The following is a 56,492-nucleotide window of genomic DNA, read 5'->3' on the forward strand; positions in this document are numbered from 1 at the left end:
TAGTGAATAGTGAATAGTGAATAGTGAATAGTGAATAGTGAATAGTGAATAGTGAATAGTGAATAGTGAATAGTGAAGCAGGGTCTCTTTGTGGCCTATGGTCAAGCACGATTTTGACCATTCACCATTCACTATTCACCACTTCACCATTCACCGCTTGATACACCTCATCACGACCCCTGCAGCGATGTCGCCAGACGGTCTGTCGACAGCCATGCGTCTGGCCACCTCGGCAAAACCGTCCTTCTGCCATGCGCGATAGGCGGTATCGGAAAACAGCGCCTCCAACTGCCGCGCCAGGTAGTGCGGTCGCACATATTCGTTGTAGCTTTCCGGCACGATCGGGCGGTCGGCGATGAGATTGGGCAAGGAGGCGCTCCATACGGTGACCAGGCGTTGGGCCATCCGCATGACCGGATCGAGCCGGTAGCAGGAGATCATCGGCACACCCGACAGCGCCAGTTCCAGCGACACCGTTCCCGATGCGATCAGCGCTGCGTCGGCCTTGCCGAAGGCCTGCCATTTGCGCTCGGGATCAAGGATGATCTCCGGCTTCTCGTCCCAGCTTGCCACCGAAGCCCTGACCAGGTCGGCGACATGCGGCACCGTCGGCAACAGCAGGCGCAAGCGGTGTCCGCGCGCACGCAGGATCGAGATCGTCTTGCCGAACGGGCCGGCCAGCCGTCGCACCTCGCCGCGACGCGAGCCGGGCAGCACAAGCAGTGTCTTCACACGATCGTCGGACAGGTCGCGCGGCAGGCTTTGCGCCTTGGCGGCGCCGAGCACGCCCGGATCGTGGGTAAGGCGATGGCCGACATAGGTGCCGGTCGGACCGCCGAGGCGGGCGAGTTCCCTCACTTCGAAAGGCAGGATGCAGAGGATGTGGTCGACATACGGTTTCATCGCCACCGCCCTGCCCGGCCGCCATGCCCAGACGCTCGGGCAGACATAGTGGACGATCGGGATTGCCGGATCGGCGGCACGCACCTTTTTCGCCACGCGCAGCGAAAAATCCGGGCTGTCTATGGTGATGAGGCAGTCCGGCTTTTCATTGGCGACCGCACCGGCCGTCTGGCTGATCCGTCGTATCAGGCGCGGCAGATCGCGCAGGATGGCGCTCAATCCCATCAGCGCGATCTCGCCGCCGTCGAACAGCGGCATGAGGCCGAGCGCCTGCAAATGCCGGCCGCCGATGCCGACGAGCCGGACCTCGCGGCCGGTCACGCGCTTGAGCGCCTCTACGATGTCGGCGCCAAGCAGGTCGCCGGATTCCTCGCCGGCGACGATGGCGATCTTCAGCGGTCGCTCAGTCGCCATGCACCGGCTCCGCAGCAGGCAGGCCGATCACGAACAGGCCGAGCGCGTTGGCGCGAGCGACGACTGTCGGGCCTTCGAGAACCAGCGAGCGGCCGGCTTCGACGGCAATGCCGGCAAGTCCGGCGGCATGCGCCGCCTCGATCGTCTGCGGGCCGATGGAGGGCAGATCGGCGCGCAACTCCTGGCCAGGCTTGGCGCATTTGACCAGGACGCCGCGCGTTCTGCCGGCCAGCCTGCCATGGCCGCGCAACTGCCGTGTTCGATCGAGCAATCCGTCGGTACCCTCGATGCCTTCCAGCGCGATGGCGCGGCCGCCGATCGCAACAGCCGCCTGGCCGATATCCAGCGCGCCGATGGCCATTGCCGCTGCGTGGGCCGCTTTGATGTCGCGCCAGTCGGATTTCCGCGGCGCTGCCTTGGTCAGCGCGCCTTCGGCGGCGACCAGTTCCGGCACGATCTCATGGGCGCCGACCACCTTGATGCCGCTGCGCTCGACCCTTCGCACGAACAGTTTCAACACGGTGTCGTCGCCTTGGGTTACGCCGACAAGAAGGCTGGGCACCCAGGCGAGCAGGCCGAGATTGAGGCGCATGGCGCTCAGCCTGGGGCGGCGTGTGATATGGCCCGCTGTCACCAAATGGGTAACATGACTATTTTTGAGCGTCGGCAGCAGTGAGCCGACATCCTCCAGCCTCAACGTCGCCTGCTCATAGGCGTCGAAGTCGGCTATCCGGTCGACCTCGCCCGCCACTATTACCACGAAGGGAGACTTGCCTTGCCCAGCAAGCGCCTTGGCGACTTCGACCGGCAAACTGCCGCCGCCGGCGATGATGCCGACCCTGGCGTCTGGCGCGAGATCAAGGCCCGTCCGGGTGCCCTCAATCTTCGTCATCTGCATCGTCGCCGCCGCCAGCCTTGAGCGACGGGACGGCATAGTGCCGCTTACCGCGACTGACGATGAAATCGATGATCTTCATGGCGGTCGGTGACGAGGCGAATTCCGCCTTGGCGAACTCGATGTTTTCGCCGACGGTTCGGGAGCGATCGAAGATGGTCTTGTAGGCCTTGCGCAGCGTGTGGATCTCGGAGCGCGGCAGGCCGGCGCGCTTCAGGCCGATGATGTTGAGGCCGCGAAGGCTGGCGCGATTGCCGACCGCGATGGCGTAGGGAATGACATCGCCGACGAATGCCGAGCAACCGCCGAGAAAGGCGTTGTCGCCGACGCGGACAAACTGATGAACGGCGCTGAGACCACCGATATAGACGTTGTCGCCGATCTCGCAATGGCCGCCCAACGTCGCCTGATTGGCGAAGGTGGCGTTCTTGCCGACGATGCAATCATGGGCGATGTGGGCGTAGGCAAGGAAGTTGCCGTTGTCACCGATCGTCGTCTCGCCGCGGCTGGAATCGGTGCCGAGGTGCATGGTCACGCCTTCGCGGATCGTGCAGTTCTCGCCGACGACCAGCGTGGTGCGGCCGCCCTTGTGCTTGTTATTCTGCGGCGGCGCGCCCAGTGTCGCCATCGGATACACCTTGGTCGACGCACCGATGGTGGTCGCGCCCATCACCGAGATGTGGCTGACCAGTTCGACGCGGTCGCCGAGCACCGCGTCGGCGCTGATGTGGCAGAATGGCCCGATGCGGACGCCTTCGCCGATTTTTGCGCCGGCCTCGATGACCGACGATGGATGGATGACTGTCTGGATTTTCATAAGCATTCGATCGTCAGTCGCTCGCGACCATCATCGCCGAGATCTCGGCTTCCGCGGCCTTGACGCCGTCGACGAGAGCCTCGCAGGCGAATTTGAGAAGGTTGCCGCGTTTCTTGATTTTCTTCACATGGATCTTCAACTGGTCGCCGGGAACGACCGGTTTACGGAATTTGGCGTTGTCGATGGTCAGGAAATAGACCAGCGACGGTTTTTCGGTGCCTAGGCTGCGGATGCAGATGGCGCCGGCCGTCTGCGCCATCGCCTCGACGATCAGCACGCCGGGCATGACCGGCTGATCCGGGAAATGACCTTGGAAATGCGGCTCGTTTATGGTCACGTTCTTGATGCCGGTGGCGGACTCGTCGCCATCGATATCGATGATGCGGTCGATCATCAGGAACGGATAGCGATGCGGCAGGAGCTTCATCAGCCCCAATATGTCGACCGCCTCGAGCGTTGTCGCCGCAACCATCTCAGCTCTTCCCTCCGTCGCCCGATTTGCGCGCCCTGGCCAGTCTTCGCAGAGCTGCGATCTCCCGCATGGCTTCCGCCATCGGCTGCGCCGGGTACCCTCCCCAAATCTCGCCTGCGGGGACGTTGCTCATGAACCCGCTTCTTGCAGCAAGCTTGGCCCCTGTCCCTACCGTCAGGTGATCCGCAAGACCGACACCGCCACCCATGGTGACGTTGTCGCCCACCGTTACGGAACCGGAAATACCCGAAAGGCCGGCGATTATGCAATTGCGGCCGATGCGGACGTTATGAGCGATCTGGACCAGATTGTCGATCTTGGTGCCTTGACCGATAATCGTGTCGGACATGGCGCCGCGATCGACCGTGGTATTGGAGCCGATCTCGACGTCGTCCTGGATGACGACCCGGCCGATTTGCGGCACGCGCTCCGGGCCCTTGGCGCCGGCCACGAAGCCAAAACCGTCCTGGCCGATGCGGGCGCCGCCATGAATGATGACGCGGTTGCCGATCAGCGCGTACTGGATGCTGGCGCCTGGGCCGACATAGCCGTCGCGGCCGAACTGGCAGGAGGGACCGATAACGGCATGAGGAGCAATGACGGTTCCGCTGCCGATAGAAGCGCGAGGGCCGATGATCGCGCCGGCCTCGACGATCGCGCCGGCCTCGACGCGCGCCGATGGATCGATATGGGCATGTGGCGAGATACCGGTTTCGCCGGTCATCGGCGCCGGTGTCGCAGCCGCCGGGAAAAGCAGGCGGCCGACCATCGCGAACGCCTGTTGCGGGCGCGGATGGATCAGAACCGCGATACCCGCCGGCGCCTTGCCGGCAAATTCGGCGGGGCATAGAACCGCCGCTGCTCGCAGCGATTGCATCAGCGCGAAGTTGCGTCTGCCATCGACAAAGACAAGCGCGTGCTCGCCGCCTTCGCTTGCCGGCGCCAAGGCTTCGATCGATCTTTCGGAGAGGTCGGAATCGACAAGCACCGAGCCGGTCAGATTCGCGACTTCGCCAGCCGTATACCGGCGTGATGGCGCGAAGAACACCGGATCGGTCATTCCAGAAGCTATATCCAGCTAGCGCATGACCCCGAAAATCGGAATCGATTTTCGGAAAGGATAATGCGCAAAATCAAAGTCCTGCAGCGTCCTTTGCGCGTCCAGGAGGACACTCGGCGCCGTAGTGTCGAATTACTTTCTTCCGGACCGCTACGGCCCGGACGTATCGTTGCCCGCCGATCAGAACCGGGACGATATGCCGAAGTTGAATTCCTGCACGTCGTCGGTGTCCTCCTTGAGGACCGGGATCGCATAGTCGATGCGGATCGGGCCAAAAGGCGACGCCCACATCAAGCCGACGCCGGCCGAGGCACGCCATTCCATGCTGGTTGTCGATGGATCAACACCCGCCACATCGTTGCCATAAAGTGTCGCCGCATCGGCAAAGACCGCGCCGCGCAGGCCGAAGCTCTCCGGAATGATCGGCATCGGAAACTGAGCTTCCGCCGAGGCGTTGAAATAGGTGGTGCCGCCGAGATGGTCGTCAAAGCCCTGGTTGTCGACAGGACCGATGCCGCCATAGGCGAAGCCGCGGATCATGCGGTCGCTGCTCTGGAAATGATCGAAGATGCGCAGGTCGTCGTTGCCGAAGCCCTGGATATGGCCAGCCCCGCCCGAAATCAAACCAACCAGATCAAGCTGCTCCGACAACGTCTGATAGACGCTGCCGCGCGTTGTCACCTTGACGAATTTGGCGTCGCCGCCGAGGCCGGCGAATTCCGTGGTGACATTGGCGAAGATGCCTTCATGCGGGTTCTTCATGTCGTCGATGGTGTTGTAGACCAGGCCGAGACTGACCGACGACTTGAGCCACGGGCTTTCCGCAATGCCATTTAGGATAGCCGTAGAGACGGTGCAGCCAGGGAGATCGCAATCATCGTCGAGCTTGTACTTCTCCTGCGAGATATTATACGCCAGCTGCGTCGAGATGTCGTCGGTGATCGGCAGGCCGAAACGCACTGTCGCGCCTAGCGTCTCGCTCTTGTAGTCGTCGTATTCCCTGGTCCGGTTGAAGACATCGAAACCGGCGGCAATGCGCCGCCCGAGGAAATAGGGCTCGGTGAAGGAGAAGCTGTAGTCGCGCGAATTCTTGCCGCCGCCCGCCGAAAGCCTGATGAACTGGCCGCGTCCGAGGAAGTTGCGTTCGCTGATCGATCCTTCGACGGTTGGGCCTTCGGTGTCGCCACCGCTCGAATAGCCAGCGCCGACCGAGAACTCGCCGGTCGACTTCTCGACCACGTCGACCACCAGCACCACCTGGTCAGGCTCAGAGCCGGGCACGGTCGAAACCTCGACTTTCTCAAAAAAATCGAGCGCTTCCAGCCGTTTCTTCGCGCGCTGGATGAGAACCTGGTTGAAGGCATCGCCCTCACTCACGTCGAATTCTCGGCGAATGACATAGTCGCGTGTCCGGTCGTTGCCGCGAATCTCGATGCGCTCGACATAGGCCTTGGTGCCCTGGTCGATCGTATAGACCACTGAAATGGTGTGGTTCTCGAAATTGCGATCGCCGCGCGGCGTGACCTGGGCGAAGGGATAGCCGGAACCGGCGACCCTCTCGGTCAATGCAATGATGGTGTCTTCGACGTTCTCGGCGTTGTAGACATCGCCCTTGTGGGTTTCGACCACCGACTGCAGCGATGCGCCGTCGACCTCGGGAATCGTGCTCTCGACGCTGACGTCGCCGAAGGTGTAGCGCTCGCCCTCCTGCACGGTGATGGTTACCGTGTATTTATTGGTGGTTTCGTCGAGCTCGCCGACCGCGGAAATCACCTGGAAGTCGGCATAGCCGTGATTGTAGTAAAAACGGCGCAGCAACTCCTGGTCAGCGTTGAGCTTGTCTTCGTCATAGACGTCGTCGCGCAGCACGAACGAAAGGATGGTCGAGCGCTTGGTCGAAATGACATCGGACAGGCGACGGCTCGAATAGGCGCTGTTGCCGACGAAATTGATCGCCGCGATCTGTGTGCGGCCGCCTTCGTTGATGTTGAACACCACGTTCACGCGGTTGTCGCCGAGATCCATGATCTGGGTGGTCACGGCGGCGTCGTCGCGGCCGATACGCCTGTAGGCAGCCTTGACCGCCTCGACATCGGCATCGAGCGCCTGCTGCGAGAACGTTCCACGCGGCTTCAACTGGACCGCGGCCGCCAGCGCGTTGTCCTTGAGCTTCTTGTTGCCCTGGAACAGCACCTGGTTCACGACCTGATATTCGGAAACCTTGATGACCAGCGTCGAACCGACCTGGTTGATCTGGACGTCCGAGAACAGCCCGGTGCCGAACAGCGCCTTGACCGCCTCGTCGATATCGGCGCTGGAAAACGGCCTGCCGGGCTTGATCGTGACGTAGTTGCGGATCGTCTCGGCGTCGACACGCTGATTGCCGCTGACTTCAACTCTTGAAACAACTGCGGCCTCGGCCGCCGATGTGGCAACGAACTGCACTGCGAGCGCACCTGGTACGACCAGGGCGGCGGACAGGGCCACCGCGGACGCGGCGCTCAGAAACTTGGATGCTGCCTTCATCGGGCTTTTGTACCTTTTCTCGAAGTCCCCACGGCGAGAAAACCGGACGTGCGGTAATTTCCCCTACCGTATTAACCGGATTTTCCCTACACGCAAGGCTCCTGGTTAATTTGTATTTACTTAACCCAATTGCGTGGCTTTCGCGTCACGCATATCCCCACGCATGGTAAACGGCGTCTCAACATTGGCTGTGCTGAAGCCAAATTTCTTCATGATTTCAGCATCCAAACAGGTCGTTCCAGAAAACAAACCCCATGAAGCCCAAGACGAGAAGCAGGCCAGCCCTGTAGCCCAACTCCATCATCCGTTCCGACACCGGTCGCCGAATGACGGCCTCCACGCCGTAGAACAGGAGATGGCCTCCGTCGAGCGGAGGAATCGGCAAAAGGTTCAGAATACCGATCCCGACCGACAGCAGCGCGACAAGTTGCACAAGCCAGTCGAAGCCGAGTTTTGCCGCCTGCCCCGACATCTTTGCGATCTTGATTGGGCCGCCCAGCTGGCATTTGTCTTCGCGACCGACAACGAAACGCTGCAGGAACTGACCGGTGCGCTGAATGATGTATCCGGTCTCCTCGACCGCCGCCCCTACCGCTCCGACCGGGCTGTAAGTGATCAGCCGGGGCTGGCCGAATTCCTGGTTGTTGACGACGCCGATCACCGCCACCTTGACCTTGTTGCCCAGCCCGTCTTGCTGCTCCATCAATTCCGGCGTCGCCGTAACGGTGATCTCCTTGCCGTCGCGCAGCATGACGAAGGTGATGGGGTCGCCACCGCGGCCCGAGACCCGGCGCTGGACGTCGGCGAAGGTCTGGACCTTGCTGCCGTCGACGCTGACGAAGCGGTCTCCGGGCAGGATGCCGGCCCTGGCCGCTGGGCTGCCCGCGGTGACTTCAGCCACCATTGGCTCCAGCACGGGCCGGCCATAGGCGGAAAACAGCACCGCGAAGACGGCGATCGTCAGCAGAAAATTGAACAGCGGGCCAGCCACCACAGTTGCCGCGCGCTTCCAGACCGGCTGCGTGTGAAAAGCGATCTTGCGTTCGGCAGCCGTCAGCGTTTCGATCTCCTCCGAACTGGGCTGGCTCGAGGTGGCATTCATGTCGCCGACGAATTTGACGTAGCCGCCGAGTGGAATGGCGCAGAGTTTCCAGCGCGTGCCATGGCTGTCATTAAAGCCGAAGAGTTCCGGGCCGAAGCCGATCGAAAAGACCTTCACGCCGATGCCGCACCAGCGGCCGACGAGATAATGGCCCATCTCGTGAACGAACACGACGACGGTCAGCACGAACAGGAAAGGCACCAGCGTGCCGAGGACAAAGCCCTCCGTGCTGAAAACCGCGTGAAGAATCTCGTTCAATTCATGTCCTCAAAATTCGTCCGCAGCACGGTGGTACCGCGACTGTGGCATCAATCCAGGCGAATCCATGGCGCATCCTGCGCAGGTCAAGAAACCAGGCCCCCGAATCAATGCCGATAAAGAGCCAATGCCGATCAAGCTGGAAACAGCCACTGTGCCGGATGGTCGGCGGTCGCCGAAATCCAGCCGATGACGTACAGGGCGAAAGCCGCCGCGACAAGCCCGTCGACCCGGTCCATGACGCCGCCATGGCCCGGTATCAGCGTGCCCGAATCCTTGCGGTTGTGGCGCCGCTTCACCCATGATTCGAAAAGGTCGCCGGCCTGGGAGACGAGCGAAAGCACCAGCGCGACGACGCCGAGCACTGCGAGATTGCCGGCTCCGGCCGCAGCGGCCAGAAGCAGCCCGGCAACCACGCCGCCGACGGCGCCGCCGAGCGCACCGCTCTGCGTCTTGCCGGGCGAGATCGATGGCGCCAGCTTCGGCCCGCCGACAGCGCGGCCGACGAAATAAGCTGCTATGTCGGTCGCCCAAACCACCGCGAACAGGAAGAGAATGGCGACGAGGCCGGAATGGTCGCCGTCACGCAAAAGAGCAAGTGACAGTCCGGAAATGGCGGCATAGGCAAGGCCGGACGCGTCCCACTGTCCCGTTTGATGCATCGAAGTCTGGTGCATCGAAGCCACGACCACGGTGACAACGACCATCACCGCCACAAGAAGCAGCAGCCAGGACGCCGGCAGGCCGGCGACCAAGGCGCCGACGAAAACCAGAAGCAGCGCTTCCGGCAGAAGACCAAGACCCGTGGCGGCGACCGGGCGGCACATTCGCGTCCATTCGTAGAAGATCAGGATCGTCATGGCGGCGCAAAGCATTCGGAAGGGCAGTCCGCCGAGCCAGGTCAGGCCGAGCGTGACGACCGCAAGCACGACGCCAGAAATAACGCGAAGCTGGAGGTTGCTCATCCCTTGGCTGTCACGGCGACGCCTTCAGCGCCAAGCCCGCCGAAACGGCGCTCGCGACCGGCAAAGTCGCGCAATGCGTCAGCCAAATGCTCGCGGCTGAAATCGGGCCAGTAGCAAGGCAGGAAGACAAGTTCGCTGTAAGCCGCTTGCCACAGAAGGAAATTCGACAGCCTGAGCTCACCGCTGGTGCGGATGACCAGTTCCGGATCCGGAATACCCTGGGTGTCGAGAGAGCCGGCAAAGGATTCGGCCGTAATCTCCTCGCTGTCGAGCTCGCCGCGCGCCACCGCCCAGGCAAGCTTGCGCGCGGTGCGCACGATCTCGTCGCGTCCGCCATAGTTGAAAGCGATGACCAGGGTCAGAGCGTCGTTGCGGACGGTCAGCGTTTCGGCCTCTTCAAGCAGGCTCCTGATGTCAGGTTGCAGCCCTGCCCTGTCGCCGATGATCCTGACCCGCACGCCATTTTGGTGCAGTTCGGCGAGGTCGCGGCGGATGAAGATTTTCAACAGGCCCATCAGGTCGCTGACTTCGGACTTCGGCCGCGACCAGTTTTCCGACGAGAAGGCGTAGACGGTGAGGAACGAGATGCCAAGGCCAGGAGCGGCGCGCACCGTGTTGCGCAGCGCCTCGACGCCGGCACGATGCCCAGCAAGCCGTGGCAAGCCACGCGCCTTGGCCCAGCGTCCGTTTCCGTCCATGATGATTGCGACATGCGCGGGGCTTGTCATGTTCTCGCTTTCGAGCCAGCAGTGGCCAGACCCTAAACCTGCATGATTTCAGCTTCCTTATCGGAAAGCAGATGGTCGATGGTGCCGATCATCTCGTCGGTGAGCTTCTGGACCTGGTCGGACCGCTTGCGATGATCGTCCTCGCTGATATCGCCGTCCTTTTCCGCCTTTTTGAGGAATTCCATGCCGTCCCGGCGCACGTGGCGCACGGCGATGCGCGCATTCTCGGCATAACCATGCGAGATCTTGACCAGCTCCTTGCGGCGCTGTTCGTTGAGCTCGGGCAGCGGAATCCTGAGATTGGTGCCGTCGACGATCGGATTGAAGCCGAGATTGGATTCACGGATGGCGCGATCGACCGCACCGACCATCGACTTGTCCCAGACCGAAACCGAAATCATGCGCGGCTCCGGCACCGACACGTTTGCCACCTGGTTGATCGGCATGGTGGTGCCGTAGGCCTGCACCTGGATCGCGTCGAGCAGGTTGCTAGACGCGCGGCCGGTCCGCAGCGAAGCCAGATCGTGCTTGAACGCAGCGATCGCCCCGTCCATGCGCCGTTTGAGATCATCGTATTCGCCACTCATCATCGTCTCCTCGACCCGTTAGCCGGATTCACTTCAGGGTAACCCGTATTCAAGCCTCGATCCGAAAACCGGTTCCCGTTTTTCGCCTACGGAAAACCTTCGGTTCGGCATCGGGCTCCCGATCAGTCGTCCGTGACGACCGTGCAACGTCCGCCGCCCCTCAGAATATCACCGAAACCACCCTTCTCGTGGATCGAATAGACGATTATCGGGATGTTGTTTTCGCGCGCAAGTGCAATCGCGGCCGTATCCATGATCGAAAGACCGCGTTTTATGACTTCGCCATGGCTGATCCGCTCGAAGCGGGTCGCATGCGGGTCCTTCTTGGGATCGGCGGAATAGACGCCATCGACCTGGGTGCCCTTGAACAGCGCGTCGGCGCCGATTTCCGCCGCGCGCAGCGCCGCGGCCGAATCGGTGGTGAAGAACGGATTGCCGGTGCCGCCGGCAAAGATGACGACCTTGCCCTGGTTCATGTAGGCGGTCGCCTGGCGCTGCGAAAAGCTCTCGCAAAGCTCAGGCATGGCGATTGCAGACAGCACCACCGCGTCGACCCCGATCTTGTTCAGCGAGGTGCGCAGCGCCAGCGAATTGATGACGGTGGCGAGCATGCCCATGTGGTCGCCGGTGACGCGATCGCCGCCCTTGGAGGCAACGGCGACGCCGCGAAAGATGTTGCCGCCGCCAATGACAACCCCAACCTCGATGCCCAGGGTACGGGCCTCGGCGATGTCGGCGGCGATGCGATCGACCACCGACACGTCGATGCCGAAATGCTGCTCACCCATCAGCGCTTCGCCCGACGCTTTCAGCAAGACACGTCGGTAGAGGGGCTTCACCGTCATCTGGTCCTCATCATTATGCGTGTGACGCGCCCGGGGCGGCTTCCCCGCTCAGGCGCTGCCCCGAAACATTGGCGTTCCGATACACGAAGGGCGCTGCGATGTCACGCGGCGCCGGAACCGGCAAACGCTCTTCCAGCCATTGGCTTACACCGGCAAATGCAACTTGCACGAGCAGACCCGGGCATGATCAGATCCGGGCATGAGCAGATCCGGGCATGAGCAGATAGTCAGCCGGCCTGTCGCCGACGCATGGCGTTCATCGATACCGCGCAACAAATCGGCCGGGCATCCTCGCGAACACCCGGCCGTAAAGTCTTTTCAGAAAGATGGAGTGCGTTTTACTTCTTGACCGCCGCCGCGACTTCCGCCGCAAAGTCGGTCTCGTCCTTCTCGATGCCCTCGCCGAGCGCGAAGCGCAGATAGGCAGTGATCTTGGCCGGTGCGCCGATTTCCTTCTCGGCATCCTGCAGCGCCTTCTCGACGGTGATGTCAGGATTGAGCACGAAAGCCTGCTTGAGCAGCACGACCTCTTCGTAGAACTTGCGCAGGCGGCCCTCGACCATCTTCTCGATAATCGCTTCCGGCTTGCCGGACTGGCGCGCCTGGTCGGCGAAGATCGCCTTCTCGCGCTCGACCGCCGCCGGGTCGAGTTCTTCCGCGGTCAGCGCCATCGGGTTGGTGGCGGCTACATGCATGGCGACCTGACGCGCAAAGGCGTTGGCGGCCTGCGCGTTGCCTGACGTCTCGATGGCGACCAGCACGCCGAGCTTGCCAAGGCCGTCGGCAACCGCATTGTGGACGTAGGTTGCGACGGCGCCCTGCTCGACGATGAGCTTGGCCGAACGGCGGAAGCCAAGATTCTCGCCAATGGTGCCGACAGCGTCCTTGATGGTGTCGGCAACCGACTTGTCGGAACCCGGATACGGGGCGGCTGCAACGGCCTCGGTCTTGCCGCCATAGGCGAGCGCCACCTTGGCGACATTGGCGACGATCTCCTGGAAGGCAGCGTTGCGGGCAACGAAGTCGGTCTCGGAATTGACCTCGACGATCGCCGCCTCACGCACGCCGGAATCGACGCCGATGAGCCCTTCGGCCGCGGTACGGCCGGCCTTCTTGTCGGCCTTGGAGATGCCCTTCTTGCGCAGCCAGTCGACGGCCTCTTCCATGTTGCCGTTGGTCTCGTTCAACGCCATCTTGCAGTCCATCATGCCCGCGCCGGTCAAGTCGCGGAGTTCTTTGACCTGTGCAGCCGAAATGCTCATTGTCGCCTCTTCGTTTAAAATGCACCGACGCACCACCGGTCCTCGATGATGCGCCTGGCGCCAGCGCTCAGCGCGCCAAAATATGAGAAATGAAGGCCGAAACCGGCCTTCGCTGTTACGCTTCCGGTGTCTGGGCGGCCGGTGTCTCGGCGGCCGGCGTCGGCTCGAGTGCCGGCTCGATCGGAGCCTCGGCCAAAGCGCCGACGTCGATGCCAAGCGCGCCCTGCTGGCGAGCAATGCCGTCGATTGCAGCCTTGGCGATCAGATCACAATAGAGCTGGATGGCGCGGGCCGCGTCGTCATTGCCCGGAATCGGGAAGTCGATCTTGTCCGGGTCGCAGTTGGAATCGATGATGGCGACGACCGGGATGCCGAGACGCTTGGCCTCGAGGATGGCGATCGCTTCCTTGTTGGTGTCGATCACGAACATCAGGTCTGGCGTCGAGCCCATGTCCTTGATGCCGCCCAGCGCCTTGTCGAGCTTTTCGCGCTCGCGGTCGAGGTTGAGGCGCTCCTTCTTGGTGAGCCCCTGGGCCTCGCCAGCCAGCATCTCGTCAAGCTTGCGCAGGCGCTGGATGGAGTTCGAGATCGTCTTCCAGTTGGTCATCATGCCGCCGAGCCAGCGGGAGTTGACATAGTACTGGGCCGAGCGCTGTGCGGCGTCGGCGACGATGTCGGACGCCTGGCGCTTGGTGCCGACGAACAGCACGCGGCCACCCTTGGCGACGGTGTCGGAAACCTGCTTCAGCGCCTGGTGCAGCAGCGGCACCGTCTGCGAGAGGTCGATGATGTGGATGTTGTTGCGGGCGCCATAGATATAGGGCGCCATCTTCGGGTTCCAGCGGTGGGTCTGGTGGCCGAAGTGAATGCCAGCTTCCAAAAGCTGGCGCATGCTGAAATCAGGCAGAGCCATTGTTATGTCCTTTTCCGGTTAGCCTCCACGGACACAGGCATTTCTGGACTTTGTCCTCGAACGCCACCGGAGGTTTCAGCCGGATTTCTCCCGGGCAGACACCAAAGTCCGTGTGTGGAATGAGCGCGCATATAGAGGGGATGCGCGGCAAACGCAAGCGCTGCGGTATCTTGCGGCTCAGCGTGCGGCGATCAGCGCACCGGTGCCGATCATGGCGCCGCCGGCAAACCTGTTCATCAAGCGCATCCGCCTTGGCGTCTTGAACCAGCCCGAAGCCTGCCCGGCAAGCACCGCATAGACGCCCATAGTGATAATGTTGACGCCGATCACGACCGTAACCACGAGCAGCCCCTCAGCGAAGTTCATTGCATTGAGATCGAGGATCAACGGCATGATGGAGGCGTGGAACAGGATCGCCTTGGGATTGCCCAATGCGATGGAGATGCCGAGGTAAAACGATCGAGACAGTCTTGCCTGCGTAACCTCCAGTCCATTCGATCGCGCGGAAGCCGATCTCCACATCCTGACGCCAAGAAACATCAGATAGGCTGCACCCGCATATTTCAAGATGAGAAAAACCCATTCGAAGGTCTGTGCCAGTGCCACGAGACCGAGCAGCGCCAAAGTCACCAGCACCGCGTCGCCGGCGGCGATACCGAGGCCAGCCAGGAACGCGCGAACGAACCCGCGCGAAACGCCGTTGGCAATGACCGTGAATACCGCCGGGCCAGGCGTGGCGGCGGCGAATGTGATCGCAGCGCAGTAAGCCAGAAATGCCGTCAACGTCATGGTCGTATCTTCCCCTTCGGCACGCGGACCCGCCGGAAAACAGCAACGATCTCCTCGCGGCTGCATTCGACGGCGCCTAGCCGCACCGCACGGTCGCGCTCGAAGCCGGTTATGTCATAATGCGGCGCCGATGTCTTCGGCGGCCCCTGATAGGACGAGCGCTTGACGCCGAGCTGTGCTGCAAAACGATGCAGCTCGTCGGTGTCGTCGGCCAGCAGGTGACACCAGCGGTGGCCGACCCATTTCCAGATCGCCGCGTCGACATAGACCGCCATGAGGCTTGCCGCACTCCTTCATCTTGGGCCGACCAGCGGAGCCGCAGTTCACCCGCAGCCGAGATCCAACGTCAGCGATGCCAATGCTAGAGATGCCAATCCTAGCGATGATAGAAGGGATTCGGATAGAAAATGAAGCTGCCGGCGGCTTCGAGTTCGGCCACGGTCGTGGTGACGGCCGCCTGCATGCGCCGGTGCAGTTCGGCGAAGGCATCGTCGATAGAGCCCGGAAAGGCGTGCAATCCCAACGGCTCCGGCACCCGGATATGCGCGCAGCGCGGCCCGGCCGGTTGCGGTACGAAGCAATTGATCGTGTCGCGCAGCGTGCCCTTGCAATAATCGTTGCGGATACGCTTCAGATGCTCTGCGATCTCCTCTTGCGCAATGCGCGGATTGGCTGAGGCCCACGGTCCGACGCGTTGGAGACGCTGGATCGTGTCCGCCAGCGAGCGGATCTGTTTTTGTCGCTCGGCGTCGCCGGTGCCTTCCCGCAGCCAGCGGCGCGCCCGGCGCAAAAGCTCGGCGATCTCGCTGGCGCCGGGATCGACCGAAATACCCTCCCCCAGGCGCCGGCTCAATTCGAGCAGCAATTGCTTGTGCCGCGCAGCATACGAAGCCCGTTCGTCGGGCGCCCTGGCGCAGGCAATCTCATCGCGCGACAGCAGCGTCGCATAGATATGGTGGACGCGCTCCGGCAGCGTATCGGCGGCACGGCGCTCAATCTTCAGGCTTTTCTCGACATAGGCGCATTCCTGCGCCAGCGCCGGCTCGACATTTTTGGTGAAGGCGAGCTTCCAGACGACCGGCGCGATCCAGACTTTGAAATCCTGATCCGTGACGCGACCGCGCTTGAGCGCTTCGAACCCCATCTCGACCGCCCCCGGAAGAAGCGGAGCGACGACATTGCCATGCCAGCCGACGCCGCCTTCGGGATGCAAGAGAACGCCATGCCCTTTCAGCGCCCAGGCGATCGAGTGTTCCTTGGCAGCGCCGCTGTTGCCGGGTATCTGGGCGATCAGATTGTTGGCCAGCCAGAATTTCTGCATGATCCGGCCGAGGCCGTTGACGACGCCATGCGTGGCCCAGGATGCCGCGAGCGGACTGACCCTCGAGACGATCTCCTTGTCGATCATCCAGTCGGTGAAGAATTCCGGATGGTTGGGCGTGATGAACGTTGCCTTGCCTGCGCCGCAACAGGCCTTCAGCCGCTGCCGGTCCTCGTCGGGAAAGTCGATATGGCGGACATTGGCGACACCGCGCAATCCGGCCACGCGGTTGAACGGCAACAGGTCGCGAAACCCGGGAATGCCACGCAGCATGACGACCCGGTTGACGACAGTCATGATCCTGATCAGCGCCGGATTGGGCGTCGGCGCCACGAACACATCGATTTTGCTCAACCCACCCCCCGATCGATCCCTCGGCGTAGAGGTTGAAATGCAATTGCGGCGTGTTCAAGTCATTCGCCGCCGCCTTGCGGGCGTGGCTAACCCAAGGCTCTATTTCGGCGGACAGGGTTTCGTCTGATCGAACAGCGAAAGATTGACCAGCTTGCCGGTCATCGAGAAGTCGTTGTAGTCCATGAGCAGGTCGCGCGTGATGCCGTTCTCATGCAGCTTGAAGCTGATCCGGTATTCCGGCACCTCCTCGCCTGACTTGTCGGTGCTGTCGAAATAGGCGATGTCGACTGGCCAGTATTTGTCGGTGGCGAGTTTTGCCAGTGCCGGCACTTCCGGATCGGTCTTGTCGGCATCGGTTTTCTTGCCGACGACGACGGTGGTGGTCATCACCTTGTTGGCATCTTCCGAACCGTCGAACAGGTTGGTTTCGTAGAAATTTTCGCCCTTTTCGGCCTTGTCGATCAGTTCGACCAGATGCTGTGTCGGAAACTGGGTGGCCGGCAGTTCGACGCTGCTCTGCTCCGGCTTGTCGATGTCGACCTTGAGGCCCTTCGTTTCCTTAGTCGCGGTGCCCTTGACCTCCTTGTCGAGAGTCTGGTCGACGAAGGATTTTGTCACGAACGAGAAGGTCTTGCCTTCGGCGTCCTCGAAAGTGGTCGTCTGCTGGTCGGTCAGCCTTGTATTCTCGTTGGTGACGATCTGGGTGACGAAACGGAACTTCACCGTATAGCCTTCGCAAGGCGAGCCGTTGAACTCGTAGACCATGCGGCCGGAAATGCCGGTGATGCCGGAGCGGTCGGAGGCCTTGTCCAGGGTCAGATCGTAAACCGCGCGATGCGCCTGCAGCGCCGGCACGGCAAAAGCCGGCGCCATCGAGAACACCGCTGGCAGCAGGACAGCGTGGAATGCGAGGCGTGTTGCGCGCATGAGGGGCTCCGATCATCGCGCCTGATGGCAGGCCGCAGGGAAAGAGGTCCAGCTTAAAAAAAGTCGTGGCGGAAGCGAGGCAAAAATTGCAATTTCGGCCCGGCCTGCGCAGCGTCATCAAGCAATAGGGAAATACCATGACTGAAACAATCGAAAAGCGGCTATGCGATCTCGGCGTGACGCTTCCGGTCGCTGCCGCGCCCGCCGCCAACTACGTGCCCTATTGCAGATCAGGCAATCTGCTGTTCATCGCCGGACAGCTGCCGCTCAGCGAGGGCAAGCTGCAGGCGAGCGGCCTGCTCGGCCGTGATGTCGACATCGCAACCGGCCAGCAAGCGGCAAAATACTGCGCGATCAACATATTGGCGCAGGCCAAGGCAGCACTTGGCGATCTCGAGAAAATCCGCCGCGTGGTGAAGATCACCGTCTTCGTCGCCTCGGCGCCGGATTTTTTCGAGCAGCACCTGGTTGCCAACGGCGCCTCGGATCTACTGGTTGCAGTGCTCGGCGATCCCGGCAAGCATGCTCGCGCCGCCGTCGGTGCCGCCTCCCTGCCGCTTAATGCCGCAGTGGAAATCGAAGCCATCTTCGAAGTCGAATGAGCCCGGCATGACCGACCTTTCATGGCTGACCGCCCGACCCATTGCCCATCGCGGCCTCCACGACATGAACAAGACGCGCTGGGAGAACACGCTTTCCGCCTTTGCCGCTGCGGCTGAACGCGGCTATGCGATCGAATGCGATGTGCATCTGTCGTCAGACCGCATCCCGGTGATCATCCACGATGGCGATCTGAAGCGGCTGACCGGCCAGGACGGTTTCGTCTGGCAGCGCACGGCAGCAGAAATGACGGCCCTCAAGATCGGCGGCACATCAGATCGTCTGCCGACGCTGCAGCAGGCCCTCGACCTGGTCGATGGTCGCGTGCCGGTGGTCGTCGAGTTGAAAGGGGTTCCCGGCCGTGACGAAGGCTTGGTGGAAAGCGTCGGCAAGATGCTCAAGAACTACAGGGGCAAGGCGGCGATCATGTCGTTCGACCACTGGCTGATCCGCGACTTCCCAAAACACGCGCCCGGCATTCCGGGCGGACTGACCGCTTATGGCAACGAAGTCAAGCTGATCGAGGCGCATTTCGCCATGCTGGCGCACGACATCGCCTTCGCCTCCTACGCCGCCGGCGACCTGCCGAACCAGTTTGTCAGTTTCGTGCGCGAAAGGCTCAAAATGCCGGTCATCACGTGGACCGTGCTCGACCAACCGGCGGTCGACCTGACCTTCAGATATGCCGACCAGATGACGTTCGAAGGATTTGAGCCGGATCTTGTGCAGGTCGCTTGAACTGAGCTTGCATGGACCGGCACGGAGCTTAAATAGGCCTCATGGATCAAGGCGATGAAGGCGACGGGCAAACGGCGAATGGAGAGTATGCGATCCGGGTTGCCTCCGGCATCGGAGCCTTCACCTGCGCCGAATGGGATGGCCTCGGCGGAACCTCACGCGGCGATACAGAAAACGGATACAACCCACTTGTTTCGTTCGCTTTTTTGAGCGCTCTTGAGGATTCCGGCTGCGCCGTGCGGCGCACCGGCTGGCAGGGCCATCATCTCAGGCTCGAGACAGCGCAGGGAAAGCTGCTCGGTGCCATTCCCTGCTACCTGAAATCGCACAGCCAGGGCGAATATGTATTCGATCACGGCTGGTCGGACGCGTTCGAGCGCGCTGGCGGGCGTTACTATCCAAAACTGCAATGCGCCGTGCCGTTCACGCCGGTCACCGGCCCTCGCCTGCTGGTCAACAAGGGCGAGGACAGTCGCGCCGTGAAGGCCGGCCTGGCAGCCGGCCTGAAGGCGGTGACGGAAAAACTCGGCGTTTCCTCCGCGCATGTGACTTTCGCGCAGCTGAGGGATGTCGAAGCGCTGGAAGCGGCGGGGTTTTTGCACCGCACCGACCAGCAGTTCCACTTCTTCAATGAAGGTTATTCGACCTACGACGATTTTCTCGCCACTCTGGCATCGCGCAAGCGCAAGGCGATGAAGAAGGAGCGGCGCGAGGCGCTCGGTCACGGCATCTCGATCGACTGGCTGATCGGCAAGGACCTGACCGAAAGGGTCTGGGACGACTTCTTTGCCTTCTACATGGATACCGGCAGCAGGAAATGGGGGCGGCCCTATCTCAGCCGCGCGTTTTTCTCGATGATCGGCGAGCGCATGGCCGACGACATCCTGCTGGTGATGGCCAAGCGCAATGGACGCTACATTGCCGGCGCTATCAATTTCATCGGCTCCGATGCGCTCTACGGGCGCAACTGGGGCTGCATCGAGGACCACCCCTTCCTGCATTTCGAGGTCTGCTATCACCAGGCGATCGACTTCGCCATCGACCGTAAGCTGAAAGTGGTCGAAGCCGGCGCGCAAGGCGAGCACAAGCTGGCGCGCGGCTACAGGCCGGTGACCACGCATTCGGCGCATTACATCGCGCATCCCGGCTTGCGTAACGCGGTCGCCGACTATCTAAGGCGCGAGCGCCGCGAAGTGGAGCGGATGGCCGGCTATCTCGAAGAGCACACCCCGTTCCGCAAGGATCTGGCGGACGATTAGAGCGACATGCGTCCAATTGGACGCACAAAGTACGCTCGAAAGCATCGTACTTTCCGAAGATCGATTCCGATTGTCGGGTCGATGGGGTAGGAGCAAGGCACAATCCGGAGCGCACGCCATGGCCGAACAAACCACCTACGACAGCAACAATATCTTCGCGAAAATCCTGCGCGGTGAAATCCCGTCGCATCGCGTCTATGAAGATGACGCGGTTGTCGCCTTTATGGATGTGATGCCGCAAGGGCCGGGTCATACGCTGGTTGTGCCGAAGGCACCGTCGCGCAACCTGCTTGACGCGGATCCGGCAACATTCGGCCCACTCTTCGCCGTCGTGCAAAAGGTGGCGGTGGCGGTGAAGAAGGCCTTCGGCGCCGATGGCGTCACCATCCTGCAGTTCAACGAGCCTGCTTCGGGCCAGACCGTCTACCACCTCCATGTCCATGTCATTCCACGCTTCGAGGGCATCCCTTTGAAGCCGCATAGTGGGCAGATGGAGAAGCCGGAAGTGTTGGCGGAGAACGCTGGCAAGATACGGACGGCGCTGACAAACTGATGCCGGGCGTCGCACGTCCGGCCGCCCACCAGCCCCTCGAAGTAAAAAAGCCCCGTTTCCGGGGCCTTTTTTAGCTTTCAGGCCATCATCCCTTGCGGGGGAGTTGCGGCACCAGGCTGCGCTTGCTGCCGTCCTTGCCCTTGGGCTCCGCCTTCTGCGCGACCGCCTTTTTCGCGGCCGGCTTCTTGCCGGCAGCTTTCCTGGGCTTCGGCGTGTCGTCCGGTTCTTCCTTCTTCGGCTTGACCGGCGCCTCGTCGGCGAGCGACTCGAGCTTCAGCCCGGTTTCGCCGGTCTCTTTCTTGTCGACGGTGACACGCACCGTGCCGCCCTTCTTGAGCTTGCCGAACAGCACCTCGTCGGCCAGCGGCTTCTTGATGTGCTCCTGGATGACGCGGCCGAGCGGCCGTGCTCCCATGCGCTCGTCATAGCCCTTCTCGGCCAGCCAGGCGATCGCCTCCTGCGACAGGTCGAAGGTGACGCCACGCTCGGAGAGCTGGGCCTCGAGCTGCATGACGAACTTCTGCACCACCTGGTGGATGACCGGCACCGGCAGCGAGCCGAACGGGATGATCGCATCGAGACGGTTGCGGAACTCCGGCGTGAACAGCCGGTTGATCGCCTCGACATCGTCGCCTTCACGCTTGGTCGAGCCGAAACCGATAGCCGCGCGCTGCGCATCCGAGGCGCCCGCATTGGTGGTCATGATCAGGATGACATTGCGGAAGTCGATCTGCTTGCCGTTGTGGTCGGTCAGCTTGCCATGGTCCATGACCTGCAACAGGATGTTGAACAGATCCGGATGCGCCTTCTCGACCTCGTCCAGCAACAGCACGCAATGCGGATGCTGGTCGACGCCGTCGGTCAACAGGCCGCCCTGGTCGAAGCCGACATAGCCGGGAGGCGCACCGATCAGCCGTGAGACGGTGTGGCGTTCCATATATTCGGACATGTCGAAGCGGATCAGCTCGACACCGAGCGAGGCGGCGAGCTGCTTTGCCACTTCGGTCTTGCCAACGCCAGTCGGTCCCGAGAACAGATAGGAGCCGATCGGCTTCTCCGGTTCGCGCAGGCCGGCCCGCGCCAGCTTGATCGCCGAGGTCAAAGCCGTAATCGCGGTGTCCTGACCGTAGACGACGCGCTTCAGCTCGATGTCGAGACCGGCCAGCACCTTCTCGTCGTCGGCGGAAACCGTCTTCGGCGGAATGCGGGCGATGGTGGCGATCGTCGCTTCGATCTCCTTGATGCCGATGGTCTTCTTGCGCTTGGCCTCCGGCACCAGCATCTGCGAGGCGCCGGTCTCGTCGATCACGTCGATCGCCTTGTCCGGCAGCTTGCGGTCGTTGATGTAGCGCGCCGACAGTTCAACCGAAGCCTTGATCGCCTCAGCCGTGTAGCGAACCTTGTGGAACTCCTCGAAATAGGGCTTGAGACCCTTCATGATCTCGATAGCGTCCTCGATGGTCGGTTCGTTGACGTCGATCTTCTGGAAGCGCCGCACCAAGGCGCGGTCCTTCTCGAAGAACTGGCGGAACTCCTTGTAGGTGGTTGAGCCGATGCAGCGGATCGTTCCGGACGACAGCGCCGGCTTCAACAGGTTCGATGCATCCATGGCGCCGCCAGACGTCGCTCCTGCCCCGATCACGGTGTGGATCTCGTCGATGAACAGAACCGCGCCCGGATAATCCTCAAGCTCCTTGACGACCTGCTTCAGCCGCTCCTCGAAATCACCGCGATAGCGGGTGCCGGCCAGCAATGTTCCCATGTCGAGCGCGAAGATGGTGGCGTTGTGCAGCACTTCCGGCACGTCGCCCTCGACGATGCGCTTGGCGAGGCCCTCGGCGATCGCCGTCTTGCCGACGCCGGGGTCGCCGACATAGAGCGGATTGTTCTTGGAGCGGCGGCACAGCACCTGGATGGTGCGGTTGATCTCGGACTCGCGGCCGATCAGCGGATCGATCTTGCCGGCCTTGGCCTTGTTGTTCAGATTGACGCAATAGGCGGTCAGCGCGTCCTGCTGCTGCTTTTTCTTGCCGCTGTCCTCTTGCGGCTCGGCGCCGCTCTGGCCCTGCTCGTCATCGGCGCCACGCGGCGACCGCGTCTCGGACGCGCCGGGCCGCTTGGCGATGCCATGCGAGATGTAGTTGACCGCGTCGTAGCGGGTCATCTGCTGTTCTTGCAGGAAATAGGCGGCATGGCTCTCGCGCTCGGCGAAGATGGCAACGAGCACGTTGGCGCCGGAGACTTCCTCGCGGCCGGACGACTGCACATGGATCACCGCGCGCTGGATGACGCGCTGGAAACCGGCCGTCGGCTTGGAATCCTCGTCATAGCCGGTAACGAGATTGTCAAGCTCGGTATCGATGTAGGTGAGAACCGTGTGCTTCAACTCGTCGAGATCGACGTTGCAGGCGCGCATGACCGCGGCCGCCTCGGTGTCGTCGATGAGCGCGAGCAGCAAATGCTCAAGGGTTGCGTATTCGTGGTGCCGCTCATTGGCGAGCGTCAGCGCCTGGTGAAGCGCCTTTTCCAGGCCTTGGGAGAAAGCCGGCATGTTACCTCACTTCTTCTCCATCACGCATTGCAGCGGATGCTGATTCTGTCGGGCGAAATCCATGACCTGAGACACTTTGGTCTCGGCCACCTCGAATGTATAGACCCCGCACTCGCCCACTCCATGATTGTGAACATGAAGCATGATGCGTGTGGCGGCTTCACGGTCCTTCTGGAAAAAGCGCTCCAGCACGTGAACCACGAATTCCATGGGTGTGTAGTCGTCGTTGAGAATGAGGACCCGATAAAGGCTAGGCTTCTTGGTCTTGGTTTTGGTGCGCGTGATGACGGCCGTGCCGCGACCGGTCTCGTTGCCGTCGCTGCCGTTTTGCATCCGCACCACATCTGTTGTGGCAGTCAAACCTGTCGTCACGTAACCCTGCCTTTTCGAATCCCCATATGAGTTCGACATGTAGGTCTTCGATGAACGATTTTAAGCCCTTCTGTTTAGCTGACAATATGGCTAGGTGGCCAAACTTGACCGATTTTTCGAAATCGTGAAGGCAACAGAGCCCCTGATTTCAAATTGAGGGCATCGCATCGAAAGTACGCTAGTCAACGGCAAGGGAAAACGAAGCCTGAACTCTGTCATGCTGCCCACTGCTTCGGTCGATAGGTTGAGCGGTTTTCCGACCCGTCGCTTTGGCGGCACGATCCGATAGGCGTGGAGCACTTACGATTTATCGTAGATGCGTCAGCTAACGAAACAACATGCATCTGAATAACGAACCTGGAGTCGCATGATCCCTTCAGACGCGCTTTAGGTGCCAGCGAGTCTGTTTAGGCCGGACACACTTAGGATTTCCATCGTCCAACACGAGCGAGAACAGCGACAGGCAAGGTGCCGACGAGGACTATGGCAAGTGCCGCGATCGAGGCTTCCTCGTAGGTCCCGCGCGCCGCCTCGCCGTAGAGATGCGTCGCCAGGGTCTCGAAATTAAGCGGCCTCAACAGAAGCGTCGCCGGCAACTCCTTCATGCAATCGACAAACACGAGCAAGCCCGCAGCGACGAGCGACGGTTTCGAAAGCGGCAGAAGAATATGCCGGAATGTGCCAGTCACATTCTGGCCGAGGCTGCGCGCGGCGTGATCGAACGAGCGCGGAATGCGGCTGAAGCCCGCCTCGACCGAACCGACCGCAATCGCCAGGAAGCGTGCGACATAGGCGTAGCCGAGCGCTGCTCCTGACCCGATCAGCAGCAGGCCGGTTGGCGCGCCCAGCCATGCTAGCGCGGTTCGGTCGATCATCTGATCGAGGGCCGCGACGGGCAACAATATTCCGATGGCCACCACGGTGCCAGGCATCGCATAGCCGACCGTGGAAACCCTCTGCAAAGCCGCCGTGACGCGGCCGGGAAGCGAGCGCGCCGTATAGGCGATGATCACGCCGAAGAGCAGGATTGCGAGCGTGGCCATGGCCGACAGGGTGACGGTGTTGAGCGTTTCCGACAAGAGCCGGGGCGACAGCCCTGCGAAACGGACGCGCTTCCACGCCTCGACGACAAGATAGCTCGCCGGGGCGATGAACCCGATGAACACCGGCAGAAGGCCGAGCGCAAAAACCACCAGACCCGAAACGGTGCCGAGACGATGCGGTGTGAAACTCCGCGCCTTTTGTGCGCTCGACCAATAACGCTGACGACGGCGCGCCCAACGCTCGATGGTGACGAGCGCGACCACCAATGACAGCATGGCGAGCGCAATCTGCGCCGCGCCCGGCAGGTCGGACCGCGTCACCCATGTCGTGTAGACCGAGACCGTCAGTGTCTTCACGCCCAGGAACTCCGAGGCACCGATGTCGTTCAGCGCCTCCATCAGCGCGAGGCTGACGCCGACGGCGATCGCCGGACGTGCCAGCGGCAGCGCAACGCGCCAGAAGACGCCGCCTTTGCCACTTCCAAGCGTGCGCGACACCTCGACTAGATTGGCCGCCTGGGTGAGAAACATTGCCCGCGTCGTCAGGTACACATAGGGATAGAGCACGAAGCCGAGCAGCACGATGCAGCCGGCCATCGACCGGATGTCGGGAAGGCGGAATTCGTGTGGGCTGGTGAAGCCAAGTGCCACTCTGAGCGCACCCTGGACCAAGCCGATCGGATGGAGAAGATCGAGATAGACGTAGGCGATTATGTAGGTCGGCACCGCGAGCGGGAGGAGCAGCGCCCATTCGAGAAACCTGCGGCCGGGAAAGTCATAGGCGGTGACAAGCCAGGCCGTCGAGGTGCCAAGAAGCGTGACGAGGACACCGACGCCGATGAGTAGCGCCGTGGTCTGCTGGAAGGCCTGTGGCAGCACATAGGCGAGGAGATGCGGCCAGAGCCCGCTCGATCCCCGCAGCGCCTGCCAGATAAGGGCGAGAACCGGAGTCGCCACCAGCACAGCGACAAGCACGGTCGCCATGAACCACAGTCGCCCGGACCAGTACCGGGCGACCTTCACAGTGGAGGCTCTTCGCAGGTCGACATCCGACATCGGGAGATCACCGGGCGCAGCACTGCCCACGCCCGGATCGCCCATCAGTTGTCGAAGCCGACCTTCTCGGCCAGTTCGCTTGCCTGCTTGCGATGCTTGACGATTTCCGTCATCGGCACTGGATCGACTTTCAACGCGCCGAACGAGGCGATGATCGGGTCGATCGGAGCACCGGCCTTGACCGGGTATTCGAAATTTGCCTTGGCATAGAGTGTCTGGGCGTCGTCGGAAACCAGATATTCCAGCAGCTTGACCGCCTCACCCTTGTTCGGCGCATGCTTTGCGACGGCCGCGCCGCTGACGTTGACCTGCGTGCCGCCATCCTTGAACGTTGTCAGGACGACCTTGATCGCGTCGCCCCAGGCGACCTGCTCCTCACCGCCCTTGCCGGAGCGCATCAGTCCGACGTAGTAGGAATTGGCGATGCCTATCTGGCAAATGCCGCCGAGGATGTCCTTGGCCACATCGCGGTCGCCGCCGCCCGCCTTGCGGGCGAGATTCCCCTTGACGGCGGCAAGCCATGCTTCCGTCGCCTCGGCGCCGTTATGTGCGATGTAATCGGCAAAAAGAGCGGTGTTGTAGGGATGCTGGCCGGACCGGATGCAGACCTTGCCCTTCCATTTTGGATCGGACAGGTCCTCGTAGTTGAACGCGGCAAGATCGAGATCCTTGGCCGCGTAGAGTACGCGGGCCCGCATCGACAGAGCAAACCAGTTGTTGGCCGGGTCACGCAGGTTCTCCGGGACCGCGGCTTTCAGAACATCGGACTCGACCGGCTGCGTCAGGCCTTTTTCGGCCAGGTCAGCTAGGTTGCCGACATCGACCGTCATGAGAATATCGGCAGGTGAGCTTTCCCCTTCCGAGGCCACACGCTCCGCCAGACCATCTTTCATGAAGACTGTATTGACCTTGACGCCGCTCGAGGCGGTGAAGGCGTCAAGCAGCGGCTGGATCAGCCCAGGCTCACGCGTGGTGTAGATGTTCAGTTCGGCCGCCATGGCCCTGGCCTCGCCAGCGAGGGCGAAGACGCCGCCCACCAGGGCGAGTCGCAATGTGGAAAGGCTCTTCATGAAGCGGTCCTCCATTAATTGATTGGTGCGGCCGGCATTGGTTGACAGCCCGGGAATTGCTCGATCATATGTGAGTAATTTAGTCAAGTTACTTTGCGACCAAAGCGCTTGCGACTTATGCCGCAGCGAATATCAGCACGCCGCCTGGATCTATGGTCAGATGGATCGGCTCACCCGGCTTTACATCGATCCGGCTGGTGGTGCGCAAGCGCAAGAGGTCAGCAACGCCCTCGATCCTGACCAGCAATTGTTCGATCTCACCTAGAAAAGAGCGGTTGACGACAAGCGCCGGCAGACCTTCGTCGGAACCTGAAAGGCAGACAGCCTGCGGGCGGATGCAGGCAAACGCCTTGCCGCCTTCCGGAAGATCGAGCCGGGCTGGAAAGGTGCCCAGCACCGTTTCGACCCGGCCATCGCGGTAGATGCCCTCTACCCTGTTGCACGGGCACAAGAATTCGGCGGCGTAGAGTGAGTTGGGATGATCGTAGATATCGTAGCCCGTCCCGACCTGCACAACCCGCCCCTCCTGCATCAGCACAACCCGGTCACCGACGGAAAGGGCCTCCTCCGGGTCGTGCGTGACGAGGATCGCCGTCGTCCCCAAGGCTCTCAACGTTGAAGTGGTCTCCTCGCGCACCCGCTCCCGCAGGCCACGATCAAGGTTCGAGAAAGGCTCGTCCATCAGCAGGATGACGGGTTTTGGGGCAAGCGCCCGCGCTAGTGCGACTCGCTGCTGCTCGCCACCTGAAAGCGTGTGTGGGTAACGGCCGGAAAGCGCCTGGATGCCGATTCGGGCGATCACCTCGGCCGCACGGGCGCTCGCCTCGCGCCGCGACAGCCGCTTGAGGCCGAAGGCCACGTTCTCCTCGACGGTCAGGTGCGGGAACAGGGCATAATCCTGGAACATGAATCCGATGTTGCGGTCTTCGGGCTCGACAAAGCTGTTCGCGCCCGCGATCTCAATGCCATTGAGCAGAATTCTTCCGCTGTCCGCAGTATCGACGCCTGCAATGATCCGCAAAAGCGAGGATTTGCCGCAACCGGACTGGCCGACCAGGCAGACGATCTCTCCAGGCGCAATCGACAGCGAAACGTCATCCAGCGCCTGGGTGTCGCCGAAGCATCGGCTGATGTGTTCCAGCGTTAGCGGAGCGCCGGCATCATTTATCGACCCATGCATCATTCGCCCTCCGACACGCTGGCTCATAGCTGTTTAGATCAGCGTCGATCGGCTGGAAACTTAATTGCCATGAAAAAACCCGGCCGCACGTTCGCGACCGGGTCCGTCTTGCTGGCCCAAGGGCCGTGTTCACATCTTGTAGCGAGATTATTTCGCCTTTGCGACGATCGATTCGAACGGCTTGTAGGCTTCCTTGGCGAGTTCGGCATAGAGGTCACCGATCTTGGTGGCTTCGGTGACGAAGGCTTCGTACGACTGCCTGGCAAAATCGGACTGGATCTCGATCGCCTTCTCCAGCGACTTGGCCGACAAAAGTTTCTCGGCTGCTGCGCTGCCGGCCTCGAAGCTTTTCTTGGTGTACTCGCCCGCCTCGGTGGCGATGGCCTGCGCGCCCTTGGAAAGGGATGCGAAGCTCTTCAAGCCGCTATCCGCAAACTCCTTGCCGTATTTGCTGAAATCTTCATAGGTCTGGGTCATTCACGCAATCCCTTGCCAGTTGTCCTTGAGCGGTGGACGCGGCCTTTTCTCGGGGCCGCGTTGTGCAATGCAAGTAATATATTGTGCACTGCACAAAAGTCAAGGTTTCACCGACTCTGGGTTTCACCAAGTGCCATCCGGCCAGCAGATCGGCGCAACCGTCGGGAAATGGCTAAGATTCGAATAAAGAAAAGCTCAAGCTCGAAGAAAATGGTGAACGCCGCGGTTACCATAAACGGATTGGTAACGCTGGCCGCGATAGCTTGGCTTGAAGTGAGGCAGGACCCCTTTGCCGCCTCCACCGCAACAAAAATTCAAAGGAACCATCGGTGCGTCAGGCGTTGTCGGGCATTCTCTCCAAATCCGCGTCCTCCTTGAAAACGATCATGATCCTCGCTTTGGCGATGACATTCGTCGTTGCCGGAGCTGCTTCGTCCATGGCGGCGAGGTCGGCGGCCATCGTCATCGACGCCAAGACCGGCAAGGTGCTTTACTCTTCGAATGCCGATGGCCGACGCTATCCCGCCTCGCTCACCAAAATGATGACGCTTTACCTGGCCTTCGAGGCCATGGCGAACGGCAAGATCGGCAAGAACTCCCGGGTCGTCTTCTCGCCCAATGCCGCTGCCGAACCGCCGACCAAACTCGGCGTCAAACGGGGCGGCGCGATCACGGTCGAGACCGCGATCCTGTCGATGGTGACCAAGTCGGCAAACGACTCGGCAACCGCAATCGGCGAACTTCTCGGCGGCAATGAAGCCAATTTCGCCCACATGATGACGGCCAAGGCGCGGGCCCTGGGCATGAAGGGGACTGTTTTCCGCAACGCCCACGGCTTGCCAAATCCCGGTCAGTTCACCACCGCGCGCGACATGGCGGTGCTCGGCATCGCGCTGCGGGAGCATTTTCCCCAGTATTACAGCTATTTCTCGCAGCGTTCCTTTCTCTACGGCCGCAGGCGCATCAACGGCCACAACCGCCTGCTTGGACGCATCAAGGGCGTCGATGGCATCAAGACTGGTTACACCCGCGCCTCCGGCTACAATCTCGTTTCCTCGGTCGACGACGGCGATCGCCGCATCGTCGCGGTGGTCATAGGCGGGAAATCCGGCGGCAGCCGCGACAACCAGATGGCCGCATTGATCAAAACCTACCTGCCGAAGGCGTCGTCGCGCGGCAGCGGCATGCTGATCGCCAAGGCCAGTGGTGGCAACCCGATCACCGCGCTGGCGAAAGTATTCCTGCCCAAGCGCGACGCGCCGACGCCGGACAGCAGGCCGGACGACGATGCGGCGTACAACGAGGCCCCGGACGGCGATGCCATTGCCTCCCTGGTGGAGGAAACCGAGCCCGTCGTTGAAGAAGCCACCCCCGTCGTTGAGACCAGGCCCGTCTCCCAGACCAGGAAGGTCGAAACAGTGGCCGCCGCTACGGCGGACGATGTGGCGACCGCACGGGTCGCAGCAGCCTATGGCGAACCGGCAACGGTCGATCCCGTCAACACGGCATCGGTGCCGTCCGGCTGGGCAGTCCAGGTCGCCTCTTCGCCAAAACAGTCCGAAGCCCAGGCTCTCCTGGACGAGACGAGCAAACAGGCGCCTTCGGTCCTGGCCGATGCTGTGGGCTTCACCGTCGCCTTCGAGAAGGGCGGCGTCACCTACTACCGCGCCCGGTTCGGCTTTGGCTCGAAGACTGCCGCCTCGAAAGCCTGCAACGCCCTGAAGAAAAAGAAAATCGAGTGCTACGCCGTCCACCAGTAGGCGGCGTCGAAACATCTCCCGGAAGAATTCTGCGTCGAAGGAGACTAGTTGTGATTGGAGAGCAAGACGTCCTTGGCTTCGTTGATCCGCGCCGCCAGAAACGAAGTGCCGCCGAGATCGGGGTGCAGGCGCTGCATCAGGCGGCGGTGCGCCTTGCGGACATCCGCCGCGGCGGCCCCCGCTTCAAGACCAAGGATCTTGTAGGCCTCCTCCTTAGTCATGGCGCCCGAACCTGGCGAAACACCCAGCCCGTCGCCACCATTCGCCTCCGCGTCTTTGCGCCAGATGGGAAATCTGCCGTCAAGATACGTCTCTAGCAGCTGGCGGCTCTCCGGGTCGCCGGGGAGTTCGCGATAAAGCTGCTGCAATTCCGCAAGGCTCATCGTGCCTAGCATCTTGCCTTCATGGCGGCCGGCGAGCACGAGCCCCTCCAGATTGCCGGTATCGTGATCAAGCTCCATTTCGAGGGCCGCGGTGCGCACCGTCGAATACTTGCCCGGCTCCAGTTTCGCCGTCGGCCGCTTCATCCGCATCGAGCCATACCAGGCGAGCGCCGTCGACAGGATCAAGCCGCCGATGCCTGCGCGTCCAACCAGAAGCGCGGCGACGCCGATCAGCGCCAGCAGGACAGGCCCAAGCGTCCTCATCCAGCTTGCGAGTTTCGCGGGGTCGGAGCGCAGAAACACCATGGCCACGCCGAGCAGCACCAAAAGCAACGCCACGAATGCGATAGTCGCGCCCATCATTTCCTGCCGCTCCGCAGATGCTCGATCAGCAGCCGGTCTTCCGGCCTGCCCCTGGCCTCCAGAGCCTTCAGCCCGCCCGTCGCAAACACCGCAACCGCCGATAGCAGGCTGGCCAAGGTTGCGGCGGCCCGCCGATCAAATCGGAACCAGGCGCCTTTGGACAGCCGCGCAATATCCTTGAACGCCTTTTCCGCGCCGGCATCATGGCCCTCCTGAAAGACGAAGACAGGAACGCCGTGCAGGCCGAGGCTGCCGGCCTTTTCCGCCAGATCGTCGATATTTTCCTCCATCGCGTCGCCGATATAGACCAGGGCGTTGACCTTGGCCGCCGCCGTCTGTTTCAGCGCATGGGCGAGCACCTTGCCGATCTGGGTGTGGCCGCTGCGGCATTCGATCCGCGTCATCAGCTGCTTCAGCGCGTTCGTATCGGTGACGAATGCGGATGAGCGGCACTCGCCAAAACCGCGAAAATAGACCAGTTGGACCTTGAGCGCCCCGGCCTTGCCGACGGCGTCGAACATCTCGCCCTGCAGCGCACAGGCGAGATCCCAGGTCGGCTGGCGGCTCATGGTCGCGTCGAGGGAAAGGATCAGCCTGCCAGTACCGGTCGCGGACGCAGCCAGCGTCCTTGCCTGACGGATAAACGCGTCGATCTCGCCGGTGCTCGATTGGGATTCGACCGGCGCAGGATTGGCCTTTGCGGGCACGGGCTGCTTCTTGTCGCTCATGACATTCAAGATGTGGCGTTGTCGCACAGCTTGCAAGCCCAGCATGAGGCTATCTGGAGGGCCGGCGATCACCGCAGCTTTGAATTTTGGGGCCTTCCTAGAGAAGGCCGAGATCGGCAAGCTCGCGCCTGAGTTTCGGCGGCATTTCGACCAATCCCGCTTTGCCCTTGGAGAGATCGGCCGGTGCGTCCGACGATTTCAAATAGCGCCAGCCTTGAAAGGCGCGGCGCGGCTGCCATTCAGTCGGCACGACCGCGGGATCGAGGATCAGGTGACAGCGGCCGATACCCTCGTCATCGGTGAAAGGACGGATTTCGGTGATCAACTGGCGGCACTGCACGTTGCCCTTGATTACCCAGTAGAGGGAACCGCCATCGGTGACCTCGGCGCTGCGCGTCGGCGTCATGCGGGTGGTGTGGTAGTGCTCGACCGGTTCACCGGCGCGCCGCCGTTCGTCGAGGCGGAACGCGATCCACTCTTCGAGATCTTCGACGCTGTCGCAGCCAACGCAGAGCTTTATGAGATTGAGGGACATGGATCAAGGTTTAGTCCGGCGCGCGAAGGCGTCAACTGGCCCAATCGACTTTCTCCACAGTGCCGCTGTTCTCCACGGCGCCAATCCACAGTGCAAGGTTTGGCTCAGCATTCCACGATATTGACGGCCAGTCCGCCGAGGCTGGTTTCCTTGTATTTCTCGTTCATGTCGAGGCCGGTCTGGCGCATGGTCTCGATCGCGGCATCGAGCGGCACGAAATGAACGCCGTCGCCCTTGATGGCCAGCGACGCGGCAGTCACCGCCTTGACGGCGCCGAGCGCGTTGCGCTCGATGCAAGGCACCTGCACCAGCCCGCCGACCGGATCGCAGGTCATGCCGAGATGATGCTCAAGCGCGATCTCGGCGGCGTTCTCGACCTGCTCAGGCGTGCCGCCCATCACGGCGCACAGCCCCGCTGCCGCCATCGCCGAGGCCGAACCGACCTCGCCCTGGCAGCCGACCTCGGCGCCCGAGATCGAAGCGTTGGTCTTGATGATGCCGCCGACCGCTGCTGCGGTCAGCAGGAAATCGCGGATGCTCGGCTGGTCGGCCTCGGGATGGAAATGCAGCCAGTAGCGCAGCACCGCCGGCAGCGTGCCTGCAGCACCATTGGTCGGCGCGGTGACGACGCGCCCGCCGGCGGCGTTCTCCTCGTTCACCGCCATGGCATAGATCGACAGCCAGTCGTTGGCGAGCAGCGGATTGGGCCGGTTCTGCCGCCACTGCTCCTGCAGCTTGTCATGCAATTGTCGCGCGCGTCGGCGCACCTTCAGGCCGCCCGGCATGATGCCGTCCTGCGACAGGCCGCGCTCGATGCAGCTCTTCATCGCGCTCCAGATGCCGTCGAGGCCGGCGTCGAGCTCTTCGCGCGACATCTGCGTCTCTTCGTTGACGCGCTTCATGTCGGCGATGGAAAGACCGCTTTTCGCGGCCATCGACAGCATTTCGACAGCGTTCTTGAAGGGGTATGGAACGTTTTTGCCTTCCGTCGTCACCGAGCCCTTCGCCTTCATCCGCTGCAGCTCTTCTTCGGAAACCACGAAGCCGCCGCCGATCGAATAGTAGATGCGCTTGAGCAGCAGGCGGTCGTCGGCATCATAGGCAGAGAAAGCCATGCCGTTGGCGTGGCCGGAAAGCGGCGTCTTGCGATCCAGCACCAGATCCGTCGCCGGGTCGAAGCGATAGGACGGATGGCCGGGCGGCGAAATCCGCTTCTCGGCGGCGATGCGGTCGACGATGCCGTCCGCCTGATCGGGGTCTACCGTCTGCGGCGTCTGGCCGGCAAGCCCGAGCACGACGGCGCGATCTGAACCATGGCCGATGCCGGTATAGGCAAGCGAGCCGTGCAGGCTGGCGGCGATGCGGTCGACCTTGGCGCCGACCGGGCGTGGCCAGTCATCTCCCGCGACCTCGTCGAGAAAACGCCGCGCAGCCGTCATCGGTCCCATCGTGTGCGAACTCGATGGTCCAATGCCGATCTTGAACAGGTCGAAAACCGAAAGGAACACGCGCCGCTCTCTCCTGTTGGAATCTATATATAGGAATTCCTGTGATGTTTCCGCTCTTTCGAAGATTGCGGCGCTGCACCTGCCGACCTTGTTTGCTCCGGCAGCGACATCGTTGCGTTCCGCCATCGAAGCGCCGCCACCGCTTGTGGTAAGAGGGTTGCATGGGCGATTCCTTCCATTTGTCGACGGCAGACCTCGTTGCGCTTGCCTTCTTCGTTTTCGTGTGGGTGCTGCATACGCTCGCCTCCGACGGAAAGCTGGTCAGGCGCATGTCGCTGACGACGGCGATGAACGTCCAGCGTCAAGCCTGGATGCGGAACATGGCCGAACGCGAGGTCCGCATTGTCGACACCGCCATCATGGCCGGCCTTCAACAGGGAACCGCCTTCTTCGCCTCCAGTTCGCTGATTGCGATCGGCGGCTGTTTTGCCCTGCTCGGCGCCTCCGATCAGGTTGTTTCGGTGCTGAGCGACCTGCCGCTCGGCGCGACGTCGTCCCGCTCCGCCTTTCAGATGAAGGTGTTCGGATTGGTGCTGATCCTTGCCTATTCCTTTTTCAAGTTCGGCTGGGCCTACCGGCTGTTCAACTATTGCTCGATTCTGATCGGTGCGGTGCCGATCCCGCACGGCGAGGCTTCACGCAACCCGGTCAGCGAGACGGCGGTATGGCGGGCGGCGCGCATGAACATGCTGGCCGGAAAACATTTCAATTCCGGCATGCGCGGCGTGTTCTTCTCGATCGGCTATCTCGGCTGGTTCGTCGACCCAAAAGTATTCGTGCTGTCGACGCTGCTGTTGCTGGCGGTTCTGGTGCGTCGCCAGTTCTTCTCGGCGGCGCGGCAAGCCGTGATTGGTCAGCCGCCCGAGCCGACACCCGGTCCGGGAAAAAGCCGATCGATGCGGCCCGACAGCCGGTAGGCGACGAGCCCGGTCCATTCGCGGACCGCCGTGCTGGTAGCTGCAGCGAAACGAAGGGATCGTCGCGAGACAGGCCGATGCCTTCCTTGCCGGAGGTGCGGATCGCCAGATTCAACGGCTGGACGAGGAGCCAGAAGACCTTGGAAAGATGTTAGAACATCCCTCACCCCTTCAGGTGGGAGACGACACTACCACCACTTTTCCGGCTGGAACGTACCCGCAGCCTGTTCGATGACATGGGCGGTCTGGCACAAGGTTTCCTCGTCGAACGGCCGGCCGATGAGCTGCAGGCCGAGCGGCAGGCCCTTGGCGTCGAGCCCTGCGGGCACGGCGATGCCCGGCAGTCCGGCCATGTTCACGGTCACCGTGAAGATGTCGTTGAGGTACATCTTGACCGGGTCGGCGGCCATGTCCTCGTCGGCGATGCCGAAGGCCGCCGACGGCGTCGCCGGCGTCAGGATGACGTCGACGCCGGCAGTGAATGCATTTTCGAAATCCCGCTTGATGAGGTTGCGCACCTTCTGCGCCTGCAGATAGTAGGCGTCGTAGTAGCCGGCGGAGAGCACATAGGTGCCGATCATGATGCGGCGCTTGACCTCGCGGCCGAAGCCGGCGGCGCGGGTCTTCTCGTACATGTCGACGATGTCCTTGCCCGGCACGCGCAACCCGTAGCGGACGCCGTCATAGCGGGCTAGGTTCGACGAGGCTTCGGCGGGCGCGACGATATAATAGGCCGGCAGCGCATATTTGGTATGCGGAAGCGAAATGTCGACGATCTCGGCGCCGGCATCTTTCAGCCAGGCAATGCCCTTCTGCCACAGCGCCTCGATCTCGTCTGGCATGCCGTCGACGCGGTATTCCCTCGGGATGCCGACCTTCATGCCCTTGATCGGCTTGCCGATCGCCGCCTCGTAATCCGGCACCGGGCGGTCGACCGAGGTGGTGTCCTTCGGATCGACCGAGGCCATGGATTTCAAGAGAATCGCGGCGTCACGCACGTCGCGGGCGATCGGACCGGCCTGGTCGAGCGACGAAGCGAAGGCGACGATGCCCCAGCGCGAGCAGCGGCCGTAGGTCGGCTTGATGCCGACCGTGCCGGTGAAGGCGGCGGGCTGGCGGATCGAGCCGCCGGTGTCGGTGGCGGTGGCGCCGGCACACAGGAACGCCGAAACGGCGGAGGCCGAGCCACCCGACGAGCCGCCCGGCACGAGCTGGGCGTTATCCAGCGTACGCGCGGTCCTGGTGCCGCCGGCCGAGACAAAACCGCCATCGCCCTGATGCGTGGTCGGCATCACCATCGTGTCGACGCGCGAACGCCGCCATGGATTGACGACCGGGCCGTAGTAGGAGCTCTCATTGGACGAGCCCATGGCGAACTCGTCCATGTTGAGCTTGCCGAGCATGACGGCGCCGTCGGCCCACAGATTGGCGGTGACGGTCGATTCGTAGTGCGGCTTGAAGCCGTCCAGCACATGGCTGCAGGCTTGGGTGTGGATGCCTTCGGTGCCGAACAGGTCCTTGACGCCGAGCGGAATGCCTTCGAGCGACCCGCCCTCGCCCTTCGCAAGCTTTGCGTCCGAGGCCCTGGCCATGTCGCGCGCCTTGTCATCGGTTACGACGACATAGGCATTGAGCGCCGGATTGGCCCGCTCGATTGCCTGGAGATAGGCTTCGGTGATCTCGGTTGCGGTGATTTCCCGGGCGCGCAGCTTGGCGCGGGCCTGCGAAATCGTCAGGTGGGTCAGGTCGCTCATCAGGCAAGGCTCTTTTCGTAAAACACCGACCACCCGGAATCGGGATAGTCCAGCACCGGGCCGCAGCGCGAAAATCCGGCGCGTTCATAGACGGTCCACGCAGCCGGATGGCGGTCGCCGGTTTCCAGCACCAGACGCTTCAGTCCTTCATTGCGCGCCAGCGCCTCGATTCGCTCGACGATCCCGGCGCCGATCTTCTGCCCGCGATGCGAAGGCCGCGTGTACATGCGCTTGACCTCGCCGACGGCGCCGTCATGGCGTTTCAGCGCGCCGCAGCCGATGGCGAGGCCGTTGTCACGAGCGATGAAGACAGTCGTGTCGTTGTCGGCCATCTGCTCGACGGTCATGTGGGAGCAGTGCTCCGGCGGCGTCAGTTCCAGCAGCGTGTCGTTGAGCTCCTTGACCAGCCCGCGCACGTCGTCCTGCAGCGGCGTTTCGATGGCGATCTCGATTGCCATCGGCCCGCTACTCCACGACCTTCGGAACGAGGAAGAAATTCTCTTCGGTCGCCGGTGCGTTGGCGACGATGTCGGCCGCCTTGCTGCCGTCGGTGACGACGTCCGGGCGCTTCTTCATCTCCATCGGAATGACCGACGTCATCGGCTCGACGCCGGCGACGTCGACCTCGTTCAACTGCTCGACAAAGCCGAGAATGGTGTTCAACTCGCCGGTCATGCGCTCGGCATCCGCCTCGCTCACCGCAATGCGGGCGAGACGCGCGACGCGCTTCACTGTCTGCAGATCAACGGACATATTTGCTTGTGCCTCGGGAAAACCAGTCCGCGCTATAGCGGCGCGGCGCGTGCCGCGCAACATGCATCGTGCCGAGAACTCAGCCAGAAGGTCTATGGCAGGGCCACACCGTCGCAGAGGAAAAAGCTGCCGCTGTTGCCGCTCGCCTCGCTTTCGTCTTCCGCAGGTCGGACCGAAACCAGATCGATCTGCTTCGGGCTCAATTGCGTTACGGAGAGAACGTCCGGAAAGACATGTCCCGGCTCCTGACATATGGCTGTCACCGCCCAACTCGGCGATAGCGTCGCCTTGCTGATCTGAAGGAACTCGCAATCGTATTCGACGCTTTGCAGGCCACGCGCCGAGAGCACGATGTTGCCGGCGTCGATCAGCGCCTCCAGTGTGTACTTCTTGGCCTGCGTACAAAGCTCCTCGGACTGGAGATACACGCCTTTGATGAAGTCCTCCGCGGCGGGAGCCGGGGAGGCCACAGAAAGAACAAAAATGAAAAGAAAGCCCCTCAAAACCATGTTTTCACTCCATTTTGGCGCCTTATACCTAGCGTCTTCTACAAGCTAATCGTCCCGCCGATCTCCGGCAACGCCACCTTCACGCCGGAACCCTCCAGCCCCGCGACAAACTTGTCGGCGGTCTGGTCGATGATCGGAAACGTGCCGAAGTGACTGGGAATGACCGTCTCGAACTGAAAGAAGCGCCGACAGGCAAGGGCTGCCACCGCGCCGCCCATGGTGAAGCGGTCGCCGATCGGCACGATGCCGATCTTCGGCTCGTGCAGTTCGTTGATCAGCGCCATGTCGGAAAAGATGTCGGTGTCGCCCATATGATAGAGCGTCTTGTCTTCCTGGAAATGCAGCACGAGGCCCCCGGGATTGCCGAGATAGGTGTTCTGGCCTTCATCGCCCGGGAACGACGAGGAATGCAGCGCCTGGACGAAGGTGGTGGTGAAGCCGCCGCAATCGATCGTGCCGCCGATATTGCCCGGATTGATCTTCTTGTCGCTGACGCCCTTGCCGACCAGGTACATGCAGACCTCGAAATTGGCGACCAGCATGGCGCCGCTTTTCCCGAGCACTTCGAGTGCACCGCTGATGTGGTCGCTGTGGCCGTGGGTCAACAGAACATGCGTGACCCCTTCCGCCGGCTCTTCCCAGCCGCCCGTCCATGACGGATTGCCGATCAGGTAGGGATCGATGAGGATTTTCGCCTCGGCGGTTTCGACGCGAAACGCGGAATGTCCGTACCAGGTCAGTTTCATGAATGCCTTCCTCGATTTTTGCTTCGCCAAAGGATAGAACGCCGGCAGTGAAATTAAAGTCCCACAGCGTCCTTTGCGGCGTATGGTCCGAGGAAAGCCGTTGAGCATCATCACCATCGAGGAGTTGCCGGCGCGGCTCGGCGGCGGCAAGACGCTGGCCGGGCTCGACCTTGGCGACAAGACGATTGGCGTGGCGGTTTCCGACCGGGGCTTTGCCTTCGCCCACCCGCGTCCCGTCATCATGCGCAGGAAATTCTCGCTGGATGCCGCAGTGCTGCTCGCCTTGCTGGAGAAAGAGAATGTCGGGGCCGTGGTGCTCGGCCTGCCGGTCAACATGGACGGGTCGGAAGGCCCGCGCGCCCAGAAATCCCGCGCCTTCGCCCGTAACATGGCTGGTGTGACCGACCTGCCCTTCGTTTTGTGGGACGAGCGGCTGTCGACGGTGGCGGCCGAGCGGACGCTGATCGAGATGGATTTTTCGCGCCGCAAACGCGCCGGCAAGATCGATTCGGCCGCGGCGGCCTTCATTCTGCAGGGCGCGCTCGACCGGCTTCAGACGCTCGGCGTCGACGCCTGGTCGAAATAGCGGTCGCGCATTATCCTGATCCAGCCACCGATCACCCGGCGTCGGCGAAACGCCCAAAACGCCATGAGCAGCAGGCTGTCGAGGATGCAGGCCTTTGCCACCATGCCCGGAATGAGCGCCGGATCGATGCCAAGCATCTCGCCATAGAGCTGGAAGACGAGGTCATGCAATTGGCGGCTCAGCATGACGTAGCCGAAATTGATGTCGTTGAGCGACAGGAAGAACCAGCCCCAGAATAAGGCGAGCGGCGTCGCCCATAGCGCGAACAAGGTGCGCATCAGCGGTCCCTCAAGTTCGTGTCCGGCCACAAGGTCGCGTCCAGGCTGCCTGAAATGCGCGAGAGCGCCGAGTTGTGCGCCGCCGCCTTCGCCATCGAGGAGCTCAATATATGCCGCATAGCGTTCCTGCTTCCGTAGATAGGACAGTGGGCTTTGCGGCCTGCCGCTGCAATGGAAACCATTTGTTAAGGTTAACGGTCATCCACAGCGGCGGTGAGCGTTATCTCGCCTGATACCGTGGCTTGGACGTGGATTTCGCCCGCTCCCCAATAGGCCCTGGGCCAGTCATCGGAACGATCCTGACACCACCAGACGCTTGATACCTCAACTTCAGCTGCTGACTTGATGTCGTTATCCGCGCACCAGGTCTTCAACGCTTCTTCCGTGGCTTTTTGCTCGAAGTCGTACCATCGATCAACGGCGCCCCTGTGCTCTCGCAATCATCTAGCGGCGCGACAAACGACGAGAAACCTTGCCGAAGTCGCTTCAGGTGACCGGTGGGTACAGCGTGTCGATGATCATGCGCGCGTCATGGCGTGAATCGAGCATGCCATAGGTGTTGCGCCACTGGCCGGCGAGGCGCGTCTCGACGAAGGCGTCGGCGATCCGCCCTGCCCCCAGCCTGCGAAGCTCCGCCGCCGCCGCCGACAGCGCCAGTTGCTCGGTGAGCAGACGCGCCGAGCCCTCATCGGTTGCCGCGACCTGCATTGCTGCCTTGAGCACACCGACGGTGCCGCGCCCGCCGGCGCCGAGATCGCGATCGATGCCGGCCAGCACCTCCTCGAACAGGCCGGGTGCACGCCCCAGCACGCGCAGCACGTCGAGCGCCATGACGTTGCCGGATCCCTCCCAGATCGCGTTGACCGGAGCTTCGCGATAGTAGCGGGCGAGCGGCGCCTCTTCGACATAGCCATTGCCGCCGAGGCACTCCATCGCCTCATAGAGCAGCGGCGGTGCGATCTTGCAGACCCAGTATTTGACGACCGGCGTCATGGCGCGCGCAAAAGCCGCCTCGCCGCGGTCGCCGGCCGCCTCGTCGAAAGAGCGCGCCAGTCGGAATGACAGCGCGGTGGCGGCGGCGACGTCGAGAGCCATGTCGGCCAGCACGCGCTGCATCAGCGGCTGCTCGATCAGATTGGTTCCAAACACCTGGCGATGACGGGTGTGGTGGACGGCTTCGGCCAGCCCGGCTCGCATGATCGCCGACGAGGCGATCGCGCAGTCGAGCCGGGTCAGCGTCACCATATCCATGATCGTCTTGACGCCTGCCCCGGGTTCGCCGACGATCTCGCCGATGGCATTGACGAACTCGACTTCGGACGAGGCGTTGGAGCGGTTGCCAAGCTTGTCCTTCAGCCGCTGGAAGCGGAAGCCGTTGCCCGAGCCATCGCCGAGGATGCGGGGAACGAGAAAGCACGACAGTCCTTCCGGCGCCTGTCCAAGCACCAGGAACGCATCCGACATCGGCGCCGACATGAACCATTTGTGGCCGGTCAGCCGATAAAAGCTGCTGCCGGCGCGCTCGGCCCTGGTGACGTTGGCGCGGACGTCGGTGCCGCCCTGCTTCTCGGTCATGCCCATGCCGAGCGTCAGCCCGGCTTTTTCGACCGGCGGCTTCTGGCTCTGGTCGTATTTGCGTGTCGTCACCCGCGGCGCCCATTCGCGAAACAGTTTCGGGCTTGCCATCAGCGCTGCCAGCGAGGCGCTGGTCATGGTGATAGGACAGAGATGCCCGGTTTCGAGCTGCGCCGTCAGGTAGAAACGGGCGGCGCGCACCTGATGGCGGCGGCCGATCTCGGCATCGCCATTTTCCCAGACCGACGAATGCAGCCCGTTCGCCACCGACCGGCGCATCAGCGCATGATAGGCTGGATGGAACTCGACCAGATCGATGCGCCTGCCCTGGCGGTCATGGGTCCTGAGCTTCGGCGTCTCGACATTGGCGAGGCGGGCCAGTTCCTGCGCCTCCTGCGTCAGCACGAAACGGCCAAGCCCATCGATATCCTTGCGCACCGGATCGGAAAAACGCTCGGCAAGCTGGATCAGCAACGGATCGCCTCGCCAGGCGTTGCCGCCGGCCAGCGGCGGCGGCTGGTTCGTCACGTCGTCGGTCACACGCTGTCCTTATCATCACAAGGCCACGAATCCGAAGCCATCAGCTAGATATAGCCCAAGCCGCGCAACGAGCGCGACGAAAATACCGGGGAGAAAGGCCGCAATCCAAAGCTGGTGCTTGCAGCCAAAGGTCCTCCACCCTATAGCAGCGCCTTGAGATGACCGACGCTTCGTCCCTGCCACTCTACCCCCACCGCCATCTTCTGGGCATCCGCGATCTTTCCCCCGCCGACATCGAGCTTTTGCTGGACAGGGCGGACCGGTCGGTCGCGATCTCGCGGCAGTCGGAGAAGAAAGCCTCGACGCTGCGTGGCCGCACCCAGATAAACCTGTTCTACGAAGCTTCGACCCGTACGCAATCGTCGTTCGAACTGGCCGGAAAACGGCTCGGCGCCGACGTCATGAACATGTCGGTGGCCAGTTCTTCGGTGAAGAAGGGCGAGACGCTGATCGACACGGCGATGACGCTGAACGCCATGCATCCCGACATCCTGATCATCCGCCATCAGTCGGCGGGTGCCGCCGCGCTGCTGGCGCAAAAGGTCGGTTGCTCGGTGATCAATGCCGGCGACGGCGCCCATGAGCACCCGACGCAGGCGCTGCTCGACGCGCTGACCATCCGCCGCGCCAGGGGCCCGCTGTCGAAGCTGATCGTGGCGATCTGCGGCGACATCCTGCATTCGCGCGTGGCGCGTTCCAACATCATGCTGCTCAATGCGCTCGGCGCGCAGGTGCGCGTCGTGGCGCCGTCGACGCTTTTGCCCGCCGGCATCGAGAAAATGGGCGTGATCGTCACCCGTTCGATGGCCGAAGGGCTCAAGGACGCGGATGTGGTGATGATGCTGCGGCTGCAGCGCGAGCGCATGGAAGGCGCCTTCGTGCCTTCGGTGCGTGAGTATTTCCACTATTTCGGCCTCGACGCCGAGAAGCTGAAGGCGGCCAAGGACGGCGCTCTGGTCATGCACCCCGGCCCGATGAACCGCGGCGTCGAGATCGCCTCGGAAATCGCCGACGGTCCGCAGAGCGTCATCCAGGAACAGGTGGAGATGGGTGTTGCCGTTCGCATGGCGGTGATGGAAGCGCTGCTCGATCCCCGCCGCAATTATGAAGGCCGCGGCGCATGAGCACAACGGTGTTCAGCCGGGCCCGCATCATCGATCCGTCGCGCGGCATTGACGAGGTCGGCACCGTCATTGTCGAGGGCCGCAAGATCGTCGCTGCCGGCAAGGCGGCCTTGAACCAGGGCGCTGCGCAAGATGCTAACGTCATCGACTGCGCCGGCAAGGCAATTATTCCCGGCCTGATCGATGCGCGCGTCTTCATCGGCGAACCGGGCGGCGAGCACCGTGAGACCATCGCTTCGGCCAGCGTGGCGGCGGCGGCCGGCGGCGTGACTTCCATCGTCATGATGCCCGACACCGACCCGGTGATCGACAATGTCGCGCTGGTCGAATTCGTGCTGCGCACCGCCAAGGACACTGCCGTCGTCAATATCTTTCCGGCGGCGGCGATCACCAAGGGGCTCGAAGGCCGCGAGATGACCGAATTCGGCCTGCTGCGCGAGGCCGGCGCGATCGCCTTCACTGACGGCCGGCACACCATATCAAGCGCACTGGTGATGCGCCGTGCGCTGACCTATGCGCGCGATTTCGGCGGCGTGATCGCGCATGAAACCCAGGACGCCGACCTCGCTTCGTCAGGCGTCATGAACGAAGGCCTCTATGCCAGCTGGCTCGGCCTTGCCGGCATTCCGCGCGAGGCCGAGTCCATTCCGCTGGAGCGCGATCTTGCGCTGGCGCGGCTGACTGGCGGCGCCTATCACGCGGCCAAGATTTCAACTGCGATGGCGGCAAACGCGGTAACGAGGGCCAAGGCCGACGGCGCCAAAGTCACAGCAGGCGTCTCGATCCACAATCTGTCGCTCAACGAGAACGATGTCGGCGAATACCGCACCTTCTTCCGGCTGACGCCGCCGCTGCGCGCCGAGGAGGACCGGCTGGCGATGATCGAGGCGGTCAAGGACGGCACGATCGACATCATCGTATCCTCGCACGACCCGCAGGACGTCGACACCAAGCGGCTGCCTTTCGCCGACGCCGCGGCCGGTGCCATCGGACTGGAAACGCTGCTCGGCGCGGCGCTGCGGCTCTACCACAATGGCGATATGACGCTGCTCAGGTTGGTTGAGACGTTGTCCACTGCGCCGGCAAGACTGTTCGGCCTGCCCGGCGGCACGCTGAAGCCGGGTGCGGTCGCCGACCTTGCGCTGGTCGATCTCGACGAGCCATGGATCGTCAGCGAAAGCGGCATCCGTTCGCGCTCGAAAAACACCTGTTTCGAAGGCGCGCGGCTGCAGGGCAAGGTCTTGCAAACGATGGTGGCGGGCCGCACAGTGTTTTCGGCCTAATGCATGTCGCGCAAAAGCATGCCCTCGGGCCTGACCCGAGGGTGCGCAGCGGTTTTGCGATAACGACATGCATAAAACAGCAACCTAAAGCGCGTCGCATCAGGCCGGTCAAACGCGACGCGCTTTAGGGCATATCCGGGGGAACAATGGCTTACGGCATCGTCTTGGCGCTGGTGTTCGGCTATCTGCTCGGCTCCATCCCGTTCGGCCTCCTGATCACCCGTGCCGCCGGCCTTGGCGACGTCCGCAACATCGGCTCCGGCAATATCGGCGCCACCAATGTGCTGCGCACCGGCAACAAGGGCCTGGCTGCCGCCACGCTGCTGCTCGACGCGCTGAAAGGCACGGCGGCGGTGCTGATCGCCGGTTACTTTGCCCCGGAGCTCGGGCTCTGGGCCGGCTTAGGCGCCTTCTTCGGCCATCTCTTCCCGGTCTGGCTCGGTTTCAAGGGCGGCAAGGGGGTCGCCACCTATCTCGGCGTGCTGATCGCTCTTGGCTGGCAGGTGGCGCTGATCTTTGCCGTCGTCTGGCTGGCCATGGCTTTCCTGTTCCGCTATTCCTCGCTGGCGGCGCTGACGGCAGCAATCGTCGTGCCGATCGCGCTCTATGTCCTCAGCACGCCCGAGATTGCCGGGCTGTTCGCGCTGATGAGCCTGATCGCCATCATAAAACACCGGGCCAACATTACCCGGCTGCTGGCCGGCACCGAGAACAAGATCGGAGCCAGGGAGTGAGCCAGCGCGCCGCCGGGACGCGGCTCAGCGACCGGCAGCGGTTGAGCTGGCTTCGTTTGATCCGCACGTCGAATGTCGGTGCGGCCACCTTTCGCGACCTGATCAACCGCTTCGGCTCGGCCGAGACGGCGCTCGAGATGCTGCCCGAGCTGATGGTTTCGGGCGGCGCCAGAAAGGCCGTCCGCATCCCGACGGTGGCCGAGGCCGAGGCGGAACTGGAGACCGCACGGCGCGCCGGCGCCCGCTTCGTCGGCATTGGCGAGGCCGACTATCCGCCGCTGATGAAAAGCATGGACCATCCGCCGCCGCTGCTCGCGGTCAAGGGCGAAGGCGCGGTGTTCCGGCTGCCGGCGGTCGCCATAGTCGGCGCCCGAAACGCCTCGCTGGCCGGCATCAAGATGGCGCGGACGCTCGCCGCCGAACTCGGCCGCGACGGCTTCGGCATCGTCTCCGGCCTGGCGCGCGGCATCGACACGGCAGCCCATCAGGGCAGCCTTGCGTCAGGCACGATCGGTGTGCTGGCCGGCGGCCTCGACCTGCCCTACCCGCCCGAGAATGCCGCATTGTGCAACGAGATTGCCGAGCGCGGCGGTGCCATCATTTCAGAGATGCCGTTCGGCTGGCAGCCGCGCGCCCAGGATTTTCCACGCCGAAACCGCCTTGTCGCCGGTGCGGCATTGGGGCTGGTCGTGGTCGAGGCGGCGCTGCGCTCCGGCTCGCTGATCAGCGCCAGGCTTGCCGGCGAGATGGGCCGGCTGGTCTTCGCCGTCCCCGGCTCGCCGCTCGATCCGCGCGCCGCCGGCGCCAACGCCTTGCTTAAGGACGGCGCCACCCTGGTCACCGAAGCAGCGGACATTACCGGTGCGATCGCGCCGCTGGTCGGCAAACTGGCGCCAAGAACGCCGCTGCTCGAAGAGCCGCCCGACTTTTCGGCAACACCGCCACCCGGCGAAGACGACCGCGCCCGCGTCATCGAAGCGCTCTGCCCAACGCCGGTGGCGATCGACGAAATCATCCGCCACACCGGCCTGCATCCCGCCCAGGTTTTCATGGTGCTGCTGGAACTCGACTTAGCCGGCCGGCTGGAGCGCCACGCCGGCGGCAATGTCTCGCTGGTGTGATCGAGACGATTCTTGAGAGAACCTGGCTCGACCGCTGGAAAACCCAAGGCGTCATGAAGCATCTCGCTTTAGACCGGGAACAGGAACGCTAACCTGTTGATTTTCAGGGAAAAAATGGTGAGCGCGCAGGGATTCGAACCCTGGACCTACTGATTAAAAGTCAGTTGCTCTACCGGCTGAGCTACGCGCTCCCGCGGGCTCAGGATGCCGCCCTCGAAATTGCGCGGAACATAGGGAGAGTGTCTCGAACGGTCAACCGGAAAAAGAGGCCTCGCGAGCCGGACTTTTCGCGGTCTGCTGACGCCTCGCAAACCGTCTCGACAAGACCGGAGTGGCTGTCTCGCACAAAAGCCGAGACGCATTACGAATCAGCAGCTTGCTATTCTTCGCGGAACAATTGCGCAACCTGCCCGTTTTTATCGCTACAAGGGACGACGCTATCAAGGAGAAGGCCATGAACAGGATCATGTCGGGCTTGCTGGCGACCGTGCTGTCAGCATCATTCGCTGTAGCGCAGATCGTGCCCGTCAACGCCCAGCCCATCTACGTGCCGCTGGGTCAGAACGTCTCGTCGGATGTCCAGACAGTTCAGGATGAACGGTGGAGGTGGAGGAACCGGGATTTCTCGCGTCGCGATTTACGTCGCGATTTCTCTCGCCGTGATTTCCGTCGCGATTTTTCTCGCCGCGAGTTCCGTCGCGATTTCTCCCGCCGCGATTTTTCCCGCCGCGATTTTCGTCGTTTCGCCGGTAACGACGATTTCAGGTATTATCGCGGCTATCGCGGCTATCGCTATTATCGTCCTAGCTATCGTCGCTACAACGACTACTGGTTCCCGCTGGCGGCCTTCGCTACCGGCGCGCTGATCACCGGCGCGATCATCAACAACCAGAGCCGCCGCATCTATCGCGGCGATGCCCACGTGGAGTGGTGCTACAGCCGCTACAGATCTTACCGGGCCTACGACAACACGTTTAAGCCTTACTACGGCCCCCGCCGGCAGTGCATCTCGCCCTATTGATAAGCCAAGGGCAGAGTTGAATAAACCTTGTTGAAAAGCCTGCGCCGGCAACGGCGCAGGCTTTTCTTTTCGGAGCGCGAATCTACAGCGTGCTCAGTGTCCGTCGCACAGCATGGCGCCAACCCGCCAGCTTTGCGGAACGGACCGATGCATCCATGTCCGGTCGAAACCGTCGCTCCAGCGCCCAGCTCCTGGCGAATTCCCTTGTCTTCGGCCAGACGCCGGCCTTCGAGCCGGCCAGCCATGCCGCGCCGAGCGCCGTCGTCTCCAGGATGGTCGGGCGGTCGACCGGCGCATCGAGGATGTCGGCAAGCCGCTGCATCGTCCAGTCCGACGCCACCATGCCGCCATCGACCCTGAGAACGGTCTTCGCTGACGCGCTCTTCCAGTCCCTGCGCATCGCATCGAGCAGGTCGCGCGTCTGGAACGCGACCGATTCGAGTGCGGCACGGGCAAATTCCGCCGGGCCCGAATTGCGGGTCAGCCCGAAGATGGCGCCGCGCGCCTCGGCGTCCCAGTGCGGCGCGCCAAGCCCGACGAAAGCCGGCACCAGGTAGACTTGTTGGGTCGGGTCGGCGCTCGCCGCCAGCACGCCGCTCTGCTCGGCCTTGCCGATCACCTTGATGCCGTCGCGCAGCCATTGCACGGCAGCACCTGCGATGAAGATCGACCCTTCCAGCGCATAGGTGGTCTTGCCGTTCAGCCTGTAGGCAATGGTCGTCAACAGACGGTTCTTCGAGCGCACCAGATCGCTGCCGGTGTTGAGCAGCGCGAAGCAGCCGGTGCCATAGGTCGATTTCATCATGCCCGGCTCGAAACAGGCCTGGCCGATGGTCGCCGCGTGCTGGTCGCCAGCCACACCGAGGATCTTTATCTCTGCGCCGAACAGGCTTTTCTCTGTGATTCCATAGTCGTCGGCGCAATCCTTCACCTGCGGCAGCATTCTTGCCGGTATACCAAGAATGGCTAGGAGCTCGTCGTCCCAGGCATTTTTTTCGATGTTGTAGACCAGCGTGCGCGAGGCGTTGGTGGCGTCGGTAGCGTGAACCTTGCCGCCGGTCAGCCGCCAGATCAGAAAGCTGTCGATGGTGCCGGCCAGCAATTCGCCGTTCTCGGCACGATTTCTGGCGCCCTTCACCTTGTCCAGCATCCAGGCGATCTTGGTGCCGGAGAAATAGGGATCGAGCAGCAGGCCGGTCTTCCTGGTGAACTTCTTCTCCAACCCCTGCTTCTTCAATTTCTGGCACAGCGGCGCGGTGCGGCGGTCCTGCCAGACAATCGCGTTATGGATCGGCCTGCCGGTCGCCCTGTCCCAGATGACGACGGTCTCGCGCTGGTTGGTGATTCCGATGGCCGCGATATCGGCGGCCTTTCGCCCGGCAGCAGCCAAGGCTGCCTTGCAGGTCGAAATGACCGTGTCCCAGATTTCCTCTGGATCGTGCTCGACCCAGCCGGAGGCCGGATAGTGCTGGGCAAACTCCTTTTGTCCGCTGCCCACGAGCTTCATGGATCCATCGAACACGATGGCGCGGCTGGACGTGGTGCCCTGGTCGATCGACAAGATGTATCCGGTCATGCTGTCTACCCCTCAGTTACAACGAAGGGAGACGGCTCGCGCCGCCTCCCTGTGGTCTCTTTCCGCTTTGGCGGTTCGGCAAGCCTACTGGGTGGTCCAGCGCTTGATCAGTTCCTCATAGACGATGGTCTCGCCTTTCGGCTTCTCGTTCTCGAGTTTGGCCTTAGGACCGTTCGGCTTGCCCAACCATTCGGTCGGATCTTTCGGCTCGTTGAGTCGCGGACCACAGCCGCCATAGACCTTAGCGGACTCGTCGGCGGCCTGCATGCGGGCCATCGTGATGTCCATTTCCTCAGCGAGGCGGTCCATCGCCTGCTGCGGCGTGAACGCCCCGGAGTTCACGTCGCCGATCTGCTGCCACCAGATCTGGGCGAGCTTCGGGTAGTCGGGCACGTTGATGCCGGTCGGCGACCAGGCGACCCGGTCTGGAGAGCGGTAGAACTCCACCCAGCCGCCGAGTTTGGGCGCACGGTCGGTAAACGACTGATGCCGAATGTCGGAATCGCGGATCAGAGTGAGCCCGACATGGGACTTCTTCAAAGACACGGTCTTAGACACGACGAACTGCGCATAAAGCCAGGCGGCCTTGGCACGATCGGCCGGGGTCGATTTCAGGATCGTCCAAGAGCCCACGTCCTGATAGCCGATCTTCTGCCCTTCCTTCCAGTACGGGCCGTGCGGCGACGGGGCCATGCGCCACAACAAATTGCCCTCATCATCGACCGTGTTGTTGCCTTCCGACTTGGGCTTCACCATGTCGGCGAGGAAAGCCGTGTACCAAAAGATCTGCTGGGCCACGTTGCCTTGGCTCAGCGCGGGCAGCGACTGGTAGAAATCGTAGCTCGCTGCTCCGGGAGGCGCAAAGTTGCGCAGCCACTCATCCCACTTTGCGATGGCATAGACCGACGCCGGACCATTCGCCTCGCCACCGCGCGAAACGCTCGCGCCGACCGGATTGCAGGTGCCCGCCTCCATGCGAATGCCCCATTCGTCGATCGGGATGCCATTCGGCTCGCCGGGGCTGCCAGTGCCGGCCATGGACAGCCACGCGTCAGTCATGCGCCAACCGAGATCGGGTGCGCGCTTGCCGTAGTCCATGTGTCCGAAGACCTGCACGCCGTCGATTTCCTTCACGTCCTTGGAGAAGAATTCGGCGATATCCTCGTAGGCGGACCAGTTCACCGGGACGCCGAGATCGTAGCCATACTTGGCCTTAAACTTTTCCTTGAGTTCCGGCTTGTCGAACCAGTCCTTGCGGAACCAGTAGAGGTTGGCGAACTGCTGGTCCGGGAGCTGGTAGAGCTTGCCGTCCGGGCCGGTCGTGAACTTGATGCCAATGAAGTCTTCGAGATCGAGCGTCGGAAGGGTGACATCCTTGCCTTCGCCGGCCATGAAATCGGTGAGATTCACGGCAAGCTGCAGCCGCGAATGAGTGCCGATCAGGTCGCTGTCGTTGACATAAGCGTCATAAAGGTTGCGGTTGGTCTGCATCTGTGTCTGCACCGCCTGGACGACTTCGCCCTCGCCGAGGATCTGGTGGTTGACCTTGATGCCGGTGATCGCCTCGAACGCCTTGGTGAGCACGGTCGATTCATAGGTGTGTGTCGGGATACCTTCCGACAGCACGTTGACCTCCATGCCGGCGAAGGGTTTCGCGGCATCGACAAACCATTGCATTTCGGCTTCCTGAGCCGAGCGATCGAGGGTCGAAAGGCCATTGATTTCCGTGTCAAGGAATGTCTTGGCTTCGTCCATGCCTGCGTAGGCCTGACTGGCCCCGAGCAGCAGGACTAGTGCCGTTGTCGATGTTAGTAGGTGACGTCGCATGAGGTTCCTCCCATTTCGGTTTCAAGTGCGATCGGAGCGGTCGTTGCGCGGCCGCTCCAACAGTTTCTCCCCCTAGACGAATCGAAAAACGCCGATGGCGTAGACGATCGAGAGGGCGAGTGCCCACCACAAGTTGGGTCCGACAAGACCCAGCCAAGCGAGATGGATGTAGGCGCTGCCTAGCAGCGAAATGAACAGTCGGTCGCCACGCGTCGTGTCGAGGCCGAGAATGCCATGGCGCGGCGCTCCGCCAGGACTGGCCCACTCCCACACGGTCATCCCGACCAGAAGAAGCAGGATCACGCCGAAGAAGGTGGCGGTCTGCCAAGTCCAGGCCATCCATGACAGATCCATCGTCTTTACTCCTTCGCTGCGCCGCCGCTAGACGCGGCCGAGCGCAAACCCCTTGGCGATATAGTTCCGGACGAACCAGATGACGATCGCGCCCGGCACGATGGTGAGCACGCCGGCGGCCGCCAGCAATCCGAGTTCGTAGCCCGATGTGCTCGCCGTCCGGGTCATCACGGCGGCGATCGGCTTCGCGGCGACAGACGTCAGCGTCTTGGCGAGCAAAAGCTCGACCCAAGAGAACATGAAGCAGAAGAACGCCGTGACACCGATGCCGGAAGCGATCAGCGGCATGAATATCTTCACGAAGAACCGCGGCCAGGAATAGCCGTCTATGAAGGCCGTCTCGTCGATCTCCTTCGGCACGCCGGACATGAAGCCTTCGAGAATCCACACTGCGAGCGGTATGTTGAACAGGCAGTGCGCCAGCGCAACGGCCCATGGCGTGTCGAAGAGATTGATGGCCGAGTAGAGCTGGTAAAACGGCAGCGCGAAAACCGCCGGCGGCGCCATGCGGTTGGTCAGCAGCCAGAAGAACAGGTGCTTGTCCCCAAGGAAGCGGTAGCGCGAGAAGGCATAGGCAGCGGGCAGCGCCACGCTGACCGAAATCGCAGTGTTGATAAATACATAGCTGATGGAGCTGATGTAGCCATTGTACCAAACGGGGTTGGTGAGGATCTCGACATAGCTGGCCACCGTGAAACTGCGGGGCCACAATGAAAAGCCGCCGAGGATTTCGTTCGTCGTCTTGAACGACATGTTGAGCAGCCAGTAGATCGGCAGCATCAGAAAGATGATGTAGACCGTCGGCACGAGCCAAAGGAAGCGCGCCTCCCGGCCGCGTCCGCTCATTACGCTCGCCGACTGGAGACCCGCCGCATTCGACGCCGGTGGCGGCGTTGTCTGTTCTCGCATCAAAACGTCGCCCCTTTTATCCCCAAGGCCTTCCTTCACTGATGTCATCTCAGCCCTCCGCTTCGGATTGGGTCATCAGGGTGTAGAAGAGCCACGACACCAGCAGCGTCATCAGGAAGTAGATGATGCTCATGGCCGCCGCGATTCCGAGGTTGAATTCGCCGAGCGCTGCCTTGACAAGATCGATCGACAGGAAGGTCGTGGCATTGCCCGGTCCCCCGCCTGTCAGTACGAACGGTTCAGTGTAGACCATGAAGGAATCCATGAACCGCAGCAGCATGGCAATGGTCAGCACGCGCTTCATCTTGGGCAGCTGGATAAAGCGGAACACCGACCAACGTGATGCACCGTCAATCTTTGCAGCCTGATAGTAGGCGTCGGGGATCGAGACGAGGCCTGCATAGGCAAGCAGCACCACCAGCGAGGTCCAATGCCATACGTCCATCAGGACGACGGTGAACCACGCCGCCAGCGGCTGGCTGGTAAAATTGTAGCTGATGCCCATCGCGTTGATAACATAGCCGAGCAGCCCGATGTCCGGCAGCGCAAAGATGTTCCACATGGCGCCGACGACGTTCCATGGGATCAGCAACGGCAGCGACATCAACACCAGGCAGACCGCGACCCATGGGCCGGAACGCGGCATGGCAAGCGCCACCGCCACGCCTAGCGGCACCTCGATCAGCAGGATTAACCCGGTGAAGGCGAACTGGCGCAGGAGCGATGCGTGGAAGCGCGGCGAATTAAGCACTTCCTGGAACCACTTAACGCCTTCAAAGAAGAACAGGTTGTTTCCGAACGTCTCCTGAACTGAATAGTTGACCACCGTCATCAGCGGGATGATTGCGTTGAACGCCACCAGCACCAGCACCGGCAGCACCATGAACCATGCCTTGTTGTTCCAGGTCTTATCCATGGAGTTCAGCCTCCCATCTCGACGCGCCAGGAATCGGCATAGATATTGATGCCGGCCGGGTCGAAAGCGATCTTCGGATCGGCGGGAATGTCCTCGTCCTCGCTGATAATCGCCGCGATGTCGCGGCCTTCGAAACTGGCGCGCACCACCTTGTGGCGGCCGATATCCTCGACCTTGCGGATTGAAACCGGCATGCCGCTGGCGCCAAGCCTGACATATTCGGGGCGGATGCCGAGTTCGATCGCACCGGTGATCCCGGCCTTGGGCGCGCCCGGCAATTCGATCGTCTGGCTGCCGAGCCGCGCGCTCCTGCCTTCGACCGCGACCGGCATGACGTTCATGCCCGGCGAACCGATGAAATAGCCGACGAATGTATGCTTGGGGCGCTCGAACAGTTCGGCTGGAGAGCCGATCTGCACGATCTCGCCTTCATACATGACGACGACGTTTTCGGCGAAGGTGAGTGCCTCGGTCTGGTCGTGCGTGACATAGACCATGGTGAAGCCGAAGCGCCTGTGCAGCTGCTTCAACTGCGAACGCAGCACCCATTTCATATGCGGGTCGATGACGGTCAGCGGCTCGTCGAACAGGATCGCGTTGACATCGGAGCGCACCAGCCCGCGTCCGAGCGAGATCTTCTGCTTCTGGTCGGCGGTCAGCCCCCTCGCCTTTCGCTTGGCCATGTCGGCCAGACCGGTCATGTCAAGGGTTTCACGCACCTTGCGGTCGACGTCGGGTTCCGCAACGCCGCGGTTGCGCAGCGGGAAGGCCAGATTGTCGTAGACGGTCATGGTGTCGTAGATGACCGGAAACTGGAACACCTGAGCTATGTTGCGCTCCTGCGTCGACAGATTGGTGACGTCCTTGCCGTCGAACAGAAGCTCGCCGTGCGACGGATACAACAGGCCGGAAATGATGTTGAGCAGCGTGGTCTTGCCGCAGCCCGACGGCCCCAGCAGCGCATAGGCGCCGCCGTCCTCGAAGGCGTGATGCACCTCCTTCAGCGCATAGTCCTTGTCCGACTTCGGATGCGGCCCGTAGGCGTGGCGGATGTGATTGCAGTCGATGCGCGCCATGTGCCCTCCTCCTCAAGCCGCCAGCATCTGTGGCGGCGCGGCCGAGCGGCCGTTCGCGTCGAACACCATGATGTGCCGCGGGTCGATGAACACCTCGATGGTCTGGTCCGGCTCGAACACCAGGATGCCGTGCTCAAGCATGACCCAGCGGACATCGGCGAAATCGAGATGCACGAAACTTTCAGAACCGGTGATCTCGGTGACCGAGACCTTGGCTCTCACCGCCACCGCCGACGGGCTCGGCCGGGCAAGGGAGAGATGGTGGGGCTGGAAGCCGATCGTGTAACTCGTATCGGCAATACCGACGAGTTCAGCCGGCACCGGGAGGCTCACCCCACCTTCAAGAAGGAAGCTCGAACCGCTCTTCTTCAGCACGATCGTGTTGAGCGGCGGATCGGCGAACGTCCTGGCCGTGACGAGGTCGTTCGGCCTGCGGAAGACGTCGATCGTCGGGCCGAACTGGGTGATGCGGCCTTCGGAAAGCGTCGCCGTGTTGCCGCCGAGCAGCAAGGCTTCGTGCGGCTCGGTCGTGGCGTAGACGAAGATGGTGCCGGTCGCCGCGAAGATCTTCGGCAATTCCGCGCGCAGCTCCTCGCGCAGCTTGTAGTCGAGGTTGGCGAGTGGCTCGTCGAGCAGCACGAGGCTGGCGTTCTTGACGATGGCGCGGGCCAGCGCGGTGCGCTGCTGCTGGCCGCCGGAGAGGCTGAGCGGCGTGCGGTCTAGAAAGGGCGTCAGCTTGAGAAGGGCTGCGGCATTGCGCACCTCCTTGTCGATCTTTGCCCGCTCGGCACCGGCCACCCTCAGCGGCGAGGCGATATTCTCGTAAACGGTCATCGCCGGATAGTTGATGAACTGCTGGTAGACCATGGCGACGTTGCGCTTCTGCACCGGAATGCCAGTGACATCCTTGCCATCGAACCAGACCGAGCCGGATGTCGGCACGTCAAGGCCGGCCATCAGCCGCATCAGGCTGGTCTTGCCGGAAAGCGTCGGCCCGAGCAGGACGTTGAGCGAGCCGTGCTGAAGCGTCAGCGAGACGTCGCGTATATGCTCCGTCGCCCCGACCGTCTTCGTCACGTTTCTCAGTTCCAGCATGATGCCTCCTCCCAGGCTTTCTGCATGACTATTCGGCAGCCGCGACATGGCGCCGGCTTATCCCGCGCATGAATTCGTCGAGCGCTGCCGCCTGCTCGCGGCTCAGTTGCAGGCCGCGCTTTGTCCTGCGCCACAATACATCTTCGGCCGTCATCGCCCATTCATTTTGAACGAGGTAGCGTACCTCGGCCTCGTAGAGATCGGCGCCAAAGTTGCGGCCAAGGTCGGCATTCGACCTGGCGAGGCCCAGCAGCATCCTTGCGCGAGTCCCGTAAAGCCGGGTCAGGCGCCGCGCCAGACGCGCATCGAGGAACGGATAGGCCGTTTTCAGTTTCGCCACTTCGGCGTCGAAGCCGCGCGCCGGGAAATCGCCGCCCGGCAGCGGCGCGTTTGCCGTCCACGGCTTGCCGCGCTTGCCGAGAAAACCCTCGATTTTCTCGAGCATCGATTCCGACAGCCGGCGATAGGTGGTGATCTTGCCGCCGAAGGTGTTGACGATCGGCGCCGTGCCTTCGCCGCCGTCGGTCTTCAGCACATAATCGCGGGTCGCTTCCTGCGCCTTCGAGGCGCCGTCGTCATAAAGCGGGCGCACGGCGGAATAGGTCCAGACGATGTCCGAACGCTTGACCGGTTGCGCGAAATATTCGCTCGCCGCAGCACAGAGGTAATCGATCTCGGCATCGCTGATCTTCACGTCGCGCGGGTCGCCGGAAAAGTCCTGGTCGGTGGTGCCGATCAGCGTGAACTCTTCCTCGTAGGGGATGGCAAAGATGATGCGGCCATCCTTGTTCTGAAAGAAATAGGCGCGCGGATCGTCGAATTTATTGCTGATGACGATATGGCTGCCCTGTACCAGCCGGACATTGTGCACGTCGTTCAACCCGACCGTAGCCGACAGCACGTGGTCGACCCATGGGCCGGCGGCGTTGACCAAAAGCCGCGCCTTGACCTCCTCGGTGTCGCCGGTCTGCGTGTTTTGCAGCCTGACCGTCCAGAACTCGCCTTCACGGCGTGCGTCGACGACTTTCGTGCGGGTTCGTATCGTTGCGCCGCGATCGGCGGCGTCGCGGGCGTTCAACGCCACCAGCCGCGCATCGTTGACCCAGCCGTCGGAATATTCGAAGGCCCTGCGAAACAACGGCTTCAGCGGCTTGCCGGCTGGGTCGTTTGCCATGTCCAGCGTCCTGGTCGCCGGCAGCAATTTGCGCCCGCCAATGTGGTCGTAGAGGAAAAGGCCGAGCCTGATCAGCCAGGCCGGGCGCAGGCCCTTGGCATAGGGCAGCACGAAGCGCATCGGCCAGATGATGTGCGGCGCGTTCTTCCAAAGGATCTCGCGCTCCATCAGCGCCTCGCGCACCAGGCGGAACTCATAGAACTCCAGATAGCGCAAGCCGCCATGGATCAGTTTGGTCGAGCCCGAGGACGTGCCGCTGGCCAGATCGTTCATCTCGGCAAGAAACACCGAGAAGCCGCGCCCAACCGCATCGCGGGCAATGCCGCAGCCGTTGATACCGCCACCGATGACGAAGATGTCATGGATCGGGGATGCGCTCACAAAAAGTCCTCCCGGATTTCGCATTGCAGCATTCTTAGGTTTTTACGAAACCGTGTCGGGATTATTTCGAAATAGGAACGAATGTCAAACGAAATATAAAGAGCAGGAGTTGCCGCAACGGCACCATCAACGGCACCATCTAGGGGAGCGAGGTTTCGATCAGCTGAACCTCTGCTTCCTGGCAGATCTTGCGCACCGACGGGATATCGCAGCGATCGGTGATGAAAGTGTTGACCTGCGACAGGTGGCCGATGCGAACCGGCGCCGTCCGCTCGAACTTGGTCTGGTCGGAAACGAGGATGACATGCCGGGCATTGGCGATGATCGCCTGCGCCACCTTCACCTCGCGAAAATCGAAATCGAGCAACGCACCGTCATGGTCGATCGCCGAGGCGCCGATCACCGCGTAGTCGACTTTGAACTGCCTGATGAAATCGACCGCCGCTTCGCCGACCACACCGCCGTCGGAACCCCGCACGACGCCGCCGGCAATAACAACTTCGATGGAAGGATATATGCGCATCCTGTTGGCAACATTGATATTATTGGTGATGACCATCAGGCCGGTATGATCGAGAAGCGCCTTGCTGACCGACTCCGTCGTGGTGCCGATATTGATGAACAGCGAGGCGTTGTCCGGGATCAGCCTGGCTGCGGCGCGGCCGATCGCCTCCTTCTCGTCGGCGGCGATCTTGCGCCTCGCCTCATATTCCATGTTTTCGATGCCGGACGGGAACAGCGCCCCGCCATGGATACGGGAAAGCAGGCGCTGGTCGCACAGATCGTTGAGGTCCTTGCGGATGGTCTGCGGCGTCACGTTGAAATGCGTTGCCAGATCCTCGACCAGCACGCGGCCATTGTCCTTGGCCATCTGGATGATCTCGGAATGACGCGGCGACAGATACATTGGGGATCTCCCGTTTTCGTTT

Annotated in this window: 55 protein-coding genes and 1 tRNA gene; 12 read left to right on the forward strand and 44 right to left on the reverse strand. The window is 62.3% G+C overall.

Annotated elements, in window-relative coordinates:
• Positions 1-150 precede the first annotated feature (150 nt).
• From lpxB to AC0L2Z_RS10015, 17 genes are all read right to left on the reverse strand, one after another.
• A complete protein-coding gene (gene lpxB, locus AC0L2Z_RS09935) occupies positions 151-1,317 on the reverse strand; it encodes a lipid-A-disaccharide synthase (RefSeq protein ID WP_473627743.1) in 1,167 nt (388 codons plus the stop codon).
• Positions 1,307-2,209 carry an LpxI family protein gene (locus AC0L2Z_RS09940; RefSeq protein ID WP_128244898.1) on the reverse strand — a complete coding sequence of 301 codons (903 nt, stop codon included), beginning with the start codon at positions 2,207-2,209 and terminating at the stop codon, positions 1,307-1,309. The genes lpxB and AC0L2Z_RS09940 overlap by 11 nt, the downstream gene beginning before the upstream one ends.
• A complete protein-coding gene (gene lpxA / locus AC0L2Z_RS09945; protein ID WP_473627857.1) occupies positions 2,196-3,029 on the reverse strand; it encodes an acyl-ACP--UDP-N-acetylglucosamine O-acyltransferase in 834 nt (277 codons plus the stop codon). Before lpxA ends, AC0L2Z_RS09940 begins: the two co-directional genes overlap by 14 nt.
• Positions 3,030-3,042: 13 nt before the next feature.
• The gene (gene fabZ, locus AC0L2Z_RS09950; protein ID WP_023801228.1) at positions 3,043-3,501 is read right to left on the reverse strand and encodes a 3-hydroxyacyl-ACP dehydratase FabZ; all 459 of its coding nucleotides are present in this window, start codon (positions 3,499-3,501) and stop codon (positions 3,043-3,045) included.
• Between the two features lies 1 nt (position 3,502).
• Positions 3,503-4,561 carry a UDP-3-O-(3-hydroxymyristoyl)glucosamine N-acyltransferase gene (gene lpxD, locus AC0L2Z_RS09955; protein ID WP_287138617.1) on the reverse strand — a complete coding sequence of 353 codons (1,059 nt, stop codon included), beginning with the start codon at positions 4,559-4,561 and terminating at the stop codon, positions 3,503-3,505.
• 180 nt (positions 4,562-4,741) lie between these two features.
• Positions 4,742-7,087 carry an outer membrane protein assembly factor BamA gene (gene bamA, locus AC0L2Z_RS09960; RefSeq protein WP_473627744.1) on the reverse strand — a complete coding sequence of 782 codons (2,346 nt, stop codon included), beginning with the start codon at positions 7,085-7,087 and terminating at the stop codon, positions 4,742-4,744.
• A 217-nt stretch (positions 7,088-7,304) separates the two neighbouring features.
• Complete coding sequence (gene rseP, locus AC0L2Z_RS09965; protein WP_473516748.1) at positions 7,305-8,447, reverse strand: RIP metalloprotease RseP; 1,143 nt, start codon at positions 8,445-8,447, stop codon at positions 7,305-7,307.
• 134 nt (positions 8,448-8,581) lie between these two features.
• On the reverse strand, positions 8,582-9,412 hold the full coding sequence (locus AC0L2Z_RS09970; protein WP_473627746.1) for a phosphatidate cytidylyltransferase: 831 nt from the start codon (positions 9,410-9,412) through the stop codon (positions 8,582-8,584).
• Positions 9,409-10,140 (reverse strand): isoprenyl transferase, encoded by a 732-nt coding sequence (locus AC0L2Z_RS09975; RefSeq protein WP_473627747.1) that lies wholly within the window; start codon positions 10,138-10,140, stop codon positions 9,409-9,411. Before AC0L2Z_RS09975 ends, AC0L2Z_RS09970 begins: the two co-directional genes overlap by 4 nt.
• Before the next feature lie 32 nt (positions 10,141-10,172).
• On the reverse strand, positions 10,173-10,727 hold the full coding sequence (gene frr, locus AC0L2Z_RS09980; RefSeq protein WP_077384157.1) for a ribosome recycling factor: 555 nt from the start codon (positions 10,725-10,727) through the stop codon (positions 10,173-10,175).
• Between the two features lie 122 nt (positions 10,728-10,849).
• Complete coding sequence (gene pyrH / locus AC0L2Z_RS09985) at positions 10,850-11,572, reverse strand: UMP kinase (RefSeq protein WP_023801221.1); 723 nt, start codon at positions 11,570-11,572, stop codon at positions 10,850-10,852.
• 338 nt (positions 11,573-11,910) lie between these two features.
• Positions 11,911-12,834: a translation elongation factor Ts gene (gene tsf, locus AC0L2Z_RS09990; RefSeq protein WP_473627749.1), complete on the reverse strand. Its 924-nt coding sequence runs from the start codon at positions 12,832-12,834 to the stop codon at positions 11,911-11,913.
• A 115-nt stretch (positions 12,835-12,949) separates the two neighbouring features.
• Positions 12,950-13,747 carry a 30S ribosomal protein S2 gene (gene rpsB, locus AC0L2Z_RS09995; protein WP_473627750.1) on the reverse strand — a complete coding sequence of 266 codons (798 nt, stop codon included), beginning with the start codon at positions 13,745-13,747 and terminating at the stop codon, positions 12,950-12,952.
• Between the two features lie 177 nt (positions 13,748-13,924).
• Positions 13,925-14,536 carry a LysE family translocator gene (locus AC0L2Z_RS10000; RefSeq protein ID WP_287174260.1) on the reverse strand — a complete coding sequence of 204 codons (612 nt, stop codon included), beginning with the start codon at positions 14,534-14,536 and terminating at the stop codon, positions 13,925-13,927.
• Positions 14,533-14,811, reverse strand: a complete 279-nt coding sequence (locus AC0L2Z_RS10005; RefSeq protein ID WP_027151900.1) for a DUF4031 domain-containing protein — start codon at positions 14,809-14,811, stop codon at positions 14,533-14,535. The genes AC0L2Z_RS10000 and AC0L2Z_RS10005 overlap by 4 nt, the downstream gene beginning before the upstream one ends.
• Before the next feature lie 101 nt (positions 14,812-14,912).
• Positions 14,913-16,211 carry a hypothetical protein gene (locus tag AC0L2Z_RS10010; protein WP_473627751.1) on the reverse strand — a complete coding sequence of 433 codons (1,299 nt, stop codon included), beginning with the start codon at positions 16,209-16,211 and terminating at the stop codon, positions 14,913-14,915.
• A 99-nt stretch (positions 16,212-16,310) separates the two neighbouring features.
• Positions 16,311-17,138, reverse strand: coding sequence for a cell envelope integrity EipB family protein (locus tag AC0L2Z_RS10015; protein WP_287317347.1), 828 nt, complete (start codon positions 17,136-17,138; stop codon positions 16,311-16,313).
• A gap of 137 nt (positions 17,139-17,275) precedes the next feature.
• On the opposite strand from AC0L2Z_RS10015, the gene AC0L2Z_RS10020 reads away from it, so the two are divergent.
• The 4 genes from AC0L2Z_RS10020 (at position 17,276) to AC0L2Z_RS10035 (ending at position 20,288) form a co-directional block, all read left to right on the forward strand.
• Entirely contained in the window at positions 17,276-17,740 is a 465-nt protein-coding gene (locus AC0L2Z_RS10020; protein WP_473627753.1) for a RidA family protein, read from the forward strand.
• Between the two features lie 7 nt (positions 17,741-17,747).
• A complete protein-coding gene (locus AC0L2Z_RS10025) occupies positions 17,748-18,476 on the forward strand; it encodes a glycerophosphodiester phosphodiesterase (protein ID WP_023801216.1) in 729 nt (242 codons plus the stop codon).
• Positions 18,477-18,517: 41 nt separating this feature from the next.
• Positions 18,518-19,735 carry a GNAT family N-acetyltransferase gene (locus AC0L2Z_RS10030; RefSeq protein WP_473627755.1) on the forward strand — a complete coding sequence of 406 codons (1,218 nt, stop codon included), beginning with the start codon at positions 18,518-18,520 and terminating at the stop codon, positions 19,733-19,735.
• A 118-nt stretch (positions 19,736-19,853) separates the two neighbouring features.
• Entirely contained in the window at positions 19,854-20,288 is a 435-nt protein-coding gene (locus tag AC0L2Z_RS10035; protein ID WP_473520459.1) for an HIT family protein, read from the forward strand.
• A gap of 85 nt (positions 20,289-20,373) precedes the next feature.
• On the opposite strand, the gene clpA is transcribed toward AC0L2Z_RS10035, so the two are convergent.
• From clpA to AC0L2Z_RS10065, 6 genes are all read right to left on the reverse strand, one after another.
• Positions 20,374-22,839 (reverse strand): ATP-dependent Clp protease ATP-binding subunit ClpA, encoded by a 2,466-nt coding sequence (gene clpA, locus AC0L2Z_RS10040; protein ID WP_023801213.1) that lies wholly within the window; start codon positions 22,837-22,839, stop codon positions 20,374-20,376.
• A 6-nt stretch (positions 22,840-22,845) separates the two neighbouring features.
• A complete protein-coding gene (clpS, locus tag AC0L2Z_RS10045) occupies positions 22,846-23,172 on the reverse strand; it encodes an ATP-dependent Clp protease adapter ClpS (protein WP_023801212.1) in 327 nt (108 codons plus the stop codon).
• 461 nt (positions 23,173-23,633) lie between these two features.
• The gene (locus AC0L2Z_RS10050) at positions 23,634-25,355 is read right to left on the reverse strand and encodes an ABC transporter permease (RefSeq protein ID WP_473627756.1); all 1,722 of its coding nucleotides are present in this window, start codon (positions 25,353-25,355) and stop codon (positions 23,634-23,636) included.
• Entirely contained in the window at positions 25,355-26,380 is a 1,026-nt protein-coding gene (locus AC0L2Z_RS10055) for an extracellular solute-binding protein (protein ID WP_473627757.1), read from the reverse strand. Before AC0L2Z_RS10055 ends, AC0L2Z_RS10050 begins: the two co-directional genes overlap by 1 nt.
• A 115-nt stretch (positions 26,381-26,495) precedes the next feature.
• On the reverse strand, positions 26,496-27,563 hold the full coding sequence (locus tag AC0L2Z_RS10060) for an ABC transporter ATP-binding protein (RefSeq protein WP_287174274.1): 1,068 nt from the start codon (positions 27,561-27,563) through the stop codon (positions 26,496-26,498).
• A 144-nt stretch (positions 27,564-27,707) separates the two neighbouring features.
• Positions 27,708-28,037 carry a phasin family protein gene (locus AC0L2Z_RS10065; protein WP_023801209.1) on the reverse strand — a complete coding sequence of 110 codons (330 nt, stop codon included), beginning with the start codon at positions 28,035-28,037 and terminating at the stop codon, positions 27,708-27,710.
• Positions 28,038-28,366: 329 nt separating this feature from the next.
• On the opposite strand from AC0L2Z_RS10065, the gene AC0L2Z_RS10070 reads away from it, so the two are divergent.
• Positions 28,367-29,797: a D-alanyl-D-alanine carboxypeptidase gene (locus AC0L2Z_RS10070; protein WP_473627759.1), complete on the forward strand. Its 1,431-nt coding sequence runs from the start codon at positions 28,367-28,369 to the stop codon at positions 29,795-29,797.
• A 44-nt stretch (positions 29,798-29,841) separates the two neighbouring features.
• Here AC0L2Z_RS10070 and AC0L2Z_RS10075 read toward each other — a convergent pair whose 3' ends face one another.
• The 4 genes from AC0L2Z_RS10075 to AC0L2Z_RS10090 all read right to left on the reverse strand — a co-directional run bounded on the left by AC0L2Z_RS10075 (position 29,842) and on the right by AC0L2Z_RS10090 (position 33,314).
• The gene (locus AC0L2Z_RS10075) at positions 29,842-30,543 is read right to left on the reverse strand and encodes a DnaJ domain-containing protein (protein ID WP_198032858.1); all 702 of its coding nucleotides are present in this window, start codon (positions 30,541-30,543) and stop codon (positions 29,842-29,844) included.
• Positions 30,540-31,271, reverse strand: coding sequence for a VWA domain-containing protein (locus AC0L2Z_RS10080; RefSeq protein ID WP_287174278.1), 732 nt, complete (start codon positions 31,269-31,271; stop codon positions 30,540-30,542). Before AC0L2Z_RS10080 ends, AC0L2Z_RS10075 begins: the two co-directional genes overlap by 4 nt.
• Positions 31,272-31,368: 97 nt before the next feature.
• On the reverse strand, positions 31,369-31,806 hold the full coding sequence (locus AC0L2Z_RS10085; RefSeq protein WP_473627760.1) for a DUF1489 family protein: 438 nt from the start codon (positions 31,804-31,806) through the stop codon (positions 31,369-31,371).
• A gap of 104 nt (positions 31,807-31,910) precedes the next feature.
• Positions 31,911-33,314, reverse strand: coding sequence for an L-serine ammonia-lyase (locus AC0L2Z_RS10090; RefSeq protein WP_128168142.1), 1,404 nt, complete (start codon positions 33,312-33,314; stop codon positions 31,911-31,913).
• A 161-nt stretch (positions 33,315-33,475) separates the two neighbouring features.
• Between AC0L2Z_RS10090 and AC0L2Z_RS10095 the strand changes: the two genes are divergently transcribed.
• A complete protein-coding gene (locus AC0L2Z_RS10095) occupies positions 33,476-34,231 on the forward strand; it encodes a DUF599 domain-containing protein (protein WP_023801203.1) in 756 nt (251 codons plus the stop codon).
• Positions 34,232-34,419: 188 nt separating this feature from the next.
• Here the strand turns inward: AC0L2Z_RS10095 and AC0L2Z_RS10100 are convergent, their stop codons facing one another.
• The 5 genes from AC0L2Z_RS10100 to AC0L2Z_RS10120 form a co-directional block, all read right to left on the reverse strand.
• Entirely contained in the window at positions 34,420-35,985 is a 1,566-nt protein-coding gene (locus AC0L2Z_RS10100; RefSeq protein ID WP_128168141.1) for an amidase, read from the reverse strand.
• A complete protein-coding gene (locus AC0L2Z_RS10105; RefSeq protein WP_023801201.1) occupies positions 35,985-36,443 on the reverse strand; it encodes a GNAT family N-acetyltransferase in 459 nt (152 codons plus the stop codon). Before AC0L2Z_RS10105 ends, AC0L2Z_RS10100 begins: the two co-directional genes overlap by 1 nt.
• A gap of 7 nt (positions 36,444-36,450) precedes the next feature.
• The gene (gene gatC / locus AC0L2Z_RS10110) at positions 36,451-36,738 is read right to left on the reverse strand and encodes an Asp-tRNA(Asn)/Glu-tRNA(Gln) amidotransferase subunit GatC (RefSeq protein ID WP_128172398.1); all 288 of its coding nucleotides are present in this window, start codon (positions 36,736-36,738) and stop codon (positions 36,451-36,453) included.
• Between the two features lie 92 nt (positions 36,739-36,830).
• Complete coding sequence (locus AC0L2Z_RS10115; protein ID WP_473627761.1) at positions 36,831-37,247, reverse strand: hypothetical protein; 417 nt, start codon at positions 37,245-37,247, stop codon at positions 36,831-36,833.
• Between the two features lie 38 nt (positions 37,248-37,285).
• Positions 37,286-37,993: a metal-dependent hydrolase gene (locus tag AC0L2Z_RS10120; RefSeq protein ID WP_128168138.1), complete on the reverse strand. Its 708-nt coding sequence runs from the start codon at positions 37,991-37,993 to the stop codon at positions 37,286-37,288.
• Between the two features lie 100 nt (positions 37,994-38,093).
• Here AC0L2Z_RS10120 and ruvX point away from each other — a divergent pair, with 100 nt between their 5' ends.
• Positions 38,094-38,579, forward strand: a complete 486-nt coding sequence (gene ruvX, locus AC0L2Z_RS10125) for a Holliday junction resolvase RuvX (RefSeq protein WP_128168137.1) — start codon at positions 38,094-38,096, stop codon at positions 38,577-38,579.
• Here the strand turns inward: ruvX and AC0L2Z_RS10130 are convergent.
• On the reverse strand, positions 38,546-38,857 hold the full coding sequence (locus AC0L2Z_RS10130) for a DUF6105 family protein (RefSeq protein ID WP_128168136.1): 312 nt from the start codon (positions 38,855-38,857) through the stop codon (positions 38,546-38,548). The genes ruvX and AC0L2Z_RS10130 overlap by 34 nt on opposite strands.
• A 486-nt stretch (positions 38,858-39,343) precedes the next feature.
• The gene (locus tag AC0L2Z_RS10135; protein WP_128168135.1) at positions 39,344-40,972 is read right to left on the reverse strand and encodes a DNA alkylation response protein; all 1,629 of its coding nucleotides are present in this window, start codon (positions 40,970-40,972) and stop codon (positions 39,344-39,346) included.
• 158 nt (positions 40,973-41,130) lie between these two features.
• Here AC0L2Z_RS10135 and AC0L2Z_RS10140 point away from each other — a divergent pair, with 158 nt between their 5' ends.
• The 4 genes from AC0L2Z_RS10140 to dprA all read left to right on the forward strand — a co-directional run bounded on the left by AC0L2Z_RS10140 (position 41,131) and on the right by dprA (position 45,234).
• Positions 41,131-42,096 (forward strand): aspartate carbamoyltransferase catalytic subunit, encoded by a 966-nt coding sequence (locus tag AC0L2Z_RS10140; protein ID WP_128168134.1) that lies wholly within the window; start codon positions 41,131-41,133, stop codon positions 42,094-42,096.
• Positions 42,093-43,379, forward strand: a complete 1,287-nt coding sequence (locus AC0L2Z_RS10145) for a dihydroorotase (protein WP_128172395.1) — start codon at positions 42,093-42,095, stop codon at positions 43,377-43,379. The genes AC0L2Z_RS10140 and AC0L2Z_RS10145 overlap by 4 nt, the downstream gene beginning before the upstream one ends.
• Positions 43,380-43,525: 146 nt before the next feature.
• Complete coding sequence (gene plsY / locus AC0L2Z_RS10150; protein WP_287376476.1) at positions 43,526-44,113, forward strand: glycerol-3-phosphate 1-O-acyltransferase PlsY; 588 nt, start codon at positions 43,526-43,528, stop codon at positions 44,111-44,113.
• Positions 44,110-45,234: a DNA-processing protein DprA gene (dprA, locus tag AC0L2Z_RS10155; protein ID WP_473627763.1), complete on the forward strand. Its 1,125-nt coding sequence runs from the start codon at positions 44,110-44,112 to the stop codon at positions 45,232-45,234. The genes plsY and dprA overlap by 4 nt, the downstream gene beginning before the upstream one ends.
• Before the next feature lie 115 nt (positions 45,235-45,349).
• Here dprA and AC0L2Z_RS10160 read toward each other — a convergent pair.
• A tRNA-Lys gene (locus AC0L2Z_RS10160) sits at positions 45,350-45,425 on the reverse strand.
• Positions 45,426-45,688: 263 nt separating this feature from the next.
• On the opposite strand from AC0L2Z_RS10160, the gene AC0L2Z_RS10165 reads away from it, so the two are divergent.
• Positions 45,689-46,255: a BA14K family protein gene (locus AC0L2Z_RS10165; RefSeq protein WP_473627765.1), complete on the forward strand. Its 567-nt coding sequence runs from the start codon at positions 45,689-45,691 to the stop codon at positions 46,253-46,255.
• A gap of 82 nt (positions 46,256-46,337) precedes the next feature.
• Here the strand turns inward: AC0L2Z_RS10165 and glpK are convergent, their stop codons facing one another.
• From glpK to AC0L2Z_RS10210, 9 genes are all read right to left on the reverse strand, one after another.
• Complete coding sequence (gene glpK, locus AC0L2Z_RS10170) at positions 46,338-47,831, reverse strand: glycerol kinase GlpK (protein WP_473627767.1); 1,494 nt, start codon at positions 47,829-47,831, stop codon at positions 46,338-46,340.
• 84 nt (positions 47,832-47,915) lie between these two features.
• Complete coding sequence (locus AC0L2Z_RS10175) at positions 47,916-49,658, reverse strand: ABC transporter substrate-binding protein (protein WP_027151938.1); 1,743 nt, start codon at positions 49,656-49,658, stop codon at positions 47,916-47,918.
• Between the two features lie 72 nt (positions 49,659-49,730).
• Complete coding sequence (locus AC0L2Z_RS10180) at positions 49,731-50,012, reverse strand: DUF2160 domain-containing protein (RefSeq protein WP_027151937.1); 282 nt, start codon at positions 50,010-50,012, stop codon at positions 49,731-49,733.
• A gap of 27 nt (positions 50,013-50,039) precedes the next feature.
• Positions 50,040-50,858, reverse strand: coding sequence for a carbohydrate ABC transporter permease (locus AC0L2Z_RS10185; protein ID WP_065007668.1), 819 nt, complete (start codon positions 50,856-50,858; stop codon positions 50,040-50,042).
• Between the two features lie 112 nt (positions 50,859-50,970).
• A complete protein-coding gene (locus AC0L2Z_RS10190; RefSeq protein WP_027151935.1) occupies positions 50,971-51,837 on the reverse strand; it encodes a carbohydrate ABC transporter permease in 867 nt (288 codons plus the stop codon).
• A gap of 5 nt (positions 51,838-51,842) precedes the next feature.
• On the reverse strand, positions 51,843-52,913 hold the full coding sequence (locus AC0L2Z_RS10195; RefSeq protein WP_473627770.1) for an ABC transporter ATP-binding protein: 1,071 nt from the start codon (positions 52,911-52,913) through the stop codon (positions 51,843-51,845).
• 12 nt (positions 52,914-52,925) lie between these two features.
• Positions 52,926-54,008 carry an ABC transporter ATP-binding protein gene (locus tag AC0L2Z_RS10200; protein WP_287342970.1) on the reverse strand — a complete coding sequence of 361 codons (1,083 nt, stop codon included), beginning with the start codon at positions 54,006-54,008 and terminating at the stop codon, positions 52,926-52,928.
• Between the two features lie 28 nt (positions 54,009-54,036).
• Positions 54,037-55,563 (reverse strand): glycerol-3-phosphate dehydrogenase, encoded by a 1,527-nt coding sequence (gene glpD / locus AC0L2Z_RS10205; RefSeq protein WP_473627772.1) that lies wholly within the window; start codon positions 55,561-55,563, stop codon positions 54,037-54,039.
• A gap of 139 nt (positions 55,564-55,702) precedes the next feature.
• Positions 55,703-56,470, reverse strand: coding sequence for a DeoR/GlpR family DNA-binding transcription regulator (locus tag AC0L2Z_RS10210; protein WP_473627774.1), 768 nt, complete (start codon positions 56,468-56,470; stop codon positions 55,703-55,705).
• Positions 56,471-56,492: the final 22 nt, after the last annotated feature.

The sequence above is a fragment of the Mesorhizobium sp. WSM4850 genome (assembly GCF_055811735.1).

Coding starts and splice junctions, on each gene's coding strand:
- AC0L2Z_RS10015 (WP_287317347.1), bottom strand. CDS start 17,138: ATGCGCGCAACACGCCTCGCATTCCACGCTGTCCTGCTGCCAGCGGTG.
- AC0L2Z_RS10030 (WP_473627755.1), top strand. CDS start 18,518: ATGGATCAAGGCGATGAAGGCGACGGGCAAACGGCGAATGGAGAGTAT.
- AC0L2Z_RS10055 (WP_473627757.1), bottom strand. CDS start 26,380: ATGAAGAGCCTTTCCACATTGCGACTCGCCCTGGTGGGCGGCGTCTTC.
- AC0L2Z_RS10000 (WP_287174260.1), bottom strand. CDS start 14,536: ATGACGTTGACGGCATTTCTGGCTTACTGCGCTGCGATCACATTCGCC.
- frr (WP_077384157.1), bottom strand. CDS start 10,727: ATGAGTGGCGAATACGATGATCTCAAACGGCGCATGGACGGGGCGATC.
- tsf (WP_473627749.1), bottom strand. CDS start 12,834: ATGAGCATTTCGGCTGCACAGGTCAAAGAACTCCGCGACTTGACCGGC.
- fabZ (WP_023801228.1), bottom strand. CDS start 3,501: ATGGTTGCGGCGACAACGCTCGAGGCGGTCGACATATTGGGGCTGATG.
- AC0L2Z_RS10005 (WP_027151900.1), bottom strand. CDS start 14,811: ATGGCGGTCTATGTCGACGCGGCGATCTGGAAATGGGTCGGCCACCGC.
- AC0L2Z_RS10020 (WP_473627753.1), top strand. CDS start 17,276: ATGACTGAAACAATCGAAAAGCGGCTATGCGATCTCGGCGTGACGCTT.
- lpxA (WP_473627857.1), bottom strand. CDS start 3,029: ATGAAAATCCAGACAGTCATCCATCCATCGTCGGTCATCGAGGCCGGC.
- pyrH (WP_023801221.1), bottom strand. CDS start 11,572: ATGACGGTGAAGCCCCTCTACCGACGTGTCTTGCTGAAAGCGTCGGGC.
- AC0L2Z_RS10145 (WP_128172395.1), top strand. CDS start 42,093: ATGAGCACAACGGTGTTCAGCCGGGCCCGCATCATCGATCCGTCGCGC.
- AC0L2Z_RS10140 (WP_128168134.1), top strand. CDS start 41,131: ATGACCGACGCTTCGTCCCTGCCACTCTACCCCCACCGCCATCTTCTG.
- AC0L2Z_RS10190 (WP_027151935.1), bottom strand. CDS start 51,837: ATGGATAAGACCTGGAACAACAAGGCATGGTTCATGGTGCTGCCGGTG.
- AC0L2Z_RS10165 (WP_473627765.1), top strand. CDS start 45,689: ATGAACAGGATCATGTCGGGCTTGCTGGCGACCGTGCTGTCAGCATCA.
- rpsB (WP_473627750.1), bottom strand. CDS start 13,747: ATGGCTCTGCCTGATTTCAGCATGCGCCAGCTTTTGGAAGCTGGCATT.
- AC0L2Z_RS10130 (WP_128168136.1), bottom strand. CDS start 38,857: ATGCGCACCTTGTTCGCGCTATGGGCGACGCCGCTCGCCTTATTCTGG.
- lpxB (WP_473627743.1), bottom strand. CDS start 1,317: ATGGCGACTGAGCGACCGCTGAAGATCGCCATCGTCGCCGGCGAGGAA.
- AC0L2Z_RS10185 (WP_065007668.1), bottom strand. CDS start 50,858: ATGAGCGGACGCGGCCGGGAGGCGCGCTTCCTTTGGCTCGTGCCGACG.
- AC0L2Z_RS10035 (WP_473520459.1), top strand. CDS start 19,854: ATGGCCGAACAAACCACCTACGACAGCAACAATATCTTCGCGAAAATC.
- gatC (WP_128172398.1), bottom strand. CDS start 36,738: ATGTCCGTTGATCTGCAGACAGTGAAGCGCGTCGCGCGTCTCGCCCGC.
- AC0L2Z_RS10105 (WP_023801201.1), bottom strand. CDS start 36,443: ATGGCAATCGAGATCGCCATCGAAACGCCGCTGCAGGACGACGTGCGC.
- AC0L2Z_RS10210 (WP_473627774.1), bottom strand. CDS start 56,470: ATGTATCTGTCGCCGCGTCATTCCGAGATCATCCAGATGGCCAAGGAC.
- AC0L2Z_RS10080 (WP_287174278.1), bottom strand. CDS start 31,271: ATGAGCGACAAGAAGCAGCCCGTGCCCGCAAAGGCCAATCCTGCGCCG.
- clpA (WP_023801213.1), bottom strand. CDS start 22,839: ATGCCGGCTTTCTCCCAAGGCCTGGAAAAGGCGCTTCACCAGGCGCTG.
- AC0L2Z_RS10100 (WP_128168141.1), bottom strand. CDS start 35,985: ATGAGCGACCTGACCCACCTGACGATTTCGCAGGCCCGCGCCAAGCTG.
- AC0L2Z_RS10175 (WP_027151938.1), bottom strand. CDS start 49,658: ATGCGACGTCACCTACTAACATCGACAACGGCACTAGTCCTGCTGCTC.
- AC0L2Z_RS10060 (WP_287174274.1), bottom strand. CDS start 27,563: ATGATGCATGGGTCGATAAATGATGCCGGCGCTCCGCTAACGCTGGAA.
- AC0L2Z_RS10095 (WP_023801203.1), top strand. CDS start 33,476: ATGGGCGATTCCTTCCATTTGTCGACGGCAGACCTCGTTGCGCTTGCC.
- AC0L2Z_RS10180 (WP_027151937.1), bottom strand. CDS start 50,012: ATGGATCTGTCATGGATGGCCTGGACTTGGCAGACCGCCACCTTCTTC.
- AC0L2Z_RS10195 (WP_473627770.1), bottom strand. CDS start 52,913: ATGGCGCGCATCGACTGCAATCACATCCGCCACGCCTACGGGCCGCAT.
- plsY (WP_287376476.1), top strand. CDS start 43,526: ATGGCTTACGGCATCGTCTTGGCGCTGGTGTTCGGCTATCTGCTCGGC.
- AC0L2Z_RS09970 (WP_473627746.1), bottom strand. CDS start 9,412: ATGAGCAACCTCCAGCTTCGCGTTATTTCTGGCGTCGTGCTTGCGGTC.
- glpK (WP_473627767.1), bottom strand. CDS start 47,831: ATGACCGGATACATCTTGTCGATCGACCAGGGCACCACGTCCAGCCGC.
- AC0L2Z_RS10075 (WP_198032858.1), bottom strand. CDS start 30,543: ATGATGGGCGCGACTATCGCATTCGTGGCGTTGCTTTTGGTGCTGCTC.
- AC0L2Z_RS09940 (WP_128244898.1), bottom strand. CDS start 2,209: ATGACGAAGATTGAGGGCACCCGGACGGGCCTTGATCTCGCGCCAGAC.
- AC0L2Z_RS09975 (WP_473627747.1), bottom strand. CDS start 10,140: ATGACAAGCCCCGCGCATGTCGCAATCATCATGGACGGAAACGGACGC.
- AC0L2Z_RS10065 (WP_023801209.1), bottom strand. CDS start 28,037: ATGACCCAGACCTATGAAGATTTCAGCAAATACGGCAAGGAGTTTGCG.
- clpS (WP_023801212.1), bottom strand. CDS start 23,172: ATGCAAAACGGCAGCGACGGCAACGAGACCGGTCGCGGCACGGCCGTC.
- AC0L2Z_RS10200 (WP_287342970.1), bottom strand. CDS start 54,008: ATGCTGGAACTGAGAAACGTGACGAAGACGGTCGGGGCGACGGAGCAT.
- AC0L2Z_RS10115 (WP_473627761.1), bottom strand. CDS start 37,247: ATGGTTTTGAGGGGCTTTCTTTTCATTTTTGTTCTTTCTGTGGCCTCC.
- lpxD (WP_287138617.1), bottom strand. CDS start 4,561: ATGACCGATCCGGTGTTCTTCGCGCCATCACGCCGGTATACGGCTGGC.
- AC0L2Z_RS10025 (WP_023801216.1), top strand. CDS start 17,748: ATGACCGACCTTTCATGGCTGACCGCCCGACCCATTGCCCATCGCGGC.
- AC0L2Z_RS10085 (WP_473627760.1), bottom strand. CDS start 31,806: ATGTCCCTCAATCTCATAAAGCTCTGCGTTGGCTGCGACAGCGTCGAA.
- AC0L2Z_RS10050 (WP_473627756.1), bottom strand. CDS start 25,355: ATGGGCGATCCGGGCGTGGGCAGTGCTGCGCCCGGTGATCTCCCGATG.
- AC0L2Z_RS10120 (WP_128168138.1), bottom strand. CDS start 37,993: ATGAAACTGACCTGGTACGGACATTCCGCGTTTCGCGTCGAAACCGCC.
- bamA (WP_473627744.1), bottom strand. CDS start 7,087: ATGAAGGCAGCATCCAAGTTTCTGAGCGCCGCGTCCGCGGTGGCCCTG.